Genomic DNA, 57,671 nt, shown 5'->3' on the forward strand with positions numbered 1-57,671 from the left:
GATCAGTTCCAGACAGAGCGACAAGAGATGGCTCTCATCATCGAAGACGGCGAGGTTATTGGACTAGTGACCGTCACTGACCTGCTGGAAACGATTATCGGCGATATCGAAGATCCGCTCGACCAAGACAGCGCTGATGTACTCGAGTGAAAAATGCTTGACCGTTAAGACATACGTCAGTAGACTCGCCATCGCTAATTGTCGTCGGATCCACTCTTGTGAGACTTGCGTATCTCTCGCGGAGTCGACTATAGATTGAACAGATTGGACTAGTAGATATTCCGCCTGTACTGACCGTTTGTGGAGAGCCATAGGTAGTGTGAGGAGGGTTGTAGGCACCCTCTACACTGCTATTATGTGTCCAAACACAGCCCATCGGCCTAATTTAAGAGTGATCCTGTAATTGGTTACAAGCTTGGGGTCACCGCGTCCATATTATGCGAGCCCACCAGACTGACGATGCTGATAATCGCCAAAGCCCAGCAGTGGGAAGAAGAGGATACCAAGGAAGGTGAGCCCAAGTCCAAACCCGATACCTCTCCCAAACGCTCGAGCTACTCCAGCATGAATCTTGTACAGCGCGTAGAGATTTAGTATCGGGATAAAAACGAGGACTAACCACCACCATGCATTCTCCCCGATCCGAAGCATGATATAGAAGTTGTATATCGGAATGATTGCTTTCCACCCTGCGTGACCAGCTTTCTTGAATACCATCCACATCCCGGCAATCTGGATTGCAGCGAGCAATAGCTGGAATAAGAGGAGCACGATACCACCGGCATCACTGCTCTGGAGAGGGGTAGCTAACACCTCAATGGGGACCATATACATAGTGGTTTACTGACCTAACAAAAAAGTGGTGAATTCCGTGACGGTACTGGTCAATTGTACGTCCGTCAGTCTACAGGCGGCGCAGGCTGGGTGTCCCGAGACTAACCCCCGAGGTAGTTCATCTAGCCGGTCTCGGGTCATGCCAACTCCGAAAATATCCGGTTCATGGCTATGAACCTCGGTCGGCTTATTTTTTTTCAGGGCAGCATCCAAAACCGTCGACGTACGGTGGTTTCCCAGTTTTTGAAAAAAGACTAATCCGGTTTTACGGCCGTCAAATTGCAGTTCACGGGCACAAAATCCCCGTCCGATTTTAATTATCCCCGTCAACTATCCAGCGATACCGTGTCCGCGATTCCAACCTGGATCGACAAACGGATTGATCGGAACCTCGACAACACGCTCACGCAGGAACACGTTGTCGAGACGATGCTTGAGTCCGATCGACCGTTCTTTTCGATCCGTCAACTGCATGCGCGCATCAAGCCTGACGTCAGTCGGGCCACGGTTCGAAACCGGCTTCAAGAACTTCAGGAGATCGATGTCGTCGCAACCGAAACGTACCCTGACTCGATCAGCCTGTACTACATCAACCACCCAGAGTCGGACTGGCCAGTGTCGCCCGAGGGCAAAGATGCGCTGAATGCAAACACCCCGCTGGATCGGCTCTCCACTCGCGGATTCCTTACCCTCTCGGACACGGCTGGAATCCGCACACTCGTGCTCGCTGGGTTCCAGTTGAGCCTCGTCCTGCTCGCACTTGGTGGCGTCCTCACAGTCATTGGTGCTGATGTAAGCGGTACCCAAAGCGACATCCTACTCTGGGATACCGCATTCGACCTGGTAGTCGTGAGCATACTGTTACTCGTCACCGAGCGGACAGTCCGGTGGGTTCGTGACAGATATGGCCCACTGAACCTCCTGCCATCGACGTAAGCAAAACGAATCAGAGATCACTAATACGACTTCAAAGCCCTCCATTCAACCCATGACCTCCACACCACCTACGCCCGGACCCAAACTGCTCGAGGAACGCTCACTCGGTGGCATCCTCATCCACTTCCTTGCGATTCCAACTGGCGTCGTCGGAGCTGGAATCCTGTATCTCCTCGCCACTGACGAGTTCACAAAGCGAAACGCCCGTAACGCGCTCGACTGGCACCTTACTGTGCTACTGATAACAGCCATCACGTTTGGCTCTGTGCTCACCTATGCCGAACTTACTGGACAAGGCATCACTGATGTTTCCATCCTTCCATCGTCTGTGTCGACGGTCGCCGGCATCGTTACTTCGGCACTTCTTATGCTTTGGTTTGCTGTCACGGCTTGGACATTCGCTGTCGGACTCATCGCAATGGTGAAAGCCATATTTGGGACGGCATGGCGGTATCCATTCTCATTAGCTCTCGTCGAGCGGTTTGGATCCCATATTAATCTCTCGGATAGGTGGCCGCTTGTTATACTCGGATACATTGTCTTGTCACCATTGCTCATCTGGGCTGTTTTCTTTGCTCCAGCAAACGATGCTATAGTCATCCTTTCTGCCTTCGGGTTGCTCGGCCTAATACTGGGTTTGACCCCGTTGACAGGGATTGCAATGTATCGTCATGGCAAGGAACATTGGCTGCAAGATGCCGACCGGCAGTCACACGTTTTTGCACATATTGGCCTCCCAATTCTTGTCGCTGCTATCGGATATGCGGTTTCGTGGAGCTTCGCTCAGTCGGTATCGCCTCAAGGCGATGCAATGTATGTCTTTCTTGCTGCATTCTGGATATCGTCGATCGTGTACTTGATTCGGTGGTGGACGACATCGTCGGAGTGATTCACTATAGCAATACTGAAAATCTACTACCTTCTGCCGTCTAAGTAAGGTCCGGCCTGTCTCATTTCGAGTTGATAAATTTCCGCTTGAACTGCGTAGTAGTATTCAGATGTCCGTGTTGAATACACAGCATGAGTTGTTCAGGTAACACTCTTGAGTTCAGCGGAGCTTCGAGTAATTGAGAACCATCAATTTCGCCGGGAGTAGCCGTACAGGAAGCGCGGATTGTCTTCTGCCGAGTACGTTGAGTCTGCTGTCTATGACTACTCCGGCGCAACGACGTCTTCACACGTCGGACACTCGGCCCAGACACCCTCCGTACCATCGTCTTTTTCGTATTCAAGCAGCAGCCACGGAGTTGTGATACGCTCGCCACAGTCTGGGCACCGGCCGAGACGCTGCGTGTCATCAGGCATGGAAAGGGGATGGAAGGAGCGTGTGACAGTGTTCCTTCCACGCAAAAATTGCCTACCCTCGGATATAAGCGTTTAGCCACTGCCTCGCGCTAATTAACAGAACCGTGTGTTCCGCCTCACGGTCACACCCACCCAACCGCTGGGCAGTATAATAGAGAGTTCTACTCGTCGTCTTACTCGCCTGCCTCGTCCTCCTCGGGCTGAACATCCCGAAGCCGACCACCAATTTCCTGCTCGTACTCTTCCAAGAGCTTGTAGAACTCCGCAATCGTCTCCTCGGCAGTCTCACCCTTCGATTTGATCGTCACTCTGTCTTGATCGCGAGTGTCAGTGCCTCGATCCAACCGTGCTTCCATACTGCACCCAAAGTCCGTTCGTTCGACCTTTTCAACTGAGTCTGGAGCCGCATCCGGCTCTCTGTCTGGTTCACTTGACATGGTTTTCCTCGGGACGCTCTCACTGGACCGCCCCGCACTCGACTGGGGCTCACAAAACAGCCGTCAATCGCTGCCCTCGAACGCACCCAGACTGGCCTGCTCACTCGGAACGGACGACGTGACCGGAGGTGTTCGATCTTCCGAGCCCGTATCTGCCCCCTGCGCTGGACTGGACCGGTTCTCCGCCTCGACCGTATTCTCGAAGGCGTCGGTCACCCACTCGTGTAGCTCTTCGACCTCCTCGTCGTCTAGCTCGCGAACGCTCCCACCCAGCGAAGAGTACGACGTCTGCCACGCTCGCTGGAACTCGACAGTCAGTGAGTCGCCCTGTATGATATAGGCATCCAGGTTCAGGAAACAGCAGTTCAGCGCCGTCATTCGGGCACACAGTGGGTCCTTATCTTGCCCAACAAACAGCGCGTCTGGCTGCTTTCGACCGGCGGTCAAGAGCATCCGACCGCTCCCACAGGCCGGGTCAAGGACCGTCTGTCGGTCCTCAGTATCATTCTCGTCTCCGACGCCGGCGATCTCGGCCATCGTCTCGCAAACAGAGTGGGGCGTGAAGTGCTGGCCGAACGCATCGCTGGACATTCCATACGCCTCGTAGACAGCACCCAGAACGTCAGCATCGGTAGCCGCCATTCGTCCTTGGAGCTGGCCGAACGCCTTGGCGAAGAGGTCGACCGACCGCTGTCCGTCTGGATGGTCCATGTCGCCGCGCTCCCGATAGTCGTCGACGATCTCCAGATACGGGTCGTCTCGGTCCTGCAGTGCGAACATCATAAGGTTGACCCAGTCTCGGAAGACTGTGTGGGCGCTGTGCCCGCGCTGGCGAATGTCCTCAAGCGTTGCAACAATCTCGTCGACGTCGATCTGTGGCGAAGCCATACTCTCTCAGCCACCAGAGAGTCACAAAATCTGGCCTGCTGAAGAGCGTCACTCTGAGAGTTCTACTTGCCAAGTGATCGAGTCAAGATAGGGACCGAGTGAATATAGAGCCTGTTCAGTCGTCGTCAGCCGTATATGCGCCACCACGGCGTTTGATCCGGGCGACAACAAGCAACTGTTCTTCTTGCCGAAACGTCACGGAGAGACGGAACTGTCCGATTCGAATTTTCTTGTGTGGGCTGTTCTGAAGTGGTTCGCCGTACTCTGGCGGGTCGCGCCACGGCGAGGTGACGATCTCAGTGAGTTTATCGAGGATTCGGTCCTGTACCTCTGGTGAGAGCGAATTAAGATCATCCTGTGCCGTGGAAGAGAGTTCCCACGTCCACTCGTCATCACTCATCGCTTGTTCCGAACCTCTCACGCGCTTCTTCGGCGTCCATCGTTTTTCCTTCACGACTTTCTTCCTCAGCAGCGAGGAGTGCGATAAGTTCGTCGCGGTCGAACGTCGGGAACTCGACAGCATCTCGGAGTGTGTAACGAATAAACTCGCTCCGGCTGTTGAAACCGCGTCCTTGCCACGTCTTGTCGATTTCGTCGAGGAATGACTCTGTGGCTTTGAAATTCACTGTGACGATTTTATCCTCCTCGTCTCCTCCTGTGGTTGCTCCAGACATACGTCTGTAATACGTTAGTAGTACTATTAATCATTTTGCCGGGTTCATACTGAACACATCGATACGTCTACACGCATACTGAGCGGTCGTTTCAATTGCTTTCACGGATGAAGAGCCCGTATTCACAACAGCTACGGCGAGTCGTACAGGTCCTCAACCCCCCGTCGATAGTAGTCCTGGCTGGAGTCTGGAACGGGATCAGCCTCCTCTATGTCCTTCGCGATGACGCTGGTGAACTGCTTGGGCGGCTTCCAACTGTCATCAATTTCGCGGGCCTCCAACTGTTTCATGACCGCATGCTCACCGTCAGCGGTGACGTACAGAACACGAATCCCCGGCTTCTCGCTCAGCGGGCCTCTGAGTAGCTTCCCCGTTCGTGTATTGACCAGCCACTCAAGCAAGAGCCCAGCCCGACACTGGATTGCGTACAGTTGCACCTCATCTTCCGCGGGAGATTCTGTGCGACCGTTGTCGGCCCACGATTGGGGCAGCGACCGATTGTCAGTTGCATCTTTCCAGCGCCACTTCAACTTTTTCGGCCCCGTGTTCCCTCGTCGGTATCCACTACTCATTGTTGGATTCTCTCAGCCACTAGAGAAACACAAAATCCGCTCTATATCGCCTCTATCGCAACTTTTTTGCTGTTTGGGAATATATGTATTAGTACGAGGACTCATCATGAAAACAGCCGAGTCCCCTACCCCAGCTAGCGAGTGTTCGCCCTCAGACCAGTGGATATCCCGCCAGCTCAGCGGCACCCGCGAACTTGATTTCAAGGAGGTTCGACAGTGTCGGTCAGAAGCGTGGAACGCCGCCCTCGATGCCAGTGTCGACGTAACGAAGGGTGGCCGTCCGGACCTGTTCCTCGTCTCCGTCGACGACGACTGTCCCGTTAATTGCTCGCTGGCCGAGCATCCCAGCGGGACCCACGCCGGCTGGTGCAGCTGCGAAGTCTTCCAGGCGACGACCGTCTGCCCACATCTCTGTGTACTCCGCCAGCACGCTGCCCTCGGTGATCTCGACCTTCCAGAACGAACAAGCGACAGTCAGTCGTCGTCAGCCGTGTAAGCACCGCTCCGGTGTTCGATTCTGTGGATTTCAAGCACTGAGGCATCATGTGCAAGCACACATGTGAGGCGGTACGTTCCAACTCGGAGTTTCCAGAACGGCCCGCCAGTCAGTGGTTCTAGGAAGTCTTTGGGCTCGCGCCATGTTGAGTCGACAACTTCGTCTAGTTTCGAAACGATTCGATCCTGAACATGCGTATCGAGATCACCAAACTGCTCAGTCGCACGCTCAGTGAACTTCCACGTCCACTCAGCGTCACTCGTTATTACCGTCTTGATCCATCATTGCACGGACTTCCTCACGCGAAACCAGTTCAGCATTACCCGCCCGAAGATCGTGCTCGCTCGCGGCGATCTGTTTCCACCCACTCCGACTAAATGCAGGGTGCTTCACTGCATCCCGAGCGACATGGCGAAGGAACTCACTCCGTGAATTGAATCCCTCCTCCTGCCACATTGCATCGATGTCTTCGAGAAACGATTTGCTCAATCGGAGGTTTATTTGTACCATCTCTGGACCACCGTTTCCAGTATCGCTGTCTGCATCAGACATATACAAATGCTATACGTTCGTGTAGTATAATTCTTCACCTATTCTGAGACGTACGGCTGCTCTGTCGAGTAGTGGTATCGTCTCATCAGCCGTCGCACATCGAGACATCAGCCAGCGGCCGAACGTCGACGCGCCCAGTCCGGTCGTGGTCAAGACACTGGCACAGTCGTTCTCGAACTGTCGCCTGCGAACACGGCTCGACGTCAACCCCTAGCCGGGGGTCGTCTCGAATCTGGACGTACTCTGCGTCGACGTCCAACGGCGTGTGCTCGACTCGACACCAGATCGTCTTCGCTCCGGCTTGGTCTAGATCAGTCACGTACCGAGCAGCCACGGCTTCGTGGCGAAGTTCGACAAGGACTCGTTCGACAAACGATGCGACTTTCGTTGGCGACCGTGGCGCTGGGACCGACGCAAAAACACTCGAAGAGTCGTGCTGTGCCGTCGATTTTGGAGTATCAGTAACTGACATATGTCTCTCTCAGGACGTGCTTGCTGGCTCGCCCTGCACCCTCGCCGGGGCACGCAAAACAACGGTCGCGAGCGGTCACGCAACGATATGCTCCTCGATTTCTTGGAACCACTGGCGGGCCATCGTAATATGCACATCCAGTGGCTCGCAGATTGTCGCTTGTGTGAGCCGGATATCTGATTCTTTCCCGGCGAGGTACAGAGCGCCGGCTGCGACACCGTCTGGTCGCCCGTTGACCGCTGTTGACTCAGTTGCCTGCTCTGCAAGTTCGAGTGCCCGCTGGCGAATCTCCGGGGCAACGTCGAATGGAAGGTCCGAACAAATCCGCGCCACCCAGTCCACCGGGAGCGATACTGGGATCGGAAGGTCAAGTTCCACCAAGAACGTCCGGTAGCAGTTCCATATATGGGAGTCTGAACACCGGACAACGTCGGCTACCGTCTCCATCGTCACGAGGCCATTGCACCGGCAGGCAGCGTATACAGCGGCCGCTGCACCGTCTTCAATCGACCGCCCGATTAGGAGGTCCTTGTCTTGGGCTTCCCTGAAGAACGTGGCTGCCTGCTCTTTCACCGCCTTACTCTCAGACAGCGCACTCGCAATGCGTCGGATTTCGCCAAGCCCGTGAGCGAGATTCCGGTCGCGCTTGCTGGTGAACTTCGACCGGCCATGGAGTTGTCGCTGGCGAGCAAGCCGTCGACGCCAGGGAAGGGCGGACGGCCCTGCGTGAGTGGCTCATGTACGGGACAGGCAGTACAGAGGAATTACCGACCGTGCTGATTCTTGGCCGTTTTGTCGAAACGAATACCTGCTTCTATCGTTTCCCAGTTACGGAATGAGAGAAATGAGCGACTTTTTCAGCAGTCTCCGTCCACCTTCCGTGAGTTCCCCGCTCGCCTTTCCGTCGATGGCCGTTCCCGGTGGGACCGTATATATTGCCCATGGCATGAGGTGGGTGGTGTCGTTGAACGAGATACCGCTGAGATGCTCGTCTTTGAGCTCGGGTGTGGTTTGCTGGTATCCTCCGGCGCTGGTTCCGACACACATCACAGTACAAGTACAACCCCTTGCTGGGGTTCCTATCCTGTCTCGACGCACGCGGGAACACGGCCCTCAGTCGTCACGTTGAGCTTCAGCGTCGCGACCAATCAAACCGTATCTCGGTCCGTGTAGGTGTAGCGACGCTTAATCAGACCAGCCTCGTTGAATACGAAGAAGTCGGCAAATCCAAATGAGACAGCGGTATCAGCTTGCACGCCGCTAAATGTCCCTCTCACCGCAACAGTCTCGTCTTCGCTGGTGAGCGAGTGGATTTCATGGGACCCAGCAGACAGCGGCCGTTGGTTGAGATAAAAGTCCTTGAGAGCGTCTCTGTTACGAATGTTGTCCTGCCCAGGGCGTTCATACACTATACTCTCATCAAAGAGAGCAAACACTGTATCATACTCTTCAGCATCGATCGCCGTGTAGTACGCTCGAACAGCATCTTCGTTCGTCTGTGACACAGTGGTTCATATTCCGCAGAATAAAAGTAGTTCATCATTTTTCTAAACTCGGTACTGTTTAGTTCCGGATAATTTCGGCTGGTGTTCTCCTGTTGAGTTGTAGTTGGGCATTCGTCTTTAGCTAAGACTCACACCTCGGTTGTGTAGCGGTAGCGAGCGTTTCTTGTAAGATCGGTCGTTGTTGGTGGATCTTCTGAGCATCCTCGATCAGCCGCTCCAGCAACGGTGTTGGCGAGTAGCCAAGGTACTCGCCGAGTTCGTGGGGGATGAGCTGGGCGTGCGACCGGAAGGTCGCCGCCCAGCGTTCCGGCGGAAACACGATCTCATCGTCGGCCTGCTCGGTGACCAGATCCAACAACTCACGACTCACCAGCAGTGACAGCAACGCCGCGTACAGTAGAATTTTCACGACATCAGGGCTGTTCGTGTCGAATTCGTCCAGTTCGTACTGCGTCTTCAACTCACGGAACAACGTTTCTACCTCCCATCGACACCGATACAGCGTCGCTAGATCTGTCGGTAGAAACTCCTCTCTCGGATGATTCGTGTTGTACAGGGGGTTGTCGTCGGCGTCCTCGTTGCGGACGCCGACGACGCGAAACCGCTTCGTGTCCAACGACCGAGTTCCCTCGTACTGGCCGCGCTTGAACTCCGCTTCCATCTCTACGTCGATGTACTTCCGCGAGAGATCATTGACCACGTCGTGGATCTGTTTGCCCTCCAAGGGAATAGCGCGGCCGCGCCATTCCCGTAATTCCGCCGTTATCACCGGATTTGCGTTCTGCTTCAGCTGACTCACAAAGTAGCCGTCGTTCTCGTCGATCAACGCAAAGCGGCGGTATTTGAAGTACGCTCGATCAAACAGAACCAGTCGGCCTTGCAGCCACGATCCAGTCTTGAACAGCGCGCTGTCGTGCGTTTTCTCATCAGTCACATCGATCCGTTCTATGGTCTGGTCGGTAGCGTTGTGGAGCAGGTGGAGCTTCGCTCCAGCCTGCTCCTCGTGGCGGGCTTGAAACTCATCAGAGAGAAACTCGTGCAACCGCAACACCGTTCCATCAGCGATCATCACGTCCCTGAATCGGTCGATATCAGCGTCAACAGTATCAGGGACAGCGACCTCGTCGAGCGCGGCCTCGACGAGGTCGCGGAGATACTCTGCGAGCAACGGTGTCAACCGATGATAGAAGCCGCCAGAAGAGATCGGTTCGTCAGCTGTAGCGTTGTAGCAGCGTCTAAACCCAGCGAGTGTTCGGCTCTCGCCTGCGGCGAAGCCGAACACGAGCGCCCACACGGAGACAGGAATCTGGAGCTTGCCCTCTCGCTCGAACACGCCGAGTTCCTCGGCGTGCTCTTCGAGGAACTCGGAGGGCAACAGTGTAGTGAGCCGACGCATGATTCTCGATGAGGAGGCTCTGTTGGACACAGCTATCGACTCCACATTCCTCTCGAAAAGAAGCCTCGATAAGCCGCTGCTGTCACGCGGTTTTTCTCTTAGCTAAAGACGGATGATATCTGCACTCTCAACCGAGCCGATGTTCGTCGACAGGCCTCGGTCGTGGCGAGTGGCCGTCCGAGGTGCGCCCGTCCGTTTCTGTTCCTCCTTGTCGTACGTCCGCCATTCCGGCCTGCGGTCGATCTGGTCTTGGTCGGTTACCAGGCCACAGTCCTCGCAGTTCGTTTCCCGCCCACTGCTGTCGAGTTCGCCGCCACACTCGGGACAACCCGACGTAGCTGTAGACAACTCTGTCTGGACAGTTTGTGAAGACATATTTCGAGACATCCTCTCACCTGACCAGAGGGGCAGAAAACACACTGCGGCGCCCGGTTAGGCGTCTGGCAGTTTTCCATCCGGGCGCGGGACTCGCTGGGCGTCGATCTCGATCTCGACCCGGCGACGGTGCTTGCACCGCTCGGCCTCATCGGGACAACTGCACGTCTCCTCAAGCACGTCGACTTCGTACCGGCTATCCGACGCTGAGTGAACCTCGTAGCGACCGGGCTTTGCGAGGAAGGAAACGTCGATATCTTCCTGCTTCGCTCGCTTCGTTCGTGGTTCGTCCTCGGATGTGACGGCCAAGGGGTCCTCGTTGGGGTCTGTGACACCGCCGTCGTCGAACCGAACTTGCATGACTCCACCGTCAGCGACTGCTTTGCGGGGTTCGCCGTCGACGTGCAATCCGAACTGGTCATCGAGAGCGTCGTCATCCACCCACTGCGGGATAGGTCGCTCGCCGGTGGCGAAGGCGACTCGCTTCTGGTGCTTGCACTCCTTGCCGGGGTTGAACTGCTTCCACTTGCATTCGCAACTCCCTGTTCGAGTGTCGACGAGGTACTCTGAGCCGGAGCCAGAGTTGACCAAGAAGAGGTCGTCGGCGTTTCGTGCCCGACCAATCGAGTCCAACACGGTCATGACTTCGGTCAGCGCCCGAACGGTCCGGTTGTTCGGGTCAGCCTCCTCCAGTTCGCTCTCGTCGATGCTGCCGGCGTCGCTACGGGATTCTGTGGTAGCCATGTGTAACAGGCGGCACGCCCTCTCTGGGACGCCCCTCACCCCGCTGGGGCGCAGAAAATTCGGGGACTAGAGCTTGTGAAGGCGTAACTCTATTCTCGAACAGGAGTGGTCAGTACAGGCGAGCGACTTAGCGTAGCTCCAAGCGTGAATCAATAGCTCAAACCGATCGGCGGTGGTAACCCATCACCGGTAAAGCGAAGATTGAAGCTATACTCAGCTAGGTAGAGTGTGCCTTGTCTATCACCGTCTATTTTCTATGGGACTTGTAGATTTACGCCCTCAATTGATTTGTGTAGTGAGGGGAAAGGGGATATTATGTCTGAGGTCAAAATGCAACACTATGTACCGAGATTTTATCTAGAGAACTTTTCAATTAATCCGGACAAGGATTCACCTCAGGTGTATTGCTACCACAAGCCCGATAGGAGGATATTCCAGACTACTACTAAGAATGTGGCTGGTGAACAATATTTTTATGACACATCTGGTAACCAGCCATTTGAGGACTTTTTAGCAGAGATTGAGGGGGAATTTGCAGATGCTTATCGAAAAATCATAGAAAATAAACATTTGAGAGATTTAACAGAAAATGACAGAACTGCAATTGCTTATTCAGTAGCCACCCAAGAGCATCGGACTCGCGCGTTTAGAGATGGATATATGGAGGGATTTGAAAAATTGGCCGATCGGCTCCGTGAATTCAATATATCTGAAGAAGAATTAGAAGAACAAATTGACGAATTTGGTAAGGGAGCCGACGATACTACTGCTCGAAAATTACATAAGGCTTTTATGTTGGACGCAGGTTGGGAATTCACCGAAGAAATATTGGACTTAAAATGGATTCTATTTGAGAACCAATCAGATTCCAAATTTTGGACATCTGACCATCCCATAACAAGATATAATCGGTGTGATCATGACTGGGAAGGAACTTTCGTTACTTCCTAAACGAGTCAAGAGAGTGCTGCCTGAGCGCCACAAAACAGTCAATTTCTGTATGATTAGACGGCCAGTCTCAGCCGCTACTGCGGTGTAGGTTGAGACAGCTCCAATCCACTGCATTGGACAGACGGTATTAACCGGATTTCGACAGCATCTGACAAAAGCTGTCGCTCACCGCCCACTGAGCAGGCCGTGGGCTGACCCGGGTCAGCCCGCGGCCATTGTCTGCGATGCTGGTATACCAACCCCATTCGCTTTGATCTTCCACTGGCGTCGTAACTCCTCTTCCAGCTCATGACGAATCCAGTCACAGAACGTCTTGAACGTGAACTCCTCGGGCAGGTCGCGCCCGCCCCGCTGCGGGCGGGCGATGACCGCCCACCGCAGTACTAGCCACAGGTTCTCCAGGAGTGCTGCGACTAACATGATGGCAAATCGCACGACGGGATCACGCGTCGTCGTGATCCCGCGTGCTTGCCGCAGCAACCGATAGGTCGTTTCAATGCCTGAACGCTTCCTGTAGAGGCGTTCAACCTGCTTCGGTGACCGATCAGTGACGCCGCAAGCCACGTAGCCACGAACAACTTCGCCGTGCTTCCCTCGATCACCGTTCTGATAGGAGACAGCGACCGCGAGCGGGAAACGCAGTTCCCGCTCGCTGTCTTTGTACATCCGATAAGTTGTCATGTACGACTTGTGAGTATCGAGTTTGTCCTTCATGCGCTCGCCCTTCTTTGGGACGTGAACGACCGTTGCGGCGATATCACGAGCGCGGCGGATGACGCGCTCGTTATAGAAGCCGCTGTCGCCAAGAAGGAGTTCGATATCGAAGGGATAGTTCTCGACGCGGGCGAGCACGCGCTCGACCGCGTCGGCCTCGTCTTCGTCGTTGCGGACGTAAGTCATCGCCAACGTCACCGGCTTTCCGTTAGAGACGACGTACGCCGTGCAGTACCGATGGCACGTGGTTGTTCCGTCTTTGGGGGCCATCGAACAGAGTTCGCCTTCGTCGGTGTAGTGTTCGCCATGATATGGGTTGTCGACGAAGTCGATGGAGACGATTCTCGACCCTGACCGGTCGAGAATCGTCATGGCGAGGCGTCCAAGCAGAAGGTTGGCGACGAACTCAAGCTGCTGACGGTTGAGGGTATGTAACCACGTCAGAACGGTGTCGTCACACGGTGTTCCGTTGGTATCGTTGCAAGTATCCCAAATTGAGTTCTGATTGGCACAGGCCATGATGACGACGAGCCAGATGTCGCCGGGGTCGAGGGGGCTCCCCTCGACACCCGGCAAGGGAAGGGCGGTAATGACCTCTTCCGCTACGTCTTTGACATCCAACGCCGAAAGGAACCCGTCTGGATCGGGGATACTGAACACATCCAGATCCAGACACTTTCGTGTGGTTAATTCGGCGATTCAATTCAGCTGATTATGCTAGTTGGGAAGTACCGACCCTTGATGGTGAGCTTCAGTTGCCGTATCCAGAACTCGTAGCGCAATAGGGAGATGTTTCTCTCATTGGTTAGGGATTCGCCATCACCACACATTCTGTAGGATTAAAAGCCCCCTACAGAGAACTGGTCGTGATTATCCCTGTAATCCGTACTAGCTTCAGAGCATACGGGGACACACACCCCGGGTGTCGAGTGTAAATCAACAGGATGGTGGGTACCCGATCAGAACACTGTAGTACACCTAATATTGTTAGCTGCTGTTTTCGAGTGGTAGAGAGCCCTAAGATCTTTTTTCAGCTTTTCTTACTACTACTAGCTACATGCTGTTTATATATTTTATTGTATCAGCAATAAATAAATCATGTAATGTGGTATAACCGGTTCTAAGTCGGATATAGAAGCACTAGCAATATCGCTTATAAGCAACTCTAATACTCCAATGCATAGCTATCTCTGGACAACACATGAGTTGCATAGCAATCCCTACTGAGTCATCGATCTGTCCGCAGACAGTATGTATACTCGTGTTAACCGTATTTCTCCCTACTCTGTCTAACGGTAAGAAGGTCTTAGACAGTCAGCATGGACAGTTTACACTCGACACCCGGGGTGTGTGTCTTCAAAAACGTATTTCACTAAACATCTAAAGACACAGCGACTGCCAGTGTTACACTCGACACCCGGAGGGGTGTACTATTTTCTTTTTCTTGGAAATACACTATACTGTTGATGCCGTATAGGCTCTACTAACGGTAGAATCAATCGTTTACACTCGACAGATGGTGTGTAATGGAGGCATAGTTTTATATACTACACCGACTGTCGTGTGTAACATGAGGTGGCTCCTCTGGGGTCATATATCCATATGAGTAACGAGAAACAGAGTTCCCTCGACTCAATTTGGGAAAGTGAGGATCCAATTTTCGCGAATAAAGAGCTTCTCGATATCGAACACATCCCGGACGAGGAGCGGATCATTGGTCGTGAAGATGAAATATCTAACTTGGCCAATAGCATTCATCCTGCAATCCGGGGTGGAAAGCCCAGAAACACGTTAATTTACGGAAAGACGGGAACTGGCAAGAGTCTCGTTGCCAAGCACGTTACTCAAAGTGCTGAAGACTTCGCTCACGATGAAGGTACGAGACTTGATCGCGCATATATCGATTGTACCCAAGCAACGACAGAGACACAGGTGGTAATCAAACTCGGTCGGACATTCAACAGACCAGATGAAACAGATATCTCTGTACCACCTTCGGGGTTGTCAACGAATGCATACTATGATCGTCTTTGGGAGATACTCGATACTCTCCATGATGTCGTTATCATCATTCTCGATGAGGTTGACAAACTCCAGGAAAACAATGTGCTAATGCAACTCTCCCGAGCTGGTGAAGCCGGGAAGATCAACTCGTGTAAGGTTGGTATCCTCGCGATCAGCAACAAAATCTCGTTTAAAGATTCTCTCGATGAGCGAGTCCTCAGTAGTTTGCAAGAGCGTGAGTTCATCTTCCCTCCCTACGACGCAAATCAGCTCCGCGAAATTATGCGTCATCGTCAAGATGCATTTCGTGAAGGTGTCCTCACCGACGATGTGATCCCTTTGGCGTCTGCATTCGCTGCACAAGAGCACGGTGACGCTCGAAAAGCACTGGATATTCTTCGAAATGCAGGCGAACTTGCAAAAGACGATAACAGTGATGTTGTGCAAGAACACCATGTCCGAAATGCACGCGAGAAAGCGGATATCGATCGATTCTCTAAGCTTCTCCAAGATCAGCCTACACAATCGAAAGCAGCAGTGTACGCCCTTTCATTGATTGCGGAGGGGAGCAATCAGGAAGAGTTCCCTACTCGTAAAATCTATGAACGGTACGAGCAGCTCACGGAATCACTAGATATTAACCCTCTCTCACAAAGGCGGATGTCTGATCGGCTGAATGAACAGGCGTTTCTAGATATCCTCGGCGTCACGGATCGGGTTGGACGTGGCCGTGGAAAAGGCATGACTAATTTTTACTACCTACTGGAGGAGCCTAAGGTCGTACAAAGTGCCATTGAATCTGATCAACGATTTTCGCCCGATCAGTAATTCACGATTTTACACTCGACAGTCGGGGTGTCTCACTCGAACTTTCGGACTGATATCTCCCAAGAATATCTAAACATGGGTCTGAATGGTATGATACGCGATTTAATGTCCATTTACACTCGACACCCGGGGTGGTCCTCAATTCGGATACGAGCGAATGAGTGTGACACCCTCTGCAACGGAACGGGGTGGTTTCCTGCGTGGGGATACCAGCTAATCACTGGAGTGGGTTTTGACTCGAACTCGCCGAGCGTCATTTGCTGTGGTAGGCTCTGCTCAGAGCGAGTCGTGGCGCTGTCACAGACGTCCTCATCCTGTATAATATCATTGCCCACCAATTTTAGCGGCAGGCTCTCACCCCACCGGTCTAAACGGTCAGAGATGCTGACCGCAGCGTAATGTCTGCGTAGTACTCCGTTACCCAACACTCGTCGTTCGTACATCGGAACTCGTCGCCGTTTCGGGAGCCGACGTGTTAGCAGTCTAGGCAGGTCTGACTTGTGTACTCCGGGTAGACGTACGCGACGGGGATACCGGCGGCTCTGGCTTCATTCTTGATGCGTCCCTGCAACCGAGCGAATGCATGGCGTGGAGGTGTTGATTCATCCACTCTGTTCAGTTTTATTCCCGCTCACTCAGCATCGCAGAGTTGACCACATGGGGGTGTGTGCGGCGACATTGACGACTTGGGAGTAATCCACGACACGGACAACATAATGGTCTGATTTCAGTCTAGCTCACCTCATACCCTGCTTTTGCCATTCTATGAAGCTAGCCTAATGATGTTCTATTGGTCAGCTTCTATGCCCTTCTTGTATCCAATTATATTAAATATAACACCAGTTAGGACTGTCAATATACCTCCCCAACTGCCGTAATTTCTGATATACGGTTTGGAAACTTTGCGGCTGATAGCCTAGTTAACGAAGTTACTAGTTGATGTACTAATAAATATCCATATTAGCATTAGCATTCATGCGGCCCGAAAATTAAGGCATTGCCGAGTAAGACTACCTATCACAATCTAGAACCCTTCATCTTGTTCACAAGTTTTTTGATAGTCCCACTGTCAATACGTGCTGGCGAATTCAGAATAGGATTCACCAACTGTGTAAGAAAGGTAACACAACAACGGTAGCGGATTACCGGTGGGGCATCGGTGGGCAAGCAAGACCGCAAAACCAGAGACATCCATGTCAACGCAAACCAACGCATCGAACGCATCGACCACACAACCAACACTCTACACGCACGCAAAGCGGCGATTCGCTGACGCCTGGCTCACGCCCGGCGTGCGACAGGCGACCCAACTGCTGTTGATCCTCACGCTATTTGCTGGCTCGGCGATGGGCCAGACCGACGTCGGGAACATCTACTGTAACACTGCTGTCGAGGACGGCGTCAACGTCGTCTTTGGCGCACTGGCTGGTCTTGGCCTGCCAGCGACGATGGTGTTCGTCGGTCGCAGTGGCCTGTCGTATATGCGGGCCTCTGGCAACCCGAACCAGCAAAACGAGGCTCGCCGGGACCTTATCCTCTCGCTGGTCGGCCTCGGTGTCGTCGTGCTGGCAATCGTGGCTCCAGAACTCATCACGAAGTTCGGGGACAACGTCGGCTTTGGCTTCTCGGACTGCGTGACGCCATTCTGAAGATACGATGCCATCACTCCGCTCACTGCTGATGATCGCGGCCCTTTGCTCACTGCTCTCGACAGCCGCAGCTGCGGGGCCGGCGTCCGCTGGCAGCAACCCAGCCCAGATTGAGCGGGGGACAGCACACTCCCTCACTGACGCGAGTCACGGTGGCGTGGGGGTACCACAACAAAACGCCACCGCGCCGAATGGCTCCAACAGCGAGGGAACACAGACGAATCGCACCGAAAACAACGAATCCAGCGTCCAAGACCCAGCAGGCAACGAGACAGCAGCCAACGGAACCGAAGGTAACGAGTCCATCGACCGAGGGCCAGCAGGGAACCAAACAGAAGCAAACAGGTCCGTCGAACTCGGAGCAAGGCAGAACCTCAGCGCGAAAGTCTCGTGCTACGAGAACGCCTCGAACCCGCCGGCTAATGCCTCTGTCGGGGACAACGCGACAGCAGGCGTCGTGCCGCCGAACCGGTCCTACAACCACAACCACACGTTCTTCCAAGCGCTGTGGTCTGGCGACCCTGACCATCCGAATCTCACACGGGCCGACCGAGCAGAGGCTGAGAACGGCACACTGGCCGTCCTGCCCTCTTGCACGGGAGATATGGCGTCTCGCGAGCCCTCGAACACAACACTGTGGAACCGGCCCGAACACGACTCGTTCCGGACTGGCATCGAGAACGCCTCGCACCCAGTGAACGTCACGGACACTCGCTCTGGCATCTGGATTCGTGACGCCTACGTCGCGTTCTTCAGCATCGAGCCATCAACGGTCGTCCACAAAAAGTCGGGTACGGAACGGCTGGTCCGTGCGAACGGGACCGTGCGTGCCATTCACGACTACCGGGTGTACATCTCGGAGTTCTTCGAGGACGACTTCCAGGTCGTAGACACGTCGACGAACACGACGCTGTACGCCAACGGCACTGCGATGGACAACAGCACTGCCGCCCAGCCCACGCTCAACTACACGGAGATCAACGGGACCACGGAACTCCAGTTGGTCACGACGATCTCGACGAATATCTCGGAGATTGGTGATGACGAGATTGACGAGTACGAACTGACGGTCACGGACTCACGGACAGTCCAGGTGGAAAACCTCTCCAAGCGGGAGATGGTCGTCGAGCCCGGCGTCGTGCCGAACGGCAGAGGGGCCACGACCGACGACTATCGGATCGGGACCGTAATCCCCGGCAGCTGGCAAAGCGTCCAGTTCGATGGCGGATACGAAGTCCAGAGCAAGTGGCGGTTCTATACTCGCTCACCGCCGGGCTGGGAAAACTGGTCGGAGAACACGACGACCCCAGTACGACCACTCGAAACCCACGCTGTCCGAACCACGGAAGGCCCGGCAGTCACGGTCAACCGCGTCCAAAATGAGAGTTCCGACGGCTGGCGGTTCGTGCCATCGCTCGAAGCGACGTATCCGACAAATGCGACTGTGAACACGACGGCGAACGCGACCAACAGGACGACGCTCCCGCCGGAGATTCGGATCAACCGTTCGGAGACGTTCACGACGGCAGATCGGTTCACGATACGGAGTGCGGAACAACTCCGGACAGAGAACTTCAAGATCAACGGACTGGTTCGCGGGAACAGCATCGAACAGCCAGCGGACTCGACGAACCCGACGCTAATCCGCGAGGTCAATATCACCTCTGAGGTCGTCAACTCGACCGACAACTCGACGGACCTGCTGGTCCGGGTCGAACCGACGGCTGGCTTCCCGATTGCGGCAGGGAACGTTACCGTCGCAACGGGGCAGTCCCGAGTCGAACGGTCACTCGCTGGCGATGATGAGATTTCGGTCACCGTCGACCAAGGCGAAGTCTCCTCGGCGATCATCCAGTACAGTCCGACTCAGATCTGGTGGGAGCAAGGGCGTGCTGTCCCGGTACGAGACACCCAAGAGCGGGTCGCCTACGAAGTGAATCTCCCGGACCTTGCGGAGTTCATCGACCTCGCTGTAGTGACGCTCCTGACGGTGTTGCCGGCTGTGCTGGCGCTGTATGGCTACGACGTCTGGACGAGAGGCAAATTTGTTGGTTGGTATAATCCATGACAAAGCAAGATATACCACGAAACAGCAGTATCGACCGCAGAACAGTGCTTGGACTCCTTAGCGGGAGCCTTGCCGCGCTTGCAGGCTGCAGTGGCGGGCTGTCTGATAGCGGTGACGGAGGTGACGGAAGCGCCGGCCCACCAGAAGAGCAGTCCGACTACATCGAAGAGACGTCGATTGAGATTGTCAAGAACGGCCGCCAATTGGCTCTGGAAGTGGCTGTGACCGATGAGATCGAGCCCTCATCGGTCAGCATCATCACAGAGTCCGGTCGGGAGTTCGTCAGCGATTACTTCAGTCCTGGCGAGACCCGGACCAGCCTATTGCTAACGGCGGGAGATGATAACTACAAGCCATTGCCCCGGGGCCAGCACACACTCTATCTCCGTGGGGATGACGTTGAAACCGAAATCCCACTCGAACTGGGCACTACATTCGAACTTGAGAAAGTCGTTCCTGCCACTGAACATCCAGACGTTCGTGAAGGCCTCGGCCACTTGGTGGTGGTTGTCAGGAATGTGGGTGAGCGAACCGGTGCAGCTACCCGCGCATTAATGAACGGGAAAGAAAAAGAAGACGTGTTTGTCCCGGTAGAGCCTGGTGAAACCAATGTCGTCAGATATTTTTCCCTCATTGAAGACACCGTTTCTTCTTGTCCGAGAGTTGATGAGAGCGCTAAAAGAGATGAGCAATTAACCGTTGAATTCCTTTGGAGCGATCCAGTCACATTCACTCAGACGATCAGCTATGAAAATTCATCTGGATGCGAGCGGACTCTGATTGGGACTCCTGAAGAAGTCACTGCAAGTTCAACGGAGACGGAGACGTAGCAATGCAGTCGGGAATAGGCGAGGACCTCGTTGAGGAGGTTTTCCAGAGATTGCTGAGAGAACTTTCGTCGGCAATCACATCTGGTATCAGTGGTTTCCTTGCTCAACTTAAAACGCAGATAGTCAATTATCTTGATGGGTTCTTTAAGAACCTCATTGACCCGATGGTAGGGACACCCGCCCCCGAAGGACCGAATTCATCGGCCCCAGTTGACATTGCGTTCGAATCTGCGAGTAATGCCCCGTGGAACTCGCTAATATCGGGCATCTACTTCGATGGAATCGTTGGGTTGGCACTCGGGCTGCAGTTCATCGTCTTGGCAATGATTGGAGTTCGATACGGGTCGATGAACCCGGTCATTCGGAAGAAGCTCCTACGCCGACTTGGGGTTGCTTTCCTCTCACTGTTCTTTTGGCTTCCGGTAGCCTCACTGGGGACTCAGTTCTTCAATGCCATCGGTCGCGAGATTTACAAATCCGGTCAATCAACGACTGAAGTCGCCGCACTAATCGGCTCAGCCCAGCAGATTGCGGATCTCAGTCTTGGGATATTCCTCGTCCTCATCGTTGTCGGACTGTACGTCTACCTCAAGGCGGCGTTCATCTTCATCACTCGGTGGCTGCTGGTCTTCCTGCTGACGCTGTCGATGCCGCTGGTTGCGACGTTCTGGGCAGTCGAAGTCTGGCCGCTGAACCGCTTCTCGGGACTGGCGAAACAGGTCGCCGGCGCGTATCCCGGAGTCCTCGCTGCGGGCATCCCGCCTGCAATCCTGATCCGCATGAGCTTTGAAGCGACAAACTGGGGACTGGCTTCTGACCTGTCGCTGTTTATCAGCCTCGTGACGCTGTACTTGGCGGCAAAATCTCAGAAGGTCCTCATCCAGCGCAGTAGCCGCGTTGCGATTCAAGTCAGCGAGCAGGCGCTCGCCGGCGGCAAAAAGCCACTCAAGATCGGTGCGGCGGCTGGTGGTGCAGCGGCGACAGCCGGCGCTGGCGCGGTCGGCGGTCCCGGCGCAGCAATGGCGACGGGTGGCACGATTCGAGCTGCCTCAGGCGCTGCAAAAGGACGTGTCGGCAGTGCTGCTACGGGTGCCCAAATGGTCCACCGCCAGATGGCAGCCAACCCCGCTGGCATGAAGAGGGGTTCTAGCGGCGGCCCCACCGGTTCCGGTGGCGGCAGTAGTCCCAACGGCTCCGGAGGTGGCGGCAACAGTGGCTCCGGCGGCGGTGGCTCCGGTGGCTCAGGCGGTTCCGCTCCACCTTCTGGCGGCGGCAGTGGCAGTAGCGGGTCTGGTGGATCTGGTGGCTCACCGCCCTCTGGCGGCGGGAGCGGGTCCAGTGGAAGTCCCCTCAACAGCCGATTCACCAACGGTGGTTCGTCCAGCTCGTCCGGCTCGTCCGGCTCGTCTGGCGACTCTAAGAGCGACGACACTCCGATTAGCGAACGCCAGACGAAGATGGAGCGTCAAACCAAGATGGAGCGCCAAACACAGATCAACTCTGGCGATACCAGAGTGTTCGAGTCTGAGGTTGATCCGCCGTTCTCCGACGATGACTTCGACGAGAACGATACCGAGACCACGGAGTCCGATGAGTCCGAGTCGTACGACTCGCTCAGGGATGTGTTTGCAACTGATGACGATATATTAGGGCCGGATGTGTACCGCGACGGCCTGCCGCACAAGGAGGATGACGACTAATGGCTGACTCAGAAGAAGAGTACAACACGAACATCATCCACGAATCGCTCGGAGATTCGACTAACTTCTGGGGCGACTACACGCTGGGGGAACTCATCCTGTTCCTCATCCCGCCGTTTGGCTTCCTCGTTGCGATGGGGATGCCGTTCGTGCCGGCGGCGCTGTTCTTCCCCACGTTGGCTCTCACAGCGGTCGTGGAAGTCTTCCTCTACATCCTGCACAAAGTCCGGCCAGATCACTATCGCCTGACTGAGTGGCTACGGGTCAAATTGTTCTGGCTCGTGAAAAAGCGCCAGTACACTCACGGCCAGGGGAATCAGGATACTCGGCAGGTCACGCGATTAGAGCGGGTTATGCCCCACGGCATTGAGCGCGTCGACGGAGCGTACGTCGGCGCGGTCGAGGTCGAGCCCGCCAATATGTCGCTGCAGGACGACGAGAAATGGGACAAAGCCGTCAAGTCACTCACACGCCTGTCTGAATCCCTGACTGGCCGGGCGAAACTCCACGTCACGACGGCCGAAGTCGACAACGAGTCCCACATCCAAGCGCATATCGACCGACTCGACGACCCCGATGCAAAGAGCCATTCGATCTTCCGAGGGGTGCTCATGGAGTTTGTCAACCGCTACATCGACGACAGCGGCAACGTTGAGACTGAGACTGAACTCCAGCGCAAGTACTACGTCGTCGTCTGGGTCACTGACGACGACATTCACGACCTCCAGATGAACAGCGACTCTATCGCGGATTACCTGACCGGGATACCGGTCATTGGGCGGCTGTTCACTCGATTCGACAGTGACACGCTCACTGACGCCGAGCGAGAGGAGTTCAAGGCCAAGAAGCTCCACGACCGGCTCGAAACCGTCGACAGAGCAGTCAACAATATGTTTCGGTGTCGCAGCCGGTCGGTCAGCCCGCATGAGCTGGCGCACTTGACTGAGGACTACTGGGCCTGTGAAACGCGGTCCGAGCGGGAGTACGAAGAGGCGGCCTCCGTCTCCCCAGTGACGTACTCCGCGCGAGAACTCATCAAGCACGGCGAGGGTGCCGCAGCCCATGACGCTGCGGAGGGCATGGACACCGACGACGTCGGTGGGACTGACTACGAGGTCGACGAGACCGACTTCGTCTCCCAGTTGCATAGGCCCGGTGAGAACCATCGGTCACTGGTCGCGCCGACAGATATAGAGTGGGAAGCCGACCACGCCCTCATCGACCAAGAGACGTACACCCGGTGCTTCTGGATCGAGACGTATCCCGAGCATCCGACGAGTGGGATGCTGGAGCAACTGCTATTGGATACGGACCTTCCCGTCGACGTCTCAATCCACATCGACCCATACGACGCTGACACAGCAGTGTCGGTCATGAAAGAGTGGATTTCCTCGCTGAAGATGCTACAGAACGACAAAGGAGAGCTGGAAGCGGAGGATATCGAACAGGAAGTCAACCAGGCAAAGTACATCCGGCAGATGGTCCGGCGGAACCACACGTCGCTGTTCCGTGTCGGAGCGTTCGTCCGGCTGACGGCTGAGACCGAAGAAGACCTCCGGAAGCAAACGAACCGGCTCGAAACGCTCCTGCGAGACTCGCCATCGAACTGTGGGGTCAAGCGAACGACCCGCCGGCAGGAAGCAGGACTGGTGACTGTCTCGCCGATCGGGGCCAACGAACTCGGCCAGAATCGGCTTTCTTCGATGACTGGGGAAGCGCTCGGGTCGCTGTTCCCGTTCTCGTCGAACTACCTCCGGATGGAGGACGGCATCGAGTACGGACTGCACGGCCACAACGACTCCTCACTGTTGATCGACCCGTGGGCGCTGGAAACCGGCCACTCGGAGCTTGTAACCGGGATGCCCGGCGGCGGGAAGACCCACGGCACGCAGGCTCGGGCGATGCGGATGCTGAAAAAGCGGTCGGACGTCAAGCAGATCTACATCGACCCGGTCGGGGATATGCACGGCAGCGCGAAGATGCTGGATGCAAAGACGATCACGATCAGCGGCGAGACGCCGCTGAACCCGTGCGAGATGCATCCGACGCCTCAGCATGTCCTCGAACAGTCCCCGGATATGCAGCCCGTCTCAGCGAAGAAGGACGAAGTGTACGGGGTCATCGAGAACTTCCTGCAATCCCGGGATGTCGATCTGGAGATGCACAGCGGCCTCATCACGTTCCTGATCGACAAGATATTCACTGAATCGGATATCGACCCAGCGGACCCGTCGACACATACGCCGGAGAACTCGCCGGACCTGAGTGACTTCTTGGAGGTAGTCGACCGTCTCCAGGAAGAGCCAGAAATGTTCCCGGGAGCGACGACGGAATCGTCCCAGCAGAAAATCCAGCAGTACGCAAACGAACTCTCGATTGCGCTGCATCCGTTCCGGCCGGGGAGTACCTTTGGCAACCTCTCGAAAGAGTCGGACCTGCGGCTGATCGACGACAGCAGCAAGGCCGTCTATCTGGACCTCCAGCAGGTCGAAGGCTCGGGTAGTGGCCTCGGTAAGCAGCCGTTCATCATGCAACTGCTGTTGTCGACGCTGTACCAGCAGGCCAAGAATATGCAGCAGAAGGTCGAGATCATCATCGACGAAGCTCACTACCTGTTCAATGACGACGCAAATCTGGAGTCGCTGAACCAGATTGCTCGCCACCAGCGCCACGCCGGACTGCGACTGGTGATGCTGTCCCAGACACTCTCGGAGTTCGAGGACAAGGGCGCAGCCGAGGAAATCGCAGGAATGTGCCCGATCAAGGTGCATCACCGCGAGCCGGAACTGGGCGACGAGACAGCAACAAGCGCTGGACTGACGGATGAACAGCAGTCCTACATCCAGCACGCCGAAGCCGGCAAGGAGTCACTGGGTGATGGTCAGGGCTACTCACAAGCGCTGGTTCGCGTCGACGAACATGGCGATTACCCGCTGACGATCAAGACGTCGTGGGAAGAGAAGCAGATCATTGACCTCGACGCTGACGCGGAAGATGCGCTCGACGTTGTTGCTCACGAGGCTGACTCCCGCGCTGCTGACTTCGAAGAGTTCGTCCATTCCAAAGCAGTCGAACAAGAGCTAACGAATCACGGATTATCGCCTGAGAAGGCTGAACACGTCCTCAACGGACTCAGCGAAGACGAGTTGGTGGATGTGGTGTCTGTAGCGCTTGACCAGACACAGCCAGAAGCAGTTGTCGCTGACGGTGGTATCGAGGCAGAGACTGATGCGGAGTTTGACACTATGGAGTAATTCACATGAATGAAAGTATCACATTCTCGATGAGCGCAGAGAAAAAGAAACAGATTGTAACGCAAGCTGAGAAGAACGACGAAACGGTAACTCAGTTCCTGCTTAAAGCGGCAGAACAGCGTATATCTCGTGAACTGCAGGAGCAACGTGCTAACGAACTAGGGGTTGCAGATGAACTGCAAGACCTTGCTGATAGCGTCACTGGCGAAGTGAGCGCTGCAACGGATATCGACACAGATCAAGAACTGTGCCATACTGTAGCACTGTGGGAGTTGATTTCGAGTAAGTATGATGCTGATACTCGAGCTGCCGCAATGGAGGAAGCGCCAGAGAAACTGCAGGAGCAGGTAGCGAAAGTTGGCGGAGGTGATGACTGATGACAGAGCGAGATGAAGTTCTTCAGATATACACGACCAGTGAAAACAAGGAATGGATCAAAGAGCGGGCTGAAATAGAAGGCAAGACGATCTCGGATATCGGCCACAGTCTCGTTGAAGAGTATATCGACCGCGAAACTGGTGAAACCCAGTTTGAGCGGTACGGGACTGATACGCAACTCGAACTCGTCATGGAGAATATTCGGAGTGATATCACGGCTGAGCTGGACGAGTTCAAATCCGAGACGCTGGAGGAACTGAAGACGGTCCAGAAAGTCCGGACAGCATACACCATCGCTATCTGGAAACTACTGCAGGAGGACCACGATGATGCACACCTCAGATTAGCGATGAAGTTTGCGACCGACCGCATTGGACGGGAGCCAGCTACAGAGGCAACAAACAGGAGTGATACCGACTCAGGAGAGCAGGGTCGTGAGTCCTCGGTGGCGACGAATGCTGGGGGTGACGGTGCATGATACTGCCAACGGATTATCAGCGGAATGGAGCAGGGAATCTCGTTGATTACATCCGGCGCGACCGGGACCAGGACGCCGGCGCGACAGTTGACCTACGGAATCCGGCCGGGCGAGAACTGTCCGACCCAGAGGTGAATCGGTTCGTCGACAAGAGCCGAGAATTCGGATTTCAGCGGCATCTGATCGTCTCGCCAGACCCCACTGGAGAATACTCACCAGAAGAGGTGAATGCCAACACTCGGGAACTTATGAACCGCGAGTTCGCCCGGCAGCCGACAACTGACTACGTATACGGTGTCCACCAGAATACGGAGTTCCCACACGCACACGTCGCGGCAACTGGGGAACCAGCAGAGTTGGAGATGGATCGGGAAGATATCCGGCAGATGCGCGAACAGGCAGCGACCGTATTTGCAGAACCCGCTCGAACACGCGACCCAACGGCTGCCCCTCGCGATGCCCCGGAGAATCCCGGTCGGGTCGTGGATCAAGAAGCACGGGAGCAGTACCACGAAGCAGAACTATCGCTGAACCCCGAAGCAGAAAAAGCCCTCAAGCGCGCGACTGAGAAGAGTCAGCACAAAGACGTCGAACAACCCACGGCTGAGAAGGCGCGCGATGAGCGGCAAACTGAGCCACTCTCAGAACGTGCTGCGGAGAGAGCCGAAGAACAAGCGGCAACTGAGAGCGAGCCCGAAGCTGCGCTTGAACGCGAGCAGGAACCCGAACGCGAAGTCGGGTGGTGGCAGTGAGTTCTAGTTCCTCTGCACCACCAGGCCAACGCTCTGGCGAGGTGCCGAATAGCCTCAAGTACGACAACGTCGTCGGGTTCGTCTGGGCCGGATTCATGCTGTTGTTCCCGCCGATGATCGTCGACAGCGACAAGGTTCTCCCAAAGCGGTTCTGGGCGTGGCGCTACATTTATTTCGGGTTCGGACTCATCAGCGCGGCGTTCTTCTACGACGTGCTTATCCAGACACCCAGCGCAGCGCTGTTGTTCCCGTTCGCACACGTTCTGGCTGCCATCTCAGTGGGGACACTGTTCGCTGACTTCACTGTACCCGGCCTGTCACTGCCGATGGTCTCGTACTCGACCACGGTGATCCTGTATGCTGTTTCAATCGGCGTCGTGTTCTCCGGGGAACTACTCCGCCGAACGTCACCGGAAATGCTCGCGATGAACCAGTGGGACCACGACGACGGAGAGTCCGTTGTCCCGCTGGAAGAGGTCTCTCACGAACATGAAGAGGCCGAAATGCCGTTCACGCTCGATCAAGATGTCTCTACAGCCGTCGTGGGCGAGACTGGGTCGGGCAAGACGTCGATGATGAAACTACTGGCCTACCAGTTCCCGTACTACAGCGACACAGCGGTCATTGCTCACGATACTGGCGAGGACTTTCAAGCATTCTACGAGGAGCTGGGCTTTGAGGTTCAGCGCATCCGCCACGAAGATAGCGACGTAGTCTGGAATCTGTTCAAGGATGCTGACTCGGAGTCGGACTTCCGCGAGGTCGCCGGCGCGATCTTCGGCGAAGCCGACGGCCACGACCCATTCCATCGGCCCGCCAAACAGACTTTCGCAGAGATGCTGATGTACCTGCATCTCAGCGCGAAAAAGAACAATCGCCGTCACGCGCTCTGTCATGCCGATATCGTCTCACTCCTCAACGAGGGCCACATCGCGCTCAAGAAAGCCCTTGATGAGTTCGACCGGCTGGATTCGGGTCATATCGACCCTGACAAGGGGAAAGGCGCACAGAACGTCTACCAGACCATCAAGGAGAACGTTGATCCCGTCTTCACCGGCGACTTCGGTGACTACGGGGAGTTCTCACTGCAAGAGTACATCGAGAACCCGGAAGGCCGGGTCCTCATCATTGACTCGAACCCAACGGAACTGGAAACGCTCGGGCCGATGTACCAACTGCTCGTGGACTGGTCGATCCGCTACGCGATGAATGCCTCGAACCCGACGGTCCATATCCTTGACGAGATTGACGCGCTGCCGGCGCTCACTCAGGTGACGAACCTTACCGCCCGAGGCCGGAAACACAAGGCTCGGGCACTAGTCGGCGTCCAGACAATCGGCCAGCTCAAGGACACGTACAGTACAATCTCTGGGATTGTCGGCAACTGTCCACAGGGAGTTTACTTCGGGCCGGGTGACACTGAGTCGACGGACTTCATCCTCGACGAACTCGGCGAGAGCCGGCAGTATGACCGGTCCGAGATGGTATCGATGAGTCACCAGGGACGCGGCGAGAACCCCCGGACGCAGGCTCGGGACACGTACAAAGAGAAGGACAAAACGCCGGTCACCTCTGGTCTGCTCCGTGACTTCCAGCCCGGTGAGTGCGTTGCCGTCTCTCGGACGACGTGGGTTCATGGACAGTCCTACGAACTGGCTGATGTTCGCGATAGCCTCCCGGCACAGGGTGCGGAGTCGCCGGGCAGTTCGGAACCGGAACCCACCGAGGATGATACCGACATCGAGAGTGACAGCTGGTTCTCGTTCACTCGGGCCCGACTTGATGATGTGCTCTATGGGTCACTTGGTGAGGACGACGACGATGAGCCCGGAGACAGTGACCCGGATCGTGACGCCGAAGTCGAGCCGACCGTCGACGCGACAGACGGGTTGGGCGACGACGAGTCGGGCGACCCACTCGACCAGACTACAGCAAACACTGCCGTCACGTCACCGGACACAGACCATCCGAACCTATCAGATGAAGAATGTGAGTGCGTCGGTGGCGATCACGACCAGCAGTCCGACGACAACAGCGGTGACTTCTCCTCTGACGAGTCACCGAACCCCACCACTGATGAGACGGAAGCCGCTGAGAAAGGAGATGCTGAATCGGCCTCAGAATCAGACGCTACTGAGACTGATGAGCAAGACAAAACAGAGTCAGAAGAGAAGGGGCACGACCCGGCTGGGTTCATGTGACTGCCTCTCTACAGAGTAACGATAGCATCTAAGAAAATCTATACTTTTGCAGATAATCTCTTGATCTCCCTTTGGTTGTTGACTGATAGAGTCCTTTGGCTGTAGCCCCTCAATAGAGCTATTGTCAGATATCGAGTAAAGTCTCCCCAGCTAATTGATTCTGGGTGAAATCGCCAGACGGAATCGGTTTTGCTCCTATCTGAATCTATTAGCCAAGTGACTGATTCGTACAAAATCGCAATACGTGGGGGGTGTGATTCACAGAATAATTGGTCATTTAACTTGCCGTGCTTTGTGGGGCGTTCTGAGAGCGATTTGCGCGAGAAATGCATAGGCAATCTAACAGTGGGTGCGTGGGTCGATAGGCCCGACACAAACAGGGGTGCGAATCCGTTCAGGCCACCTGCACTCACACCTATTGGAGAACAGATAGGTATTGTCTCATCTCTTGGAGTCCGATCAGGACTGCACACGACGAACCAGCCTCACCGAACATCATGTGAGTCCACTGCCCAAGCACGTCGGCGGCCACCGCCGTCCAAGGCCACGCCGATCACGACCACACTTGAACTGAGCCAGTGCTGGCAGACCCACGCTCGACCCTCGCTCGCTTCGGCCCCTCGTGGCGCACACCTTGTCGCTCACCGGTCGGCGACCACACCATCATGTCCGGAGGTTTGTATCTGAAACCCAACAGGTACAATGTGCCTTGTTTTCGCATCATAGTGTAGTCGCAAATTAGTGTGCCACTCAGCTGGGAACTGTCCGATTCCCGGCGGGGATCGCGCCCGCTACTGCAGGCACGAGTGGACCGGCGTGAGGCGCGCGACCGCGCCGAGCGCAGCGCCCCGTCGTCCGAGTGAGCGAGAGTGAACGAGGACACGACAGACGAGCATCGCGAGTCTGTCAGTGGCGTCGCGCGCTGTCACGACACCCTGCCCCCGCACCCGTTCCTGCCCGGGCCGGCAGACCCACGCTTGCGATACACCTGGCACTCTGTGGGACCAGTACCTCGACGTGTGCCAGCTGGAACCACCCCGACCCGGAGCTTTTTGAGCGATGACGGCCAAGTCTGAATCGCAGCGTTCTCATGTCAAAGACACATCCATCTCCAGAGCGGCGGCTACCTAACGAGCGAATCGTCCCGTCAATGACGACTATCGGCCCGGTCATCGACGAAGTCGTCGAAATCGCACAGCACAACCTCAAGCGTCCGATCTCGGTCAAGATCTGGACTTGGGAAGACGGGACATTCAAAGTTCGTGCCAAGCACTGGTATCCAGCTGGGACCACGACCCGGTACGGCCACCGGTCGGTAATCCAGTACCACAGCGACCGTGAGGTTGTCAAAGGATACCTGCTGGAAAAAGACACAGAAACAGATGAAGAATCACTCCTCCTGGAAATGAAACTCGACGAAATCAGTGATCCAGTCCCACGAAAAAATGAGAAGGGCGACTAACCCTATTTGTCCATTACGAACCGGTAGCACTTCTCACACAGCCGGTCGAACGATTCCTCACGCTCGCTATCATAGAACGACCCCAAGCGCATTCGCTCGTCATCGAGGAAGGTATTGAACACCTTCTCGCACCGCGGACATTGGATATTTCCCACATTTCTCACCTCCTGGGGCCCTTCTCGGGCCGCCACCTGCCTGCGGCCGCACAAAATCCACGCCGGCGAGCAGCGGTATCCAAGCGCTCCCCCGACGCTTAACCAACATACCCGCGATCTCACCCGCCCAATGTTGGTTAACACCGCTGCGCCACTCTCGCCGACGCCGGATCTCGACAGACCAGCCACGAATGCGGTTCCCGTCCACTTCCCGGCGGCAGGGCGGGATCGCGCCCGCCACTGCAGGCACGATGGACCGCTGCGAGGCGCGCGATAGCGCCGAGCGCAGCGTCCCGTCGTCCGAGTGAGTGCCAGCGAACGAGGGCTCGACAGACGAGCGTCGCGAGTCTGTCGGTGGCGTCGCGCGCTGTCGCGCGCTGTCGCGACCCACCAACCACCCTGCCTCAGTCCCTCCCGGGCCGGCTGGCCCACGTCCACGCACACACCAGGACACCAGCACTCTCACAGCCCCCACCAGACTGACCCACGTCGACGCGCCGTCGCGGTCGGCGCTCCAGTCCGTGCGCGCGGTTGTCTCGCCGCCGCCCGGCTCGCCGGAGGCGGTGGCGAGGCTGTGTAGGTAAAATAACGAAAGAGTGGAGCGTCTATATTGCTGATTGTCTACAAAGTCGGAAGTATGTCACCATAACCGAGTTTTCTTGCAGTGACGAATTAGTTTCGTCCTTTGCTTGAAGTTACTCTATATCTTCTTGTAAACTGGAGTGCTTAATTACATTAGGGAATTTGTAATATAAATTCATAGACGTGACCGTGGGCAAGTCTGTTGCCCTGAAAGACACACACCTGGGTGTGTGATTTGTATCAGCGTCTACTCTGCTGCCAAAGTCTGTCTGAGGAGATTATTTCTAACCTCTGTTTCTTATAGAAAGACTTATTTTTATTTCAGATGGGATACGTCTTATGAGAGGTAAGACTAGAGATAACCAAACAATTCGAATAGCGTCGCGTGGATTAACTGCGGTGTTTCTTGCAGTACTGATCGTCACCGGAACGGTATCGCCGGTGGCGGGATTAGCATTCGTAGGGGACGACCATCTGGGCGCAGCCGGTAATGAGAAGGCAGCCGGAAACCAGCCGATACCCGGTAGTGTCGTCGACAGCGAGAACGCCGACCAGTTGACAAACGGGAGTGCGACGCTCCAGAAGACTTGGGCGCGGTCGCTCCTCCTCAACCTTCGAAACAAGGAAACGACCGCTGACTACGAGCCAGCACTCGACAGCGTTAACCAGTCGATAGAGATGTCGGTTGGACCCTCTGAGGTCTCAAGTAAGGAAGCGTTTGAGGCCGACGCCGAAGCCGTTGAGTCGCTTTCGCTGTCGGGCACAGCACAGGAGGACAAACAGGCAGTACTCACAGCCCATATCCTTGCTTCTGCTGACAACGAGACTGCGACGGCACAGGTCGCCTATGCAAAATGGGCACTGAACCGTACCGAAAATCGTCTCTCTACTGGAGGGAAACGGAGTACACAGGCGCACATCGAGAACGCTGAGCGAGCCCTCAAACGGGGCCGCAACCGACTGGAAAGTGGCAATGGTGCAGACCTGCATTCGCGGGTCGCCGCCATTGAACAGTTCCGTGTGGCTTGGGTGCAGGCGACACTCGCACTGGAGCGTATGGATGCTGAAACCTCCCCGCATGTATCTATTACCACACGGGGGGACCCTCTACGTAACGGGACGCAGAACCTCACTGGACAGGTTCGCGGTGAGGTGTTCGATGTACAACCACGCAAACTCTCGAACGCGACACTAACCGTTGATAGCGGCCAAACAGTCACGGTACCAGTCACCGTCAAGGACCGTCGTGGAAACGGGACATTCGCCGCGAATCTCACGTTGGAGGACCGCGTTACATCGGTGACTGCCGTAGTCTCGGAACCGAATGCGACCGGGCCCGGACTGGATGACATTGACGAAACGGCTGCCAGCGAAACGAAGCCGACCACGACGAAGTCCTCCAGTCGCGGAAATGCAAGGGATAACCCCGGCAAAGCAAAAGGAAAACAGAAGGAGAACCCCGGTAAGGCAAAAGGAAAGAACGGGAAAGAAGATAACAAAAATAAGGGCGATAAACGAGGCGGCCCACCGGACGACCAATCAGAACGCGGTCCTGCCGATGGCGGGGGGCCATTCGCCAGTAGTGTCGGCTCAGACACAGTCCTGTTCGATGGTGATGGTCTACCAGACCGCTATGAGACCGAGATTGTTGGGACAGATCCACAAAACCCTGATAGTGATAGCAATCTCGTTACGGCCGATGTCGGTGACAACGGTGTCACCGATGGATTAGAGGACTTCGATGGAGATAACGTCACCAACTACTACGAGGGCCGGTTCGCCACCGACCCATTTGCGACCGACACGGACGGTGACGGGCTGCCGGATCTCTTTGAGATCGAGAACGGTAAGCTAGATCCACAAAATAACGACACAGACGGAGACGGCGTCACCGACGACGAATGGGACATCGACGGCGATACGCTCACCAACATTGAGGAGTACGAAGCTGGGACCAACCCGCTCACCGCGGATGGCGACCGGGACCGGCTCAACGACTCCGAAGAACTCGCTACGGGAACGAACGCGAGCATCCCAGACACAGACGGCGATGGTCTTTCCGACGGCGAGGAAGTCCGTCTCGGCACGGACCCGCTAGTCGCTGACTCTGACGGCGATGGCGTTGTCGACGGCAAGGCCAACTACACAACGGCTACCAGCAATGAATCGCTGGGCGTCAGCGTTTCGCTGTCTGGCGACGGCGACGTGGCCAGCGGTGTCACGGTCAAGAACGGTTCGGATCCGGCCTTTGACCGCGATCAGGTCACGGACGCGCAGGTGAGTTCTTTCGTCGACTTGGAGTCCAAACGCGAGTTCGAGAGTGCCAACGTCACCTTCTCGTACAACGACTCACAGCTCGACTCGACAAACGAGTCCGACCTCGTCGTCTTCCGGTACAACGAGACGTTGAATATGTTCGAGCCGCTGGAGACGTCCGTTGACTCGGCGAACAACACCGTCACCGGCGAGACAGCGCACTTCTCCAAATTTGTCGTCTTTGACGTGCGCAACTGGGCCACCAACTACGAGTCCGAACGGCCGGCCAATGGAACCGACAGAGATGAGATACAGCCACTCGACGTCGTATTCATCATCGACTCCTCCGGGTCAATGCAGAGCAACGACCCACAGGAGTTCCGCAAGCGTGCTTCGAAGGAGTTCGTCGGTGCACTGGTCGATGGCGACCGCGCGGGTGTCGTCGACTTCGACAGTAACGCCTTCGTCAGCCAGGAACTGACAACCGATTTCGGTCGCGTTAATGCCTCCATCCAGCGGCTCGACGCTTCCGGCGGGACCGATATTGGTGATGGAGTTCAGCAGGCCAACCAGCACTTCGCTGCACAGAGTAACAGCTCTCGTGGGCAGTTCGCCATCCTTCTAACGGACGGCCAGGGCAACGGAGGCAGAGCGGAAGCACAGACAGCCGCTGACCGCGGGACGACCATCTACACCATTGGTTTCGGCGGTGCGAACGGTGACAAGCTCCAAGACATTGCACAGACAACAGGCGGGAACTACACGTATGTTGATAGCGCAAGTGACCTGCCGCAGGTATTCTCGCGAGTTGCCGATGACATCGGTGCTCAAGACACCGACGGCGACACTATCCCCGACGTCGCCGAACGCCGCGGTGTCCCGACAGGACAAGGGCTGATTCAGACCGACCCCTATAACAATGATACCGACGGTGATGGTATCTCCGACCAGGTCGAACTAGGACGCTCGACGAGCTTCGAGGACCTCCGGGCGATTCGGAATGGAGAGTCCAATGCAACGGCCATTGAGCAGGCACAGGCACAGACAATCATCTCGACGATGGATGCGGCCGGGTACAACCTCAGCAATGTCTCCGCAAGAATCTATCTCGAACCCGATAGCGATCCCACGAAGGTCGACACCGACGGTGACGGCGTCGCTGACGACGTTGAGACGACTGAGACAGCGTCGGTGCTGTACACGGCCTCGAAAAACGCTACAAAGAGCGTCATCGAAACAGGGGAGCCCGACGCTACGGTCATCCAGAACGCCTATGAGCGCAACGAGGTGTACTCCGACCCATGGGACAGCGACACGGACAGTGACGGCCTTGACGATGGCCGCGAACGGGAACTAGCGACGAATCCGCGCAGCGCTGACACTGACGGCGACGGTATCGACGACGAGAGAGAGACCACTAGCCGCGGTGACCCTACACTGTATGATGTACGCGCACCCGAGATCGCTATCGATAACTCTGGCTATCGTATTCCTCAGGGGAGTCTGGACACCACGTACTGGGTGCAGGTCGACATCCGCGATGCGGCCGGCGTACAGAGTGCATCCTTTGTCAAAGACGGGAATGTAGAGAAGACCCGCACGTTCGACGACGACGACCCGTATCTAACTGACGGTGGGACCCGTGCGATCGGCACGCTTGAATGGACTGATGAGGCCGTTACGACCGAGGAAGTCGACACCAGTAGTGTCGAGTCGACGTTCGTCTCGTTCGGCTCTGCCGCCGTCGATGCGGTCGGTGACACGGCCGATACCGTTGGCGATGTTACAGTCGGAACGACTGTCTATCTCCGTAGCACTGACAATAACCGAAACAGTCGACAGGTGGTTGGCGTCCAGCGTGCGAACTTCTACGGCGCTGTTGCCGGCGAACTGTACACGGGCACGATCGTCGACCAGGAAGTGGCCCGTACGTTCGGGCAGGTATCGGGCCTCTCTGCCAGTCTTGGCGTCGTGTTCAACGATGTGGCGACGTTCATCGACGATCCAGCGGCGTTCATCGACGGCATTCAGGCACTCTATGACGTCATCGCTGCGGAGGGCGTCGACATCATCCAGCCGCTTATCGACGGCTACATCCAGCAGTTCCAGCGGAAACAGGCCCAAAACAACCCCTATGGGTCACTGGAGGAAAAGGAGAACCCGGCGCTGTACAGCACCTTCGAGCGCAACTGGTACAAAGGCTACGCTGCCGGATTCCTCACGAAACTGGTCGTCAGTGCCGGTGTCGGGAAGGCCGGCAAGACCGCAATCAAACAGACCGACACTGCCGGTGACATTGCCAAGCAACTCGCCGACACCCGCGCCCTGCGCGCCCTCTCGCGAATCCAAGGTGCCAGCGACGCCGCAAAAGCCCGCGTCACCGCCCGCATCCTGCTGGCCTCAGACGACGCCACCGAGGCGGTCATCAGCCAGGCCGACACGGCCGGGCAGGCCGTCCGGCTGTGGCGGATACAGCGCAACATCGACGCCGACGTCGACGCGCTGCCGGAGGCCAGACAGGCCGATCTGGGTCAGTACCTGCTCCGGAACGGTGACGCCGGTCGAGAGACCTACGACGCGCTGGCGGATGTCGATAGCGACGCTGCAGACGCCTTATTGGATATCGACAATCCGGTCTCACAGCGGCGGTTCGTACAGGCTTACGACCGCGGTGAAGCCGACGGAAACGAACTCTCGACTGCAGTCAGTCGATACAACGAGCTTGACGCCGACCAGCAGCGGTTCGCCGACACCGCACTGGAACGTGCCGGCTACGACAGCGTCGACCTGCTGTCCGACGATGTCTGTAACAGCCCGTGCCAGAGTACGGTCCGCTCGGTATACAGCTACACGCAGCGGTCCGACGGATTGAGCGATTCGGAGGCACAGGACCTGCTTAAAGCGTACGACGAGGCCGACGACGTAACTGTTGGGCCCGGAAGAGATGGGTCCGGGAGCGTCCAGTCGCAGCTCAATTCGCTCGACGAAAACGGAGCCAACGGTGTCGCCAGGACCATGCGAGACGTGTCTGGAACGAGTACGGGATACAGACAGATCGCCGGCGAGGCAGATATCGCCGACACGGTGGTCGACGGCGACCGCGTCGATGCGAGCGACGTGACGCTTCAGCAGGACATCCCCGAAACCGAGGTCCCAGACAGCCTCACCAAGCAGAGCTCAGAGATTGACGTGAAGGTCGATGGAGAGTGGACCGTCGACGGCGAGCGGCTCGATTCACCGGCAATCGAATCCAAGAACCTGGATGGGGACCGGTACAACGACTTTACGGCGGAAAACGAAATCTCTGACCTCGAAGAAAAACTGACCGCCCAGGCTGGTTCAGGTGAGGACGAAATCGTCGTCGTGACGACCTCCGAATTCAGGGACCAGTATTCGGGACGGCTAGAAGACGTTCCAGGCAACGTTCGAAGCACGTTAGATGCTAACGGAATTGACTCGGACGTGACGATTAAAGTGACCACCTACGAAGAGCTAGGCCAGTAACATGCCAGAAGGGTCAGCAGTCATGGCGCTCTACGTTGGAGACGGCGGGGAAGACGTCGTCGAGAGAGCGTTCGACGTATGCAGGGACGCTGGGTTCGAGTTGGACCTCGATAGCGAGCACGAATCAGCGGTCGGTGAGGCCAGCTACGACAAGATACCGGCCCAATTCGGGACCTGGGGGGTGAACCTCGGCTTCAACCTCGATGCCGAGCGGCCGCCGAGCGAACCTGTCCTCAGCGTGGGCTGTGGACAGAAAATCTACCCGTCCCGCCGTGACAGCGACGGCAAGTATCAGGCACGGATGGACACGATGTTCGAACTGCTCTGTCGGCTCGCTGTGGCGCTCGATGTCGACTACGCGCCGCTGTTCAACCCGATGGGGCGTGTTGCTGTGCCAGAGGACCGCCCGATCGCTGACGCGATACAGGAACTCCCACGGATGGCAGTCTACTCTCCCGCAGTCCTCGAAGATGCCGGCGGTATCGGTGCGCTCTACGACACCGACCCGTGGTACACGGCGACATTGGCCGACGGCAAAACCGTCGTCGTTGAGGCCCGAGAACCCTGGGCCGACGGTGGCTGGCACCCCCCGACCGAGGCGGCGTTTATCGAATCGGCATCGTTCACCGAACCACCGGAAACCGAGGAAACGCGACGCGGCTTTAGCGACCCGTTCGCGACACTGGACGCCGGAGCGTACGGCACAGATGTCTGTGTACCACGCGACGAAATCTCGCAATCCTTCCCGAACGAGGACATCCAACTCGTCCGGGTTTACGTCGACAAGAATCGCCATCTCCGTCGAGTCGAAGATGATACCTTCGTGCGAAACGTAGTCAACGAAGATCCCGGTGACGACGTGGCATTCGTCAAAGCGATGCTGGCCGACGTGCCTGCTGAAGCCGACCCGGACGATGTGATGGTGAGCGCGCTGCTCGACGAGCTGATTCCAGAGTCGTTTGTCCGACTGGATGAGCCCGACGACGAGAACGTGGTGACAGCAGTGATGGCCCTCGATACCGACCTAAGCAAGTTCGAGTTACTCCGGACTCTCGGCCGGCTCACCGAACAAGAGGGCGTTTCGCCAGCCGAACTGCAGACTGTCGTCGGAACACTCAACGACCTCGACGGAAAGAACATTGACCGGTATCTCAGAGATCAACTGCTCTGAGAGAGCGTGACTGGTTCTTACTCGACGATATGTAGAGCACGTCGGAGGTATATCTCACCGCCCGGATCCTGCTGGCCTCCGACGACGCCAGCGAGGCCGTGCTCAGCCAGGCCGACACGGCTGGTGGGGTGGTCAAGCTGTGGCGGTTGCAGCGCGGGATGGACGCTGACGTGGATGCATTGTCCGAGGCGAAGCAGGCGCGGCTGGGGAAATTACTCACACGAACCGGCGACGATGGAGTGGAAGTCGTTAACGCGCTGGATCAAGAGACGCTTACCGATTTCCTCTCGGTACGCCGCACTGCTACACCAGACGGTGGAAGAAAAATTGAGGACTTGACTCGGACAGTAATCGTTCGCAAGTCGAGTGATCTCTCGGATGTCGAAATCAATCGTCGAGTCAAGCGAATCTCCGAGACGTACGAACAACTGGACACACAGAGGGCGAAGGACGAACTGGCCCGTGCCATTGAGGAATCCGGAGAGGACGGCATCTATCTTGCAGAACACGTCGATGGAGCGAGACTCTCCGAGCTTGTAGATCAGGGCATCGATCTCAAGCGCCACGCGGACGGTCTCGGAACCTACAGGCGTCTCGACAAGACTGCTGATGATCCTGGTGAACTGACAGAGCTGTTCGCTCAAGAGAAGATAATTCGGCCTAAATTTGAGGGACAGGAGTCGGTCGATCCACCGAGGAACATCGACACAACAAGCGTTGAAATAAGTGACTCGACTGGCAATCAAATCGGAGAAGTCGATGGCTTAACCACTAACAACGGAGAGGTGAGCCATATCATCGAAGTCAAGAAAAATCCTGAGAAGGCAGTAGACGCAAAGGAACAGATGGAAATTACTATCGACAAGATCCAAGACAGAGGTGTCGGTTCTGGAACTAGTTTCCGACTTGATGAAAAAGCCGACTTCAGTTCAGTGACTAAGGACACCGATACGATGATCACAATCGGCCCGAAAGATGCTAACGAGATTGACACGCCACAATCCAACTACGACTACTATGTAGAATTCAGTCAGGATGAGCTCAAAGCACTCAGTGATACGATTCAGTCGGAGGGCCTCTAATGGGTAAAGCGCTTAAACTTCTCTTTCCGGAGGAAGATGCAACTGAAGAGCTTGTCAAAGAGTACGGCCAACGATTGGCTGAAGCACAGAACAAGCACTTGGATGAGGATAGGTCGTTCGATGAATTAGTCGAATACAAACGCGCAATTGAAAAGCTCCGAAATGGGGACGCTCCAGTTATTTATGAAACGGTTATGAGTGCCCCAATACGTGGAATGGGACGGGAGCGGTTCGATGAAATCTTCCAATTAGAGAATGGTGACTTCCAACGCACGGTTCTCGACGAGGATGGTATCAGAGAGCTGAAGAGGGCATTCGAAGATGCCATCCACCGATTGACCGAAGCTGAACCAGAAGGGAACTGGGAAGCGACCCTCGCAAGGCATATTACGATGTGCGAGTTTGCGCTCGACCACGGATACAATATCGAGTTGAGTTCCTGAACCTCCACAGCAGGGTTCACGGTGGACCGTCGCCGAATACCGGTATTCGCCAGATTCCGAGACGACCGGGGTGAGTGACATGACGGTCCGAGTCACCTCCAATGGACGAATAATCGGTGCCTTCCCTGAGGAAGGACCTGATGTGCGAGTCTGGATCCGAGATCAGAACGACTGGCTTGACAACACCCGATGATAACGCTTCGACACACAATGGATATAGACATCCGCTACGACGAGGAGCTGCGGGAGAAGATTCGTGACGGCCCAACCGATCCGCTCGGCTGGATTGATGCGATCAAATGCGGTGAGACATACCTGACTGGTGGCTCTGGTGACGGCATGAAAGAGTACCTGACCAGCTTCTTCACGGGGCTGTTGCAGGGACTCGAGGAGTGCGCGGATGGTGAGCGAACCGTCTTTTCGACCGCTAACGGACCGATGTACGTCGTATTGGTGCCGCTGGGAGACGAGAGAATCCAGGTCTGGTTCTGTTACCGCAAAGACGCAGCTGAAACCGGTGGCGAGCCGGAACCCTACGAACCAGCAGCCGTCGTTGGGAATGAAGAACTGGTCCAGGCCGTTGTCGAAGCCGCTGGAAACTTCCTCGAATTCGTCGAGGACGTAAATCCGGAGCTGATTGCGGATTCTTACGACTATCAGGGCCTCCGCGAGGATATCGAGGCGGCCCGTGAGCGGTACGAACTGAACTGAGCCAGGCACCGGGTTCGGTTCAGCGGAGTCTCGTTGGAGTTTTTTCGATACTTCGAGCGATTACAGCAGTGCAGGAGTTGGAATGGCGTCAAAGACTGTTACAAGCAGACCGACACGGCCAGCGACATCACCCAGCAACTCGCCGACACCCGTGCCCTGCGCGCGCTCTCGCGAATCCAAGGTGCCAGCGACGCCGCAAAAGCCCGCGTCACCGCGCGTATTCTGCTGGCTAGCGACGATGCCACCGAGGCCGTCGTCAGCCAGGCCGACACCGCCGGCCAGGCCGTGCGACTCTGGCGGATACAGCGCAACATCGACGCCGACGTGGACGCGCTGCCCGAGAGCCAGCAGGCGAACCTCGGCGACGTGCTCGCGCGGGCCGACGCCGACTCCCGGGACGCGATTCAGCGGATGGACGACGCGACGCTCGATGGCTACACTGACCTCGACGTGGATCCGCAGACGCGTGCCAGCTTTGCACCGCGGTACGCGGACCTCGATTCAGATGGTCGCGATGCCGTCCGTGAGTTCGTCGACCAGACCGACGACCTCGATGCAGACGTCAGAGATAGACTGAGGGCGGGCTACGCCCGCGGTGACATCGATCTCCGAACTGGCGACAAGAACACCATCGCCGAAGAGGTCCAGACCTACAGCGGGTTCGAACGCGTCGATGGTGTCGACCGCACTGGGAGCGGAACGAACGTCCGTGGTGTCGTCACCGGACAGGACGGCGGCGACATCGACGTCAACGGCCGGTTCATCCGGGACGGCGATACCTACGTCCGCAATCGCCTCGACCGAAACGCTGACACGGTCGAAGCGATCTTCCGGGAGAAAAACGAGGGAGACCTCTACGAGGAGTACGGCACGGATGCAATCAAACACCTCGACGAAGCTGACAACGGTGACCCTGCGAATATCCGCGGACAGCTCGGCGAGGAGGTGCTGCAACCGGAACTGGCGAAGAACAAGTATGGCCGCGGTGGCTTCGAGTTCGACGGCGACTCCGGCTCGCTCGAACGGGGCTACATCCCAGAAGACGACATCCCGTACGACCTCGACGCTGGGAATCAGGGATTCGACGGCTTCGCGATCGACAACGACGGCAACCTCGTCGTCATCGAGACGAAAGTCAAGAACTCCAACGGTCGTGTGACGAACTCGGGCGTGTTAGGCGATACGCTCAGTAACGGTGAACGGCAGATGAGTGATCAGTGGATTCGGGAGAGACTCCAAGAGTTAGCTGAAAATGCGGATACCGACGAACAGAGAGCGTTTATCCGTCGTTTGGCTGATGATGATGGTCCCGATGCAATCGACATCAATCAACGCGGAGATGTGATTGTCGTGGATCGGGTCAACATTGAGAACATCAAAAAGGAACTGTTCGCGTACCAAGATGGAGAACAGACCGGTGAATTAGCATCTAGTGGCCTCCGACAGAGTGCAGATAGAGAACCTACCCTCGACAGGGTGGAAGTCATAAAAATCGGTGATGTGTTTACTGACATATAACGCTCAAATAACAATGACTGAACTTCAAAACCACGTGCATATCGAACGCGGGCAACTGCTCGACGGGAAAGAGAGTATCAAGGAGGCTGTCTTGGGTCGCCCAAACCGGGCACAAGATGTGGCTGTCGGGCTGTTATCTCTCGGCGATGTGGCGGAAGCAAAAGCGTGGTTTCAGGCGCTTGCCGAAGAGTGGGTCATAATTGCCAACAGTAGATGGGATTCGAGTTATCAGAAAGACCCACGTCAATCAGCCGGTATGGGGCCGTGGAGTGACTACATCGACGCGCTCTACTGTGCGATACTCGGTCGGGATGATACGACGACCCCAGCAAGGACTGTGCTCACCAACTCAACCGAGTCGTTCGTCGACGAATTAGAAAACCGTGACCGCACTCACCGCATCGACCTCGCCCGCGCACTGAGCAGCCATCTACTTGAAAACGAGATGGTCGAGCAACACTTAACGGCGCTCGAAGACGCAGTGGAAGAGCGCGACAAGCCCTGGGCTATCGCGCGGTATCTGCCCTATGCCCGGGTCCTCAGAGGTCTCGACGCCGGCGATGTCTCCGATGTTGAGGCCGGCATTCAGGGACTCCTCGAGTTCCACCGCGACCACGTAGCCAGCGCCCGGGACGCCGACGCCGTCCAGAAGGCTGTCGCCCTCGACGCGACGGCGATGCTCGCACTGGCTCGCCGGGAGGGCATGGCGATCACCGTCGACGACGAACTCATTCCCGGCGCCGTCAACGACGACGAATACTATCCAATCGAGGGGTAAGGAATCTGCGTGGGCTTTTGTACCCAGTTATCAAAATTCCGATGAGGTAAAGTGCGTTGTCTCCTTGGCAGAATAAATAGATATATCGGCTGTTTGAAATCGTACTCAAAATTCTATCATCGCGAGTCTGTCGGTGGCGTCGCGCGCTGTCGCGACCCACCAACCACCCAGCCCGGTTTCTCCCGGGCCGGCTGGCCCACGTCCACGCACACACCAGAACATCGGCTCCCTTACAGCCGCCACCAGACTGACCCACGTTGACGCGCTGGTGCGGTGGCGTGCCAGTCCGTGCGCGCGGTTGTCTCGCCGCCGCCCGCTGTGCCGGAGGCGGCGGCGAGGCCGCGTGCGCGAGCACCGTCGCACCGCCGGAGGAAGCCCCCGCTCAGTGGGGACGCCCCTCGCTATCGGGCGTCAGTCTGCGGAGTGGACGATACCGCGATGAGTGGCGGCCCCATGCTCAGTGTCGAACAGGTCCGAACACCCGGACTCGGGACAGCGGGCCTTCCCGAGCGTCACGGCGACCGCGTGGTCAGTGTCCCGCTCATTGGCCCACTGATGGGTGTCTGACTCGGCCTCCCATGACGCCGCCGTTCGACTATCACCGGACGAACCGAACGAACCGCCCCCGTGTCCAGTGGGCGCGGGACCGTCGCCGCGCTCGATGACACACATGAGCGTGTCGCTCGTGACCGCCACCGTCTTGATACCGTTGTAGTCGTCAGGCTTGCCCCCGGAGATTCGCACCCGGTCGCCCTCGCGGAGCGTGCGCACCATCTCGCCGCCGTGCATGGACTTGCCCCAGACTGTGACCTTCGCGCTCGTGCCCTCGTCGTCCTCGATATAGAGGACTTGGTACTGGTTCCGTGCGTCTGGCTCCTCAATGATGTGCGTTACTTCGCCCTCGACCGTACACTCGTATCCGTAGGGACTCACCTCGTCGATAGGCGTGGGGACTTGCAGTTCGTCACGGGCGTCCCTGAACACGGTAAAGGAAGCCTCATACAGGCTGTTACAGTCGCCCATCTGCCCGGACACAAGGGCCGCGAGTCGGCGGCCTGCTGCCGCTCGTGACAGACTGGTTTTGTCTGCCAGCGTCGCGGCCTGCTGGTTGACTCGCGCCAGCGTGTCGCGGTCCATCCACTGCCGGGGGTCAGCCGGTGAGCGGAACCCGTCAGCGCGTTCGGTTTCCGCGTCGGTGAGCTGGCGAGCCGAGGCTTCGCGGTCGGCACCGTCGACGTGGGCGCGTGCGACCTCGGAGTGTCGGGCTTGCTCGGCTTCGCGTCCGTGACGTTCTTCCTGCTGTTCCAGCGTTTCGCCAAAGCGCCGGTCCGGACCAACCTCGGTCGAGCGCGTCCAGTCGTATGCCTCCTCCTGTCGGGCGTAGAAGTTGCCACGGCTATCGCTCCCCCGATTCATCCTGAAATCGAGTTCGTCGCCGTTTTCGGTCTCTGCGACCGCCTCTAGAAGCTGTTCGGGGCCACCCTCGACGTGGGCCGAAAGGGAAACCGTCTGATTGCTTGCCGATGCTTTCTTACCGCTGGAATTGCTAGCGTACATTGTCTTTCTGAGGGATACGGAAAGACACTTGTCGGGTGTTCCCGCACCCGATTTCTGCGGCGTGAAACTGCCCTGCCAGCGCCGCGTGCGTCGTGTCTTTCCGTACGTAAAGGCATGGGTGCCGGCTACTTAAAGGTAACGGACCATTTGGATTGTTTCAAGTGCAATATTTGGGTGTCTGAGTGGGTTCTAAGCGGCGGCTTGTATTTCGTGTTTCGAGGGAGAATAGTATATAAAGACCGTAGGTGATTGACACCCCGGCAGGCGGCCCCATCGTGTGCGGTTGCGGTGAGCCAGCATCCCGCGCGGCCAAGCGAGTGCCGGATGGGTGAAAGCCCGGCAGCGCAACGAAGTGAGCAGCCCGGAACACAGCGACTGCAAGGAGCGTCCTCGTTCCGGCGAGGGAGCGCCGGCCGCGAGGGTTCCTCAGCCGGATCGCGCGCGACTCCGACGCGTCCGTTCGATTCTGCTGTGCTGTGCCGTAGCAGTCGGGTGGGACTGAAAGGGGCACGCCGCTGGCGCTTGCCATGGTCGCGTCAGCGGCCCCTATCCGAACGGAGTGAGGATATGTCGCTGAGCGACCGCCAGCGGCGTGGGGCTTTCAAGATGTGCTGGTCCGACACGGAGTCCGCCGTCGCGATGTCGCTCGGAGTAGTGCCGTCGAAGCCAGCAGTCCTCCCGCAGTCAGTCGTGTCGCCGACGTCAGTGCCACGAGTCCCGCCAGCAGTCCCATGAGTCCCGCCATCAGCAGGGCCGCCTCCCCCGACACCGTCACGAGTGCCACACGACTCGACTCCAGGGCCAGCAATACCAAAATCCCCTGCTCGCTACACACGAGACACACGCCACTCGTACCCTCTCCGCCGGCCATCGGTCAACGCACCGGCTCCGGCAAGAGCGAGCGTGCCGCCCAGCGGCGGCTGCCCGGCGGTCAGACGACACACCAGCCAACCATCTGTATCTGTCCGGCCGTCAGTCCCACGCCGACACACACTCGTCTCTCGCGCTCTCAACCGGCCTGCCAGCCCCACGCTGCTATCCACCAGGTATCCGTCTGCTTCGCCCGGCCGTCTGCCCCACGCTGCGAGGGGCCGACTGCCAGCGTCAGTGCCAGTCATGTCCCTCTCGCCTTCAATCGCTCAACCCCGACATGGGCATCGATAGTTTCCAAATTGGTTGCCCAGGCTGAAGCTGGCTTTTATACCAATACATTCCTAATAGGAATAGTATGCCTACTACGAAAGGAACGACCACAATTGCTCTGGAGTATCCGTTCCCTCAGGACCGGGTCTTTCGATACCAGGCGATGCAGGATGTGCTCGCTCGCTTGATTGAGGAGCCATATGAAGAGTTCACCATCGGCCAACTCGCGGAAATGATTGACGGGAATCAGGCAACGGTCTCAAAGGCAGTCAAACTGCTCAAAGAACTCGGCACAGTTCAGACCCGTCAAGAAGGCCGGAAGCAATACGTGCGTATCCATCGTGACCGACTCACAAAATCTGATCCAGTCCTGTCGATCCCTCAGTCGGAATTTCACAAGCCTGTCCGGGCCTTCGTCGATACTGTTCAGGAAGAGATTGACCATCTCGTCGGCGTCCTGCTTTTCGGTAGCGTGGCACGGGGGACAGCCGACCGCGCAAGTGATATCGATCTTCTTGTCTTCGTCGAAGACGATAGGACACAGGCTCGCCGAACTGTTCAGTCAATCGTAAGCACTCTCCAAGAGACGAAATTTGAGGGGAACCGCTACACCTTCGAAACGTTGGTCGAATCGACCGAAAGCGCGAAACGGATTGGTGACCGGCTCCAACAGCAGTTCGATGAGGGACTGATATTAGTCGGGACAGATCAGTTATCCAATATCCGGGCGGAGGTGTACGCGAATGGAGAATGAATCAGTGCTTAACGCACTGGCAGCCGCTGAGCGTAGTTTCGAGCAGACACCACAGAATGTTGAGGACGGGCTCGATGTCGGCGAAGCCGAATTGGTCCAACTTCGCCGAGCATGTCGGCTTCTGGCGGCTGCGTCCCGCCTGCTTGATGGTGGCTACTACACAGTTGTCATCGAGTCGTCGTTCGTTGCGATAGAGCGGACGATCCAGTTCCGACTCATCCACGACGGCGCAATGGACGCTTCTGAAGTCATCAGTAGTCATCGGCGACTGTACCAGCGAGGTGCAGAGATCGGACTCTATGATGACGCGTTTGGGGAACGATTAGCTGAACTATGGAACCAGAACCGAACAAAAACCTACTACCGGCTCGGAATTGCCACTGAATCGCAAGCAAAGGCGATGCACGAACTTGCCACCGATGTTCATCAAGATTTGATCAACGCGAGCCAAGTGCGCCACGAGTGTCTCTGTTAATCGACGGCCAAACGATACACCAGCCGGCCACCCGTCTCTGCCCGGCCGTCTGCCCCACGCTGCGAGGGACCGACTGCCAGCGGGAGTGCAGTCGTGTCCCTCTCGTCTCCAACCGCGCGCGACCCCGACGTGCGCGTCGTCTGTCCAAACTACCCGAAGAATTGCTTCGCAGAACCCCGTGAACGACCACTGTAAGTCGATCGAGATTGATTGTTGTATGGATATTATTTTGATATTTACTACTCAGTAAAACTCGCGGACAAGATCCGTCGCGTCGTCTGGGGCGCCGTCTGGAATGTCAGCCATGTTCTCGGAGAGTCCTTCGCGTTGTTCCCACGGGTTGGAGTTCTCGTCTCGATAGATGATACCCTGATACTCCTTATCAGCGTCGAGGATGGCATCTTTTGCGTCGTCGTAGTCTGTTGGGTCGTGGTCACTTTCCTCGAGGTCGACGATGGAGTCTCTGAAGTAGTCGTAGGTATCCACGTCGTTGAACGTCACGCACGGCGAGTAGACGTTGACGAAACCGAAGCCGTCGTGTTCGACAGCCTGCTGGACTATCTCGGTGTGGCGCTGGGAGTCCGACGAGAACGACTGGGCAATGAACGTCCCGCCAGCAGCCAGCGCGAGCGCGAGTGGGTTGACCGGTGGCTGTTTCGGCCCATCAGGCGTCGTCGATGTCTCGAAGTCCTCACGCGATGTCGGCGAAGCTTGGCCCTTCGTCAGCCCGTAGATGCGGTTATCCATAACGATGTAGCTCATATCGACGTTGCGGCGAACGGCGTGGATGAAGTGGCCAGCACCAATCGAGTATCCGTCACCGTCACCGCCGGCGACCATAACCTCCAAGTTTGGATTCGCCAGTTTCGTGCCGATGCCAACCGGCAAAGCGCGGCCGTGGACGCCGTGGAGCGCGTAACTGTTCATATAGGTGCCGATCTTTCCCGAGCACCCGATTCCGGCGACAACGAATGTGTTGTCCGGGTCATTACCCGTGTTCGCGAGCGCCTTCATCATTCCATTCATTGTCCCGAAGTCACCGCAACCGGGACACCAGGTTGGCTGCTTGTCGGATTTGAAGTCGGTGAATCTGACGTCTGAGCTCATGTTGTTATGTTTTCGGCGTTGCGGTATTGACAGCCGGATTCGCCGTTGTGTTGTTTCTCATTTCCGGCCACCAGTCGCTCAAATGAATTCTTGTTATCAGCTTGATTGTTTGGGTGTATTGGGATCTACCCGTTCAATCCCTGCGTCAGCGAGTTTGGTTTTCACTACCGGGGGAAGCGTTTCGAATGTCTCGTCTACTTGTGGAGCAACAGATATACCGTCGACTCTCAGTGCCACTAACTTTCCACGGTTCCCCTGTGCAGCGACCTCGAATTCGAACGGGCGATCTCGTTCGTCGAGCGCATACACCCAGACTTTTGAGAGGCCGTTCGCACTCTCCCAGTGAGCGCTGTTGAGGACGTTGAGGCTCCCCGCAGGAGGAACGCACGGTGAGCCACACGCTTGGCACTTGCCTAGATGGGGCGAGGTACCGACGTACTCGTAATCGGTTCCGCACCGGTAACACTGTAATGTCAGGATCATCGTCAGCGCTCATCCACCCCGAGTTCAGAGCCTCCCCGCTCGCCCCGGGTCAACGTCGATTGCATCGACAGGGCAGACATCGACACAGAGCATACAGTCAATGCACTGGTCCTCGTAGGTGGGATCGGCCTTGATTTCGGACTCGGGGTGGCCAGGGGTATCGGTCCACTCGAACACGTCGACGGGGCAGTCCTCCAGACAGGCCCCGTCTGCAATACAGATGTCAAAATCCACTGCGACATGGGTTCCGTGGATGCCCTGTTCCTCCTCCGTTGGTTCCTCACCATCTGTCGTCCATACCCGGTGGTCCTCGTGGCGGTCGGCTTCCTCGTATGTGTTCTCGAAGCTTGGATCGATAGCCATTGAGATATTTTACAGTACGGTGATTTTTTAGTAACCAACTGAACCGGTCACTACCCGAGCGAGCCTTCCATCTCCAGCTCGATGAGCCGGTTCATTTCGACCGCGTATTCAATAGGAAGCTCTTCTGTGAGCGGTTCGATGAAGCCAGCAACGATCATCTGCTTAGCGTCGTCGTCATCCAGCCCACGGTTCTGGAGATAGAAGACGTCCTCGTCGCCAATCTTCCCAACTGTTGCCTCGTGGGCAACGTCGACCTTGGACTCCTGAATCTCCATGTACGGCATCGTGTCTGATGTAGATTCGTTGTCGAACATCAGCGCGTCACACTCGACAGATGTCGAAGCATTCTCCGCGCCGTCTGCGATGTGGACGAGCCCACGGTAGTTCGTTCGGCCGCCGTCCTTAGAGATGGACTTAGACTCGATAGTCGATTTCGTGTCGGGTGCGTTGTGGTATACCTTCGCGCCGGTGTCGATATTCTGTCCTTCACCAGCCATGGCGATGGTGATATGATTATCCGTCGAACCGGGGCCCTTGAGGACGGTGGAGGGATACAGCATTGTCGCCTTAGACCCCATCGACCCGGAGACCCACTCCATCGTCCCATCCGCCTCAACGATAGCACGCTTGGTGTTGAGGTTGTACGTGTTCTTCGACCAGTTCTGCACCGTTGAGTACTGGACGTGGGCGTTCTCTTTGACGAACACTTCGACGCCACCGCTGTGCAAATTGAAGGCTGAATACTTCGGGGCGGAACAGCCCTCTATGTAGTGGACCTCAGAGTTTTCCTCCGCGATGATGAGCGTGTGCTCAAACTGGCCCATCCCTTCGGAGTTCATCCGGAAGTACGCCTGGACCGGCATGTCCACAGTTGTATCCTCGGGAACGTAGACAAACGACCCACCCGACCAGATAGCGCCGTGGAGTGCCGCGAACTTGTTGTCGCTGGGCGGCACGGCCTTGGTCATGAAGTACTCCTTTACGATGTCTTCATGCTCCTGAACGGCTTTGTCCATGTCACAGAAGATGACGCCCTTGTCCTCCCAGCGCTCCTGCATGTTCTGGTAGACAATCTCGGATTCGTACTGCGCGCCGACGCCCGAGAGGGCGTTCTTTTCGGCTTCCGGGATGCCGAGCTTGTCGAAGGTGTCCTGAATCTCTTCGGGAAGGTCTTCCCAGTTCTCGGCGCCGCCGCGCGTCTCGATATCTGGTCGGATGTACGGGACGATCTCTTCAATCTGGACCTCCGAGAGGTCCGGCGCGTTCGGCCAGTCGGTCGGCATCGGCATCTCTTGGAACTGATCGAGGGCGCGCAGGCGTCGCTCAAGCATCCACTCAGGCTCGTCCTTGTCTTCGGAAATAATCCGAACGGTCTCCTCGGTCAAGCCCTTCTCAGTCTCGAATGCCGATTTCTCTTCCTTCTTGAACTCAAAGCGTGCTTCGGTATCGGTGTCTTGAAGATGGTCTTGTTCCGAACTCATGAATTCACGTTGAGACTCTGGCCACATAAGTTTGATTCATAACTATCTTTGATACTGACTTAGACAAAAATTCTCTAAAACTCCCATGCTAAACACTCAAATAGCAAATCGAATTTTTTGATATAAAAACTTAGTATTGCTCAGATGCAACAGAGATGTATGGTATCATTTCACACTGCTTGTCGATTCAGGAAGCAGTCAGACAACCAATCTCCGCTTAGAGTTAGTACACCCAGCTCGTATGCTAGCTTCCGGAGTTGCCGTGATTGGGATATCCGTTTGTCCAACCGGAAGTGCCGCTCCCGCTTTCTTTCCAGGGGCAGCTGAACATGACTGAATCATTTACGACATCAGGAGTTCGCGAAGAAAGCCGTCCAGAGGAACACGACAAAACAGGCGAAGAGGGACGGGATGAACTATCGGCCAAAACGTGTCTGGAGTGCAGTGGACGTATCGTCCACGACGAGGCACAGGCCGAAACCTACTGTCAGGACTGTGGTCGCGTACTCGAATCAGATCAGATTGACCACGGACCTGAATGGCGTGCGTCCGATTCGCGCGAAAAGAACGCTAAGTCACGGGTCGGTGCCCCTCAAACTCAGCAATTACACGATCGTGGCCTGTCGACAGTTATTGACTGGCGAGACGAAGACGCGTATGGACGGTCGCTCTCGTCTCGTCAACAAAAGAAAATGCGACGTCTTCGGAAATGGGACGAGCGGTTCCGGACGAAAAGTAATCAAGAACGGAATCTAAAGCAGGCGCTGGGAGAGATCAATCGGATGGCCTCCGCGCTTGGATGTCCCGATCCGATCAGAGAAACGACGAGTGTGTTGTATCGGCAGGCACTGGAAAAGGACATACTCCAAGGCCGGTCGATCGAGGGAATGGCGACAGCAGCCCTCTATGCTGGGTCACGTCTGGAGAATATACCCCGGACACTCGATGAAGTTGCCGCGGTGAGTCGTGTCGATAAAATTGAGATAGAGCGTACCTATCGCTATCTGGCAGATGAATTGGACCTAGAAATGGCTCCGCCGGATCCCGAAGCATACATTGGCCGGTTCGCTTCTCGGTTGGGGTGTCCGGATGAAACGGAACGCCGAAGTCGGGAAATGATTCGATCCGCGGTCGAAGAGGGTGTTCACAACGGGCGAAATCCTATCGGAATCGCCGCAGCAGCGCTGTATGCGGCTGCTAAACGCACGAATCGGGAAGTCACCCAAGATGACCTGGCCGAAATTGCTAACATGAGCAAACCAACGATTTCGAAACGGTACCCGGAGATTCTCGAGGCAGCAGACGAGGTGTCGACGGGTTAGCAACTCTAGCCAGAAATCAGTCCCCTTTTGTCCGTTATGCGGACACGAGAACTCTCTCAGCGGTGGTTGGAACACTGATTCTGCGAGTGATCAGTACTGACTCAGATATCTGAAATACAAAATTGAACGAGCACGTCGCCTTCCACCTCATTTGAGGCGTTCTTGAAGCACAGCTGGGCAGGCCGTTATCACCCCATCGATAGAGAGAATCTGGTCGCTTACTATCTCATTTAGTTCGGTACTTCCTGTGGCCTCGAGTTCGGCCATCAACATATGGTCTCCAGTTGCGGTATACAACGCAGTTAGTGAGTCGATATCCCTGAGCTGACTCGTCGCTTCGGGGTACTGATCGCTCTCGACATCAATTCCAACCATCGCAATACTCTGGTGATTGACCTTCTTTGGGTCGATCTCGACAGTATACCCTACAATAGCGCCTTCCTCTTCAAGTTTCTCTATATACTTGCGGGCGGTCGGTCTCGCGACGCCAGCCTGGTCGGCGATTTCTCCAAGGGACGCTTTCGGATCTTCTTTGAGAATCGAGAGAAGACGATGCTCGAGTTTGTCGGTGTCCATTGTGTCTAATATTTATGGGGTGTGGTCATCGTGTTATCAGTCGATTTCAGGTGCGGAAAGATTCTCCGCAGCCACATTCAGAGACAACGTTGGGATTCTCAACAGCAAAGCCTCCACCCTGGAGACCCCCTTCATATTCAACAACACTTCCGACGATATATTGGATACTCGCGGGATCAACGAACACTCGCAGGTCGTGGTGCTCGTAGATGATATCACCTTCGTCGGAACTCATATCGAATCGCATCCCATATGATAGCCCCGCGCATCCTCCTTGCTGAACGAACAATCGAAGTCCCGCTGTATCAGTGTCCAAGTTCTCTTCTTCTAAGAGAGTGAGAGCCTTATTCGAGGCAGCTTCTGAAACTTCTATTTCAGGTTGTTCACCCTCCTTGGCCGTCGTACTCATACAGTGAGTTGGTTGGGCCAGGGTGTTAACCATGACGCTCAGCAACTGAGCGATAGTTGAAAAGATATCATATTGAGATTGACTCGAGTACGGAACTCACGTAGTCTCTCATTGTTTAGTCTCCCCACACGCTTTTGAATAGTCAGTTAGCTGTGTTAGACTCATCCTTCGTATCAGTCACGGGTTTCTGACGGCAAGTAGGTAACTCAAGGAGCATTGTGCGAGATCAGGCGTATGTCTTGTATTTGCGGATGGTGCTCCCTCAATTGGTAGTTCCCAGCAGTTCGTCGGCAGCGACCACCGCTCGCCCGATGAAGGCATCTCAGCCTAGGTAATGGCGAATAATCAACCCGAGAAGAGACTCAAACTCCTCGCGGAACTGCTAATATAACAATGCAGTGATGTTTCCGAAGGTATCGAGAAGATGGAACCGCTTGCGACACCTCAAGTTGGTGACTATGTACACTGTGACAATGTCCGCTCAAGTATTACAGTACGTTGTATACTCTGCATCGAACTCCCGTGACGGTGGTTGCTGGAATTGCGAACCCACATCTTTCGATGTGTAGGGAGTTTCCAACACAGTCAATAACCGCCTGAATTTGGACAGATCTCCGGTTTCGAGATACGCCCCTAGTGCCTCTTCAACTAGATGGTTGCGGGGAATATACCGCGGATTGGCTTCCTGCATCAACTCCTCATTTAGGCCGACAGCATTCAGTTTATTCTGAAGCTGTTCGAATTCTGTAGTTACAAACACTGGGTCATCAAATGTACCAGGCGTCTCTAATTCGAGGAACGTATTGGTATAGTCTGCGTTCGATTTGCGAAGCCACTCCAAGAAGTCATCGACAAGTTCGTCCTCACCATCTGAGTTGATCCCCAGTTTCTTCCGCATCATCGTGTAGTAATGCGCATCAAACCGATCCTCAAATTCGTCTAGTTTGTCTTCAAGCTCATCATACGTGAGCGCTGACTGTGTACACAGCGGTTGAAGTGCTTTTGCAAACCGTTCAAGATTCCACCGCAAGATAGGTCGCTGGTTTCCGAATGTATATCGCCCGTTCTTATCGATTGCGCTGAAAACTGTCTCCTCATCATAATAATTCATGAACGCACAAGGTCCGTAATCAAATGTTTCCCCATCGATACTCATATTGTCCGTATTCATAACGCCGTGGATGAATCCGACACGCAACCAGTCAACAACCATCTCAATTGAGGACTGTATGACTGCATCGAAGAACTCTAGGTATGTACGATCTTTTTGTTGTAGTTTCGGATAGTGCCTATCGATAACATAGTCAGTGAATCGCTGTAGTTCGTCGGATGCTTGGCTTGCGACATACTGGAAGGTCCCGTATCGAATGTGGCTGTTCATCACTCGGACAAGGATGGCTCCAGGTTCTGTCTGTCGTCGTTCGACTGCTTCGTCGGTTTCGACGACTGCCAGACTTCTCGATGTTTTGATGTTTAGATTCTGCATCGCATATGAATACAGATACTCTCTGAGCATCGAGCTGATAGTTGCGTTGCCATCGCCTTTTCCGGAGTACGGCGTTCGACCAGACCCTTTCAGTTGAATATCGTATCTATTACCGTCGTGTACATATTCGCCAAGTATCATCGCTCTCCCATCGCCCAGGACGGTAAAATTTCCATACTGGTGGCCTGCATATGCTTGGGCGATTGGTTCTTCTAGACGGTCCTGTCCTGCTAGAACTTGGGCATTGAGCTTTGCTGTATCCAATCCAATATCAGCGCATAGCTCGTCATTAAGAAGCAAAATTTCGGGATTAGCGATACTTTTCGGCGTTACTCTCGAATAGAGGTTCGAGTCTAACTCTTTGTAAGTGGTGTCAAATGAAAAGGTCATTTGATTTTATATGGTATTATGTTGTTTGCTTTAATACTCTTATCTTTGAAAATGTTAAGAACCGGACGACTATAGCGGTTCAACTTGACGTGTGCTGCGTATACTCTCTGTATCTTGGACTGTCTTCTGTAACTCTGTCTATCTCAACATTTTCTCACCTCCGGTTGCACCGCAGCAAATCGACTGCGAAGGATTCTATGACACGCTGCACCTGCTAGGAACACACAAAAGTACGCTACACGAGGTCCGTCTGACATCGAGCCCCGCTCTCGAAGCTGGCGTCTACAGGAGACGAGCGAGGGACTGCTTGAGACGACCCTTCAGGCCGGATGTTGTGAGGACTTCAATCTCGACGACACAAGAACACAGTAGCAACAGCTCGCCACACGCGGGGCACTCCTCGTAGTCACAGAGCCGATGATGTATCTCGCCGTGCTCGACGCCACACGCAGGACACGACTGGTCGCGCCACCGTTCGAGGTCGACGGTAACGGCCCGTTCGTTGCTCTGGAGGACCTGTAGCTTGTACGCGAGATACTGGCTGCCCTCGCCCCACGGGATCGGGTCGGTAGCCACCCCATTGACGTAGTAACGCTTGTCGACACACGCCGACGCCGACCGTGGCCGGCGGCAGTCGGGACAACACATCTATCTCTCACCTCGGGGACGCCCCTGAAACACCTCGCCACTCGTCTGTGCCTGTCGGTGTTGGGCACGAATGTCCGGTCGGTCGTCGGCTTCGGTGCTTGGAGACTGTTCGTCGACGGACTGCTGTTCGGTGCTCATGTTCGGGTAACCCCTCACTCTCTCGGGGGGACACAAAATCACCAGTGCGAGTACGCGCTCGACGGGACTCAGGCCTCAGCGACGTCCCAGACAGAGAGATGGCCGGTAGAACAGACGCCGGCGTGACGCCCGACAGCCATGCAGGGCCCGTACTCTCCGTCGACACACGCGATGCGCTCGGCGTCGAAGATCGGCGCGTCGCACTCGTCGGTTCTGCAGGTCATATACTGAGACGAGTCACTGGACATCACGCATCGCCCTCCATCGCTTGGTGACGGAGCTCACTTTCGTCTGGCAGGTTCCAGCCGTGGTACTCGCGAGCGATGTGGCGTGCTCGCTTGACGTTGACTACGACGCCGGCTGCTGGAGACTGATGCGCCTCAACGCGCGCTTTCAGATATGCAGGATGGTTGCGTGTGTACGTGCCAAAGCCGAGGCTGTCTGGCCCGTTCTGAGTCATGACGACGTAGCCCTTCAACTTGGTCTGGATCGCGTGTTTCTCTGACATAGCTGGTGGTCAAGACGTTCTCTCTGGAACGCCTCTCGCCCGGTGGAGGCTCACAAAATACGGGCGAGTCCGCGTCGTCAGACTGCCAGAGTACGACCGAAGCGCCCGTTCGTTGAAACGGTTAGATGTAGTCCCTCTCAATTTCTAATTAAGCGCTGCTGGTGCTTACCGACCTCGGACAGCCCCCATTCAGCCGGGGGTACTGGCCATGGGCGGGTGGGACACCCGGGCGCTCACCGACGGCGTGCGGGCAAGTGCTCGTCGAGCGAAGCCACGCGGTCATGGCATGGGATCGGAGGCTGGCGGCACCTGTCGCAGCGACCAAACGGGTTCTGGCGTGGCGTGGTTGGTCGACTTCCTCGAAGGGGGTGACGAGAGCGCGGAGGTGGTGGGTACGATACCGCCGGCATCTCACCACACAACGGACTACTTCTCTCAGTCACCGAAAGAGATACCAACATTTTGTACACAACGTATACACATGAGTACTATTCGAGTCACCGACGAAGTGAAAGAACGACTGCGTGACCTGAAGCGGGACGACGAAAGCTTCAACGACCTGTTGGACCGCCTTAGCCGAAGCGAGAAAGACGTAGAGGAGATGGCAGGGTTCCTCAGTGAGTTCGATGATGGGAGTCTTGCAGACGATATGCGTGAGACCCACGAGGAACTGAACGAATCGCTGGACCGTCGCAGTGACGAATGATCGTTCTGGACAACGACATATTGGTGAAGCTCGGCGGTGTGAACCCTGACCCCGAGGTTGTCAGCCACCTACAGCAGTATCGTAGTGAAGAGTGGACAATCCCGTCGCTTGTCGCCTTCGAGTTCTACCGCTCCTGTAGCAGTCGGTCGGAGATGGAACGCGCACGAACGTGCCTCACGTCAACGTTGGACCGCATCATCGACTTCACCGGGAACACTGCGCTTGAAGCCGCCTATATCGAAGAACGTCTACAGTCGCAAGATGTCTCTCTTGACCCTGTCGACCTCTTGAACCTCGCAACTGCACACACCGAGGGTGGTACCTTCATCACCCACAATAAGAATGATTTCGACACGGAGCCTCTTCTGGAGCTTGCTGACGTAGATATTGTACATACCGCTTAATTTTGCCGGGCTAGATGTATTGGATTCACTGGACGGTATGATAGGCTGTGACTAGGGCGGCTGGGACGCCCTTGGAATGTTCCTCAACCACGATCAAGGGACTGCGACGCTTGAGGGACAGTTGCAGGAGTCGAAAAAGTGGGATGGTTATAATTTCATCTGATAGTGGGTTATTTCTTTATTGTATTAGTGTATATATTTCACTATAACTTAGAAATGGAAACGGCATACTGGCGTTCACTCTGACTCGAATGTACAGTGGTGTCTCAATGTTCGCGCCGCCGGTGCTTACCGGCCTCGGACAGCCTCTATTCAGGGAGGGGGTACTGGGTATGGACGGGTTGGCCACCCGGGCGATCACTGATCAACGGACTGGCGAACACTATTTTACGCTGGGTTTGAAGCCAATCCCGAGGAGGACCGGAATGGAACCATTTCAGGGAGACGTAATACTCGACAATCATACAGCCTTACATCTTTTTACGGCGCTGACTGTCTGGCGTGGTCAATATGTAACAGAATGAGCTAAAACCGGAACAAGTGACAAAATGCATTGAGTTCCGGATTGACTAATCGAGCCAGCACAATAGCAAAGACTGGACTGGCAAGTGATCCATTCATTACAGCCCATTCTGTTCGATCCGGTGGAATAAGCCCTCGACCCGGTCGACGAACCACTGTTCACTCCGGTCCCGGGGGCGAGATTGCTCGACAACAGTTGTATCCCGAACACTGCCCGGTGTTCCAGAGAGGACAACGATGCGATCCGAGAGCGCAACGGCTTCCTCAATGTCATGAGTCACGAACAACACCGTCTTATTTGTGTCACGCCAGATGTCGAGTAGTTCGCGTTGCAACCGTCGGCGCGTCTGCATATCTACGCTTCCGAACGGTTCATCCAGCAAGAGAATATCCGGGTCCACGGCTAATGCGCGCGCAAGGCCAACCCGCTGTTTCATACCACCAGAGAGTTCCTTCGGATAGGCCGTGGCAAATTCAGACAACCCGACGAGATTAAGCATCTCTTGGACTCGGTCCCGCCGCTCAGCATCGGGCATTCCCAACT

Annotated in this window: 57 protein-coding genes and 2 pseudogenes (1 of these 59 running past the window's edge); 27 read left to right on the forward strand and 32 right to left on the reverse strand. The window is 56.0% G+C overall.

Translation table 11 applies throughout. The features are described from left to right. Window positions 1-435 precede the first annotated feature (435 nt). Window positions 436-828: a DUF5684 domain-containing protein gene (locus G9C82_RS17850; RefSeq protein WP_241244131.1), complete on the reverse strand. Its 393-nt coding sequence runs from the start codon at window positions 826-828 to the stop codon at window positions 436-438. A gap of 351 nt (window positions 829-1,179) precedes the next feature. On the opposite strand from G9C82_RS17850, the gene G9C82_RS17855 reads away from it, so the two are divergent. Beyond that, entirely contained in the window at window positions 1,180-1,770 is a 591-nt protein-coding gene (locus tag G9C82_RS17855; RefSeq protein WP_127014864.1) for a hypothetical protein, read from the forward strand. Between the two features lie 52 nt (window positions 1,771-1,822). Continuing rightward, complete coding sequence (locus tag G9C82_RS17860; protein ID WP_127014865.1) at window positions 1,823-2,659, forward strand: DUF4870 domain-containing protein; 837 nt, start codon at window positions 1,823-1,825, stop codon at window positions 2,657-2,659. A 263-nt stretch (window positions 2,660-2,922) separates the two neighbouring features. On the opposite strand, the gene G9C82_RS17865 is transcribed toward G9C82_RS17860, so the two are convergent. The 6 genes from G9C82_RS17865 to G9C82_RS17890 all read right to left on the reverse strand — a co-directional run bounded on the left by G9C82_RS17865 (window position 2,923) and on the right by G9C82_RS17890 (window position 5,646). Further along, complete coding sequence (locus G9C82_RS17865) at window positions 2,923-3,075, reverse strand: phage terminase large subunit family protein (protein WP_164734781.1); 153 nt, start codon at window positions 3,073-3,075, stop codon at window positions 2,923-2,925. Between the two features lie 173 nt (window positions 3,076-3,248). Continuing rightward, entirely contained in the window at window positions 3,249-3,512 is a 264-nt protein-coding gene (locus tag G9C82_RS17870) for a hypothetical protein (RefSeq protein ID WP_127014866.1), read from the reverse strand. A gap of 63 nt (window positions 3,513-3,575) precedes the next feature. Next, window positions 3,576-4,400, reverse strand: a complete 825-nt coding sequence (locus G9C82_RS17875) for an N-6 DNA methylase (protein ID WP_127014867.1) — start codon at window positions 4,398-4,400, stop codon at window positions 3,576-3,578. A gap of 115 nt (window positions 4,401-4,515) precedes the next feature. Continuing rightward, entirely contained in the window at window positions 4,516-4,800 is a 285-nt protein-coding gene (locus G9C82_RS17880; RefSeq protein WP_050007922.1) for a type II toxin-antitoxin system RelE/ParE family toxin, read from the reverse strand. After that, window positions 4,793-5,074, reverse strand: a complete 282-nt coding sequence (locus G9C82_RS17885) for a ribbon-helix-helix domain-containing protein (RefSeq protein WP_127014868.1) — start codon at window positions 5,072-5,074, stop codon at window positions 4,793-4,795. Before G9C82_RS17885 ends, G9C82_RS17880 begins: the two co-directional genes overlap by 8 nt. Window positions 5,075-5,205: 131 nt before the next feature. Then, the gene (locus G9C82_RS17890; RefSeq protein WP_127014869.1) at window positions 5,206-5,646 is read right to left on the reverse strand and encodes a hypothetical protein; all 441 of its coding nucleotides are present in this window, start codon (window positions 5,644-5,646) and stop codon (window positions 5,206-5,208) included. A 106-nt stretch (window positions 5,647-5,752) separates the two neighbouring features. On the opposite strand from G9C82_RS17890, the gene G9C82_RS17895 reads away from it, so the two are divergent. Beyond that, window positions 5,753-6,142 carry a hypothetical protein gene (locus G9C82_RS17895; RefSeq protein WP_127014870.1) on the forward strand — a complete coding sequence of 130 codons (390 nt, stop codon included), beginning with the start codon at window positions 5,753-5,755 and terminating at the stop codon, window positions 6,140-6,142. On the opposite strand, the gene G9C82_RS20740 is transcribed toward G9C82_RS17895, so the two are convergent. The 9 genes and pseudogenes from G9C82_RS20740 to G9C82_RS17940 all read right to left on the reverse strand — a co-directional run bounded on the left by G9C82_RS20740 (window position 6,121) and on the right by G9C82_RS17940 (window position 11,186). Beyond that, window positions 6,121-6,408, reverse strand: a complete 288-nt coding sequence (locus G9C82_RS20740) for a type II toxin-antitoxin system RelE/ParE family toxin (RefSeq protein WP_127014997.1) — start codon at window positions 6,406-6,408, stop codon at window positions 6,121-6,123. The genes G9C82_RS17895 and G9C82_RS20740 overlap by 22 nt on opposite strands. Beyond that, window positions 6,398-6,694 carry a ribbon-helix-helix domain-containing protein gene (locus tag G9C82_RS17905; RefSeq protein WP_127014871.1) on the reverse strand — a complete coding sequence of 99 codons (297 nt, stop codon included), beginning with the start codon at window positions 6,692-6,694 and terminating at the stop codon, window positions 6,398-6,400. Before G9C82_RS17905 ends, G9C82_RS20740 begins: the two co-directional genes overlap by 11 nt. A gap of 85 nt (window positions 6,695-6,779) precedes the next feature. Next, on the reverse strand, window positions 6,780-7,166 hold the full coding sequence (locus G9C82_RS17910; RefSeq protein WP_127014872.1) for a hypothetical protein: 387 nt from the start codon (window positions 7,164-7,166) through the stop codon (window positions 6,780-6,782). A gap of 75 nt (window positions 7,167-7,241) precedes the next feature. Beyond that, window positions 7,242-7,868 (reverse strand): annotated as a pseudogene (locus tag G9C82_RS21050) (transcription initiation factor IIB family protein); the annotation flags it as partial. A gap of 126 nt (window positions 7,869-7,994) precedes the next feature. Then, window positions 7,995-8,213 (reverse strand): hypothetical protein, encoded by a 219-nt coding sequence (locus G9C82_RS17920; protein WP_127014873.1) that lies wholly within the window; start codon window positions 8,211-8,213, stop codon window positions 7,995-7,997. A 101-nt stretch (window positions 8,214-8,314) separates the two neighbouring features. Further along, a complete protein-coding gene (locus G9C82_RS17925) occupies window positions 8,315-8,671 on the reverse strand; it encodes a nuclear transport factor 2 family protein (protein WP_127014874.1) in 357 nt (118 codons plus the stop codon). A gap of 121 nt (window positions 8,672-8,792) precedes the next feature. Beyond that, window positions 8,793-10,067, reverse strand: a complete 1,275-nt coding sequence (locus G9C82_RS17930) for an IS4 family transposase (protein ID WP_127014875.1) — start codon at window positions 10,065-10,067, stop codon at window positions 8,793-8,795. A gap of 114 nt (window positions 10,068-10,181) precedes the next feature. Then, window positions 10,182-10,442 (reverse strand): annotated as a pseudogene (locus G9C82_RS17935) (TFIIB-type zinc ribbon-containing protein); the annotation flags it as partial. Window positions 10,443-10,499: 57 nt separating this feature from the next. Beyond that, window positions 10,500-11,186 carry a hypothetical protein gene (locus tag G9C82_RS17940; RefSeq protein WP_127014876.1) on the reverse strand — a complete coding sequence of 229 codons (687 nt, stop codon included), beginning with the start codon at window positions 11,184-11,186 and terminating at the stop codon, window positions 10,500-10,502. A gap of 315 nt (window positions 11,187-11,501) precedes the next feature. Here G9C82_RS17940 and G9C82_RS17945 point away from each other — a divergent pair, with 315 nt between their 5' ends. Next, window positions 11,502-12,137 (forward strand): DUF4238 domain-containing protein, encoded by a 636-nt coding sequence (locus G9C82_RS17945; protein ID WP_127014877.1) that lies wholly within the window; start codon window positions 11,502-11,504, stop codon window positions 12,135-12,137. A 201-nt stretch (window positions 12,138-12,338) separates the two neighbouring features. Here G9C82_RS17945 and G9C82_RS17950 read toward each other — a convergent pair whose 3' ends face one another. Next, the gene (locus G9C82_RS17950; RefSeq protein ID WP_127014879.1) at window positions 12,339-13,511 is read right to left on the reverse strand and encodes an ISH3 family transposase; all 1,173 of its coding nucleotides are present in this window, start codon (window positions 13,509-13,511) and stop codon (window positions 12,339-12,341) included. A 942-nt stretch (window positions 13,512-14,453) separates the two neighbouring features. Here G9C82_RS17950 and G9C82_RS17955 point away from each other — a divergent pair. Continuing rightward, on the forward strand, window positions 14,454-15,683 hold the full coding sequence (locus G9C82_RS17955) for a Cdc6/Cdc18 family protein (protein WP_007190684.1): 1,230 nt from the start codon (window positions 14,454-14,456) through the stop codon (window positions 15,681-15,683). Between the two features lie 475 nt (window positions 15,684-16,158). Here G9C82_RS17955 and G9C82_RS17960 read toward each other — a convergent pair whose 3' ends face one another. Further along, a complete protein-coding gene (locus tag G9C82_RS17960; protein WP_161618966.1) occupies window positions 16,159-16,293 on the reverse strand; it encodes a zinc ribbon domain-containing protein in 135 nt (44 codons plus the stop codon). Between the two features lie 583 nt (window positions 16,294-16,876). Here G9C82_RS17960 and G9C82_RS17965 point away from each other — a divergent pair. The 10 genes from G9C82_RS17965 to G9C82_RS18010 all read left to right on the forward strand — a co-directional run bounded on the left by G9C82_RS17965 (window position 16,877) and on the right by G9C82_RS18010 (window position 30,455). Then, a complete protein-coding gene (locus tag G9C82_RS17965) occupies window positions 16,877-17,332 on the forward strand; it encodes a pilin (protein WP_121578417.1) in 456 nt (151 codons plus the stop codon). A 7-nt stretch (window positions 17,333-17,339) separates the two neighbouring features. Further along, window positions 17,340-19,400 carry a hypothetical protein gene (locus G9C82_RS17970; protein ID WP_127014880.1) on the forward strand — a complete coding sequence of 687 codons (2,061 nt, stop codon included), beginning with the start codon at window positions 17,340-17,342 and terminating at the stop codon, window positions 19,398-19,400. Beyond that, window positions 19,397-20,230, forward strand: a complete 834-nt coding sequence (locus tag G9C82_RS17975; protein WP_127014881.1) for a hypothetical protein — start codon at window positions 19,397-19,399, stop codon at window positions 20,228-20,230. Before G9C82_RS17970 ends, G9C82_RS17975 begins: the two co-directional genes overlap by 4 nt. A 2-nt stretch (window positions 20,231-20,232) precedes the next feature. Then, a complete protein-coding gene (locus G9C82_RS17980; RefSeq protein WP_127014882.1) occupies window positions 20,233-21,930 on the forward strand; it encodes a hypothetical protein in 1,698 nt (565 codons plus the stop codon). Further along, on the forward strand, window positions 21,930-25,184 hold the full coding sequence (locus tag G9C82_RS17985) for a VirB4 family type IV secretion system protein (RefSeq protein WP_127014883.1): 3,255 nt from the start codon (window positions 21,930-21,932) through the stop codon (window positions 25,182-25,184). The genes G9C82_RS17980 and G9C82_RS17985 overlap by 1 nt, the downstream gene beginning before the upstream one ends. A gap of 5 nt (window positions 25,185-25,189) precedes the next feature. Next, on the forward strand, window positions 25,190-25,561 hold the full coding sequence (locus G9C82_RS17990; protein ID WP_127014884.1) for a hypothetical protein: 372 nt from the start codon (window positions 25,190-25,192) through the stop codon (window positions 25,559-25,561). Beyond that, on the forward strand, window positions 25,561-26,040 hold the full coding sequence (locus G9C82_RS17995; RefSeq protein ID WP_127014885.1) for a hypothetical protein: 480 nt from the start codon (window positions 25,561-25,563) through the stop codon (window positions 26,038-26,040). Before G9C82_RS17990 ends, G9C82_RS17995 begins: the two co-directional genes overlap by 1 nt. After that, the gene (locus G9C82_RS18000; protein WP_127014886.1) at window positions 26,037-26,792 is read left to right on the forward strand and encodes a relaxase/mobilization nuclease domain-containing protein; all 756 of its coding nucleotides are present in this window, start codon (window positions 26,037-26,039) and stop codon (window positions 26,790-26,792) included. Before G9C82_RS17995 ends, G9C82_RS18000 begins: the two co-directional genes overlap by 4 nt. A gap of 95 nt (window positions 26,793-26,887) precedes the next feature. Further along, window positions 26,888-28,993, forward strand: coding sequence for a type IV secretory system conjugative DNA transfer family protein (locus G9C82_RS18005; RefSeq protein ID WP_174790048.1), 2,106 nt, complete (start codon window positions 26,888-26,890; stop codon window positions 28,991-28,993). Window positions 28,994-30,143: 1,150 nt separating this feature from the next. Beyond that, the gene (locus G9C82_RS18010; protein ID WP_127014998.1) at window positions 30,144-30,455 is read left to right on the forward strand and encodes a hypothetical protein; all 312 of its coding nucleotides are present in this window, start codon (window positions 30,144-30,146) and stop codon (window positions 30,453-30,455) included. Window positions 30,456-30,457: 2 nt separating this feature from the next. Here G9C82_RS18010 and G9C82_RS18015 read toward each other — a convergent pair whose 3' ends face one another. Continuing rightward, the gene (locus tag G9C82_RS18015) at window positions 30,458-30,610 is read right to left on the reverse strand and encodes a hypothetical protein (protein WP_164734783.1); all 153 of its coding nucleotides are present in this window, start codon (window positions 30,608-30,610) and stop codon (window positions 30,458-30,460) included. Between the two features lie 981 nt (window positions 30,611-31,591). Between G9C82_RS18015 and G9C82_RS18020 the strand changes: the two genes are divergently transcribed. From G9C82_RS18020 to G9C82_RS18050, 7 genes are all read left to right on the forward strand, one after another. Beyond that, entirely contained in the window at window positions 31,592-36,952 is a 5,361-nt protein-coding gene (locus G9C82_RS18020; protein ID WP_164734784.1) for a VWA domain-containing protein, read from the forward strand. A 1-nt stretch (window position 36,953) separates the two neighbouring features. Next, a complete protein-coding gene (locus G9C82_RS20745; protein ID WP_241244134.1) occupies window positions 36,954-38,123 on the forward strand; it encodes a hypothetical protein in 1,170 nt (389 codons plus the stop codon). Between the two features lie 158 nt (window positions 38,124-38,281). Further along, window positions 38,282-39,205: a hypothetical protein gene (locus G9C82_RS18030; protein ID WP_127014889.1), complete on the forward strand. Its 924-nt coding sequence runs from the start codon at window positions 38,282-38,284 to the stop codon at window positions 39,203-39,205. Next, entirely contained in the window at window positions 39,205-39,648 is a 444-nt protein-coding gene (locus G9C82_RS18035; RefSeq protein ID WP_127014890.1) for a hypothetical protein, read from the forward strand. The genes G9C82_RS18030 and G9C82_RS18035 overlap by 1 nt, the downstream gene beginning before the upstream one ends. A gap of 210 nt (window positions 39,649-39,858) precedes the next feature. Then, window positions 39,859-40,359, forward strand: a complete 501-nt coding sequence (locus G9C82_RS18040) for a hypothetical protein (RefSeq protein WP_127014891.1) — start codon at window positions 39,859-39,861, stop codon at window positions 40,357-40,359. 33 nt (window positions 40,360-40,392) lie between these two features. After that, complete coding sequence (locus G9C82_RS18045) at window positions 40,393-41,877, forward strand: hypothetical protein (RefSeq protein ID WP_127014892.1); 1,485 nt, start codon at window positions 40,393-40,395, stop codon at window positions 41,875-41,877. A 13-nt stretch (window positions 41,878-41,890) separates the two neighbouring features. After that, window positions 41,891-42,655 (forward strand): Imm49 family immunity protein, encoded by a 765-nt coding sequence (locus tag G9C82_RS18050; RefSeq protein ID WP_164734785.1) that lies wholly within the window; start codon window positions 41,891-41,893, stop codon window positions 42,653-42,655. Between the two features lie 411 nt (window positions 42,656-43,066). Here G9C82_RS18050 and G9C82_RS18055 read toward each other — a convergent pair whose 3' ends face one another. After that, entirely contained in the window at window positions 43,067-44,212 is a 1,146-nt protein-coding gene (locus G9C82_RS18055) for an SOSS complex subunit B family protein (protein WP_127014894.1), read from the reverse strand. Between the two features lie 601 nt (window positions 44,213-44,813). Continuing rightward, window positions 44,814-44,996 (reverse strand): hypothetical protein, encoded by a 183-nt coding sequence (locus G9C82_RS18060; protein ID WP_127014895.1) that lies wholly within the window; start codon window positions 44,994-44,996, stop codon window positions 44,814-44,816. A gap of 444 nt (window positions 44,997-45,440) precedes the next feature. Between G9C82_RS18060 and G9C82_RS18065 the strand changes: the two genes are divergently transcribed. Further along, entirely contained in the window at window positions 45,441-46,109 is a 669-nt protein-coding gene (locus G9C82_RS18065; RefSeq protein WP_240150120.1) for a nucleotidyltransferase domain-containing protein, read from the forward strand. Beyond that, on the forward strand, window positions 46,099-46,584 hold the full coding sequence (locus G9C82_RS18070) for a hypothetical protein (protein ID WP_127014896.1): 486 nt from the start codon (window positions 46,099-46,101) through the stop codon (window positions 46,582-46,584). Before G9C82_RS18065 ends, G9C82_RS18070 begins: the two co-directional genes overlap by 11 nt. Before the next feature lie 243 nt (window positions 46,585-46,827). On the opposite strand, the gene G9C82_RS18075 is transcribed toward G9C82_RS18070, so the two are convergent. From G9C82_RS18075 to sufB, 3 genes are all read right to left on the reverse strand, one after another. Further along, window positions 46,828-47,691 (reverse strand): 2-oxoacid:ferredoxin oxidoreductase subunit beta, encoded by an 864-nt coding sequence (locus G9C82_RS18075; RefSeq protein ID WP_127014897.1) that lies wholly within the window; start codon window positions 47,689-47,691, stop codon window positions 46,828-46,830. 507 nt (window positions 47,692-48,198) lie between these two features. Further along, on the reverse strand, window positions 48,199-48,537 hold the full coding sequence (locus G9C82_RS18080) for a ferredoxin family protein (protein ID WP_127014899.1): 339 nt from the start codon (window positions 48,535-48,537) through the stop codon (window positions 48,199-48,201). A 50-nt stretch (window positions 48,538-48,587) separates the two neighbouring features. After that, complete coding sequence (gene sufB / locus G9C82_RS18085; protein WP_127014900.1) at window positions 48,588-50,018, reverse strand: Fe-S cluster assembly protein SufB; 1,431 nt, start codon at window positions 50,016-50,018, stop codon at window positions 48,588-48,590. 329 nt (window positions 50,019-50,347) lie between these two features. On the opposite strand from sufB, the gene G9C82_RS18090 reads away from it, so the two are divergent. After that, window positions 50,348-51,340 (forward strand): transcription initiation factor IIB family protein, encoded by a 993-nt coding sequence (locus tag G9C82_RS18090; protein ID WP_127014901.1) that lies wholly within the window; start codon window positions 50,348-50,350, stop codon window positions 51,338-51,340. 147 nt (window positions 51,341-51,487) lie between these two features. Here G9C82_RS18090 and G9C82_RS18095 read toward each other — a convergent pair whose 3' ends face one another. From G9C82_RS18095 to G9C82_RS18125, 7 genes are all read right to left on the reverse strand, one after another. Further along, window positions 51,488-51,916, reverse strand: coding sequence for an Lrp/AsnC family transcriptional regulator (locus G9C82_RS18095; protein WP_127014902.1), 429 nt, complete (start codon window positions 51,914-51,916; stop codon window positions 51,488-51,490). A 46-nt stretch (window positions 51,917-51,962) separates the two neighbouring features. Beyond that, window positions 51,963-52,325 carry an iron-sulfur cluster assembly accessory protein gene (locus G9C82_RS18100; RefSeq protein ID WP_127014903.1) on the reverse strand — a complete coding sequence of 121 codons (363 nt, stop codon included), beginning with the start codon at window positions 52,323-52,325 and terminating at the stop codon, window positions 51,963-51,965. 481 nt (window positions 52,326-52,806) lie between these two features. Further along, window positions 52,807-54,201, reverse strand: a complete 1,395-nt coding sequence (locus G9C82_RS18105; RefSeq protein ID WP_127014904.1) for a YdiU family protein — start codon at window positions 54,199-54,201, stop codon at window positions 52,807-52,809. Between the two features lie 282 nt (window positions 54,202-54,483). Beyond that, complete coding sequence (locus G9C82_RS18110) at window positions 54,484-54,849, reverse strand: hypothetical protein (protein ID WP_127014905.1); 366 nt, start codon at window positions 54,847-54,849, stop codon at window positions 54,484-54,486. Further along, window positions 54,850-54,987, reverse strand: coding sequence for a hypothetical protein (locus tag G9C82_RS18115; RefSeq protein WP_004966779.1), 138 nt, complete (start codon window positions 54,985-54,987; stop codon window positions 54,850-54,852). It abuts the gene before it with no gap. Between the two features lie 68 nt (window positions 54,988-55,055). Next, window positions 55,056-55,211, reverse strand: coding sequence for a hypothetical protein (locus G9C82_RS18120; RefSeq protein WP_164734786.1), 156 nt, complete (start codon window positions 55,209-55,211; stop codon window positions 55,056-55,058). A gap of 23 nt (window positions 55,212-55,234) precedes the next feature. Then, on the reverse strand, window positions 55,235-55,495 hold the full coding sequence (locus G9C82_RS18125; protein WP_127014906.1) for a hypothetical protein: 261 nt from the start codon (window positions 55,493-55,495) through the stop codon (window positions 55,235-55,237). Between the two features lie 481 nt (window positions 55,496-55,976). Here G9C82_RS18125 and G9C82_RS18130 point away from each other — a divergent pair, with 481 nt between their 5' ends. Beyond that, complete coding sequence (locus G9C82_RS18130) at window positions 55,977-56,201, forward strand: antitoxin VapB family protein (protein ID WP_004966782.1); 225 nt, start codon at window positions 55,977-55,979, stop codon at window positions 56,199-56,201. Then, window positions 56,198-56,605: a type II toxin-antitoxin system VapC family toxin gene (locus G9C82_RS18135; protein ID WP_127014907.1), complete on the forward strand. Its 408-nt coding sequence runs from the start codon at window positions 56,198-56,200 to the stop codon at window positions 56,603-56,605. Before G9C82_RS18130 ends, G9C82_RS18135 begins: the two co-directional genes overlap by 4 nt. Window positions 56,606-57,225: 620 nt before the next feature. Here G9C82_RS18135 and G9C82_RS18140 read toward each other — a convergent pair. Next, a protein-coding gene (locus tag G9C82_RS18140; RefSeq protein ID WP_127014908.1) for an ABC transporter ATP-binding protein crosses the window boundary here: on the reverse strand, window positions 57,226-57,671 show its 3' portion. It continues 322 nt past the right edge of the window; 446 of the gene's 768 nt are visible here — the last part of the coding sequence; its start codon lies off the right edge, out of view; its stop codon occupies window positions 57,226-57,228.

Source organism: Haloarcula sp. R1-2 (assembly GCF_011627385.1).
Lineage (GTDB): Archaea > Halobacteriota > Halobacteria > Halobacteriales > Haloarculaceae > Haloarcula > Haloarcula marismortui.

Coding starts and splice junctions, on each gene's coding strand:
- G9C82_RS17850 (WP_241244131.1), bottom strand. CDS start 828: ATGGTCCCCATTGAGGTGTTAGCTACCCCTCTCCAGAGCAGTGATGCC.
- G9C82_RS17860 (WP_127014865.1), top strand. CDS start 1,823: ATGACCTCCACACCACCTACGCCCGGACCCAAACTGCTCGAGGAACGC.
- G9C82_RS17865 (WP_164734781.1), bottom strand. CDS start 3,075: ATGCCTGATGACACGCAGCGTCTCGGCCGGTGCCCAGACTGTGGCGAG.
- G9C82_RS17870 (WP_127014866.1), bottom strand. CDS start 3,512: ATGTCAAGTGAACCAGACAGAGAGCCGGATGCGGCTCCAGACTCAGTT.
- G9C82_RS17875 (WP_127014867.1), bottom strand. CDS start 4,400: ATGGCTTCGCCACAGATCGACGTCGACGAGATTGTTGCAACGCTTGAG.
- G9C82_RS17880 (WP_050007922.1), bottom strand. CDS start 4,800: ATGAGTGATGACGAGTGGACGTGGGAACTCTCTTCCACGGCACAGGAT.
- G9C82_RS17885 (WP_127014868.1), bottom strand. CDS start 5,074: ATGTCTGGAGCAACCACAGGAGGAGACGAGGAGGATAAAATCGTCACA.
- G9C82_RS17890 (WP_127014869.1), bottom strand. CDS start 5,646: ATGAGTAGTGGATACCGACGAGGGAACACGGGGCCGAAAAAGTTGAAG.
- G9C82_RS17895 (WP_127014870.1), top strand. CDS start 5,753: ATGAAAACAGCCGAGTCCCCTACCCCAGCTAGCGAGTGTTCGCCCTCA.
- G9C82_RS17905 (WP_127014871.1), bottom strand. CDS start 6,694: ATGTCTGATGCAGACAGCGATACTGGAAACGGTGGTCCAGAGATGGTA.
- G9C82_RS17910 (WP_127014872.1), bottom strand. CDS start 7,166: ATGTCAGTTACTGATACTCCAAAATCGACGGCACAGCACGACTCTTCG.
- G9C82_RS17920 (WP_127014873.1), bottom strand. CDS start 8,213: ATGTGTGTCGGAACCAGCGCCGGAGGATACCAGCAAACCACACCCGAG.
- G9C82_RS17930 (WP_127014875.1), bottom strand. CDS start 10,067: ATGCGTCGGCTCACTACACTGTTGCCCTCCGAGTTCCTCGAAGAGCAC.
- G9C82_RS17940 (WP_127014876.1), bottom strand. CDS start 11,186: ATGGCTACCACAGAATCCCGTAGCGACGCCGGCAGCATCGACGAGAGC.
- G9C82_RS17945 (WP_127014877.1), top strand. CDS start 11,502: ATGTCTGAGGTCAAAATGCAACACTATGTACCGAGATTTTATCTAGAG.
- G9C82_RS17955 (WP_007190684.1), top strand. CDS start 14,454: ATGAGTAACGAGAAACAGAGTTCCCTCGACTCAATTTGGGAAAGTGAG.
- G9C82_RS17965 (WP_121578417.1), top strand. CDS start 16,877: ATGTCAACGCAAACCAACGCATCGAACGCATCGACCACACAACCAACA.
- G9C82_RS17970 (WP_127014880.1), top strand. CDS start 17,340: ATGCCATCACTCCGCTCACTGCTGATGATCGCGGCCCTTTGCTCACTG.
- G9C82_RS17975 (WP_127014881.1), top strand. CDS start 19,397: ATGACAAAGCAAGATATACCACGAAACAGCAGTATCGACCGCAGAACA.
- G9C82_RS17980 (WP_127014882.1), top strand. CDS start 20,233: ATGCAGTCGGGAATAGGCGAGGACCTCGTTGAGGAGGTTTTCCAGAGA.
- G9C82_RS17985 (WP_127014883.1), top strand. CDS start 21,930: ATGGCTGACTCAGAAGAAGAGTACAACACGAACATCATCCACGAATCG.
- G9C82_RS17990 (WP_127014884.1), top strand. CDS start 25,190: ATGAATGAAAGTATCACATTCTCGATGAGCGCAGAGAAAAAGAAACAG.
- G9C82_RS17995 (WP_127014885.1), top strand. CDS start 25,561: ATGACAGAGCGAGATGAAGTTCTTCAGATATACACGACCAGTGAAAAC.
- G9C82_RS18000 (WP_127014886.1), top strand. CDS start 26,037: ATGATACTGCCAACGGATTATCAGCGGAATGGAGCAGGGAATCTCGTT.
- G9C82_RS18005 (WP_174790048.1), top strand. CDS start 26,888: ATGCTGTTGTTCCCGCCGATGATCGTCGACAGCGACAAGGTTCTCCCA.
- G9C82_RS18010 (WP_127014998.1), top strand. CDS start 30,144: ATGACGACTATCGGCCCGGTCATCGACGAAGTCGTCGAAATCGCACAG.
- G9C82_RS20745 (WP_241244134.1), top strand. CDS start 36,954: ATGCCAGAAGGGTCAGCAGTCATGGCGCTCTACGTTGGAGACGGCGGG.
- G9C82_RS18030 (WP_127014889.1), top strand. CDS start 38,282: ATGGACGCTGACGTGGATGCATTGTCCGAGGCGAAGCAGGCGCGGCTG.
- G9C82_RS18035 (WP_127014890.1), top strand. CDS start 39,205: ATGGGTAAAGCGCTTAAACTTCTCTTTCCGGAGGAAGATGCAACTGAA.
- G9C82_RS18040 (WP_127014891.1), top strand. CDS start 39,859: ATGGATATAGACATCCGCTACGACGAGGAGCTGCGGGAGAAGATTCGT.
- G9C82_RS18050 (WP_164734785.1), top strand. CDS start 41,891: ATGACTGAACTTCAAAACCACGTGCATATCGAACGCGGGCAACTGCTC.
- G9C82_RS18055 (WP_127014894.1), bottom strand. CDS start 44,212: ATGTACGCTAGCAATTCCAGCGGTAAGAAAGCATCGGCAAGCAATCAG.
- G9C82_RS18065 (WP_240150120.1), top strand. CDS start 45,441: ATGCCTACTACGAAAGGAACGACCACAATTGCTCTGGAGTATCCGTTC.
- G9C82_RS18070 (WP_127014896.1), top strand. CDS start 46,099: ATGGAGAATGAATCAGTGCTTAACGCACTGGCAGCCGCTGAGCGTAGT.
- G9C82_RS18075 (WP_127014897.1), bottom strand. CDS start 47,691: ATGAGCTCAGACGTCAGATTCACCGACTTCAAATCCGACAAGCAGCCA.
- G9C82_RS18080 (WP_127014899.1), bottom strand. CDS start 48,537: ATGGCTATCGATCCAAGCTTCGAGAACACATACGAGGAAGCCGACCGC.
- sufB (WP_127014900.1), bottom strand. CDS start 50,018: ATGAGTTCGGAACAAGACCATCTTCAAGACACCGATACCGAAGCACGC.
- G9C82_RS18090 (WP_127014901.1), top strand. CDS start 50,348: ATGACTGAATCATTTACGACATCAGGAGTTCGCGAAGAAAGCCGTCCA.
- G9C82_RS18095 (WP_127014902.1), bottom strand. CDS start 51,916: ATGGACACCGACAAACTCGAGCATCGTCTTCTCTCGATTCTCAAAGAA.
- G9C82_RS18100 (WP_127014903.1), bottom strand. CDS start 52,325: ATGAGTACGACGGCCAAGGAGGGTGAACAACCTGAAATAGAAGTTTCA.
- G9C82_RS18105 (WP_127014904.1), bottom strand. CDS start 54,201: ATGACCTTTTCATTTGACACCACTTACAAAGAGTTAGACTCGAACCTC.
- G9C82_RS18110 (WP_127014905.1), bottom strand. CDS start 54,849: ATGTGTTGTCCCGACTGCCGCCGGCCACGGTCGGCGTCGGCGTGTGTC.
- G9C82_RS18115 (WP_004966779.1), bottom strand. CDS start 54,987: ATGAGCACCGAACAGCAGTCCGTCGACGAACAGTCTCCAAGCACCGAA.
- G9C82_RS18120 (WP_164734786.1), bottom strand. CDS start 55,211: ATGACCTGCAGAACCGACGAGTGCGACGCGCCGATCTTCGACGCCGAG.
- G9C82_RS18125 (WP_127014906.1), bottom strand. CDS start 55,495: ATGTCAGAGAAACACGCGATCCAGACCAAGTTGAAGGGCTACGTCGTC.
- G9C82_RS18130 (WP_004966782.1), top strand. CDS start 55,977: ATGAGTACTATTCGAGTCACCGACGAAGTGAAAGAACGACTGCGTGAC.
- G9C82_RS18135 (WP_127014907.1), top strand. CDS start 56,198: ATGATCGTTCTGGACAACGACATATTGGTGAAGCTCGGCGGTGTGAAC.